The following is a 57,671-nucleotide window of genomic DNA, read 5'->3' as shown; positions in this document are numbered from 1 at the left end:
CTACGGGTGATCACCAATCCCTGTAGGAGCGAGGCTTGCCCGCGAAGGCGTCCTCAAGCCGAACTCAAGCTTCGGGAACACCGTTCTCCCACGCCGACCAGTTCTTCAAAATCTCCTGCACCAACGGATTCCCCGTCCGATACAGGTTCTCCAGCGCCGGCACAAACCCACCCTGATCCGCATACTTGAGCAGGTTATCCACTTCGCTCTGGCCCGGTGCCGGTCGATCAAAATCAGAACCGGCGCGCACCACCGCCAGGCGTTGCACATCCACCAACCCCTCGCGGCTTGCCCGCAGCAGGGCTTCGTAGGTGGAGTTGTCTTCCTGTTGCGTCGTGCAGTACTCGCCTTTGTCGTCGGTCAGCAGCTTGGTCCAGACCTCCGCACGCTCACTCAAACGCGTCCCGGAAAACCAGGTATTGCCCGCCAACGTGTCGCACTGGGTCACCACCGGCGGCTGATTGGCTGGGGCCGATGGATACTGCTTGCGCCATGCTGCCGACTCCTTGCTCTCGCTCAGTTCGACGTTGCGAGTCAGGGCAAAAGCCTTGGCCTGCAACTTCGGATTGAGTTCGAAGACTTCGGTCTTGTAGTCCAGTGGCGGTTTTTCGTTCGGGCCTTTGGTGTTGATGCCGATGTACCCGGTCGGCCAGTCTTTCGGCGCGTCCCGTGAGTCCAGTTCCCACTGGGTGCCGAACTCCACCAGATAGTGCGCCCAGGCGGCGGTGCCGATGGTCCCGTGTTTCGGGCTGATGCCGGCGATCCCGGCGATCAGGAAATAGCTTTTACGCAGGTCGAATTTTGGCGACAGGGCCAGGGCCAGTGTCGAAGCGGCGGCGTTGGTCTGGCCCATGCCGGTGACCATCAGGCACACCTGCTGCGTATTGCAGCGAATGGTCGGGTACTCGGCGGACAGGCCCGGCACTCGAACTTCCTGCTTGAGTTCCAGGCGATCGATCCAGTTCTGCGCCTCGGGGGCGAACATGGTGATCAGCATCACTTTCGGCTGGATCGGCGCTTCACTCGCCCAGGCAGCGGAAGAGAGCAGGGCGGCACAGGCCAGGGATATACGCGTCATTGCATTCATAAAACCTCCAGGTTCAAACACGCCTCAGAACTGATAGCCGATACCGGCGTAGTAACCCCAGCCATTGGAGCGAGCGCGGAAGTCGCCGTCGCCGAAATTCAACTCGCTGCCATCGTCCCAGTTGCCGCCGTTGTGGAAATAACGGCCGACCAGGGTGAAACGCAAGTGAGTGAACGAGTACAGCAAGACGTTGGTGGCGACGGTGGCGTTGGCGGTGCGGGCCGGGTTGTCCTTGTGCAGGTCCGAGCCGAAATCGAAGTTGGTGAAGCCGATGTACGTCAGCGACGCACCGTTGCTGAAGCTGCTGATGGGCACGATGTATTTGAGCTGGGCGCGGTAGCCGTCCCACGAATATTCGTTGCTGGCGCCGTAGTTTTCCCACTGATAACGCCCGTAGAAGTTCGCCGACAGGTTGACTCGCGAGTGGGTGTCGATGTCGGTGCCCAGGCCGCTGTACAGCGTATTGGCGCGGTTGGCGCTGTTGCTGCCGTGGTCGTAGATCCAGTCGAACGCCACGTACCATTCTTTGAACGGCCCGACGGCCAGGCTGCGGCCGGCCAGATAGTCGATGGAGATCCGCGGTTCGTGCTCCATGAACACGGGCGAGCCGTGGTCCCACACGCCTTTGTCATGACTGTTGCCGATGTCGAAGATCTTCGGAATGTCGATGTAGCCGTATAACTCGAACGGCCCCTTGCGCCCGAAATACTCGTATTCCAGGTAAATATCGTCGGCCGGTTGCGGACCGAAACTGATGTCCTTGCTGCCAATGACCGTCAGGTCCTGGTTGAACCAGTCCGACAGGTACGCACCTTTTTTCGGCGGGCTGGCTTCGGGACTGAGGGTTTCGCCCTGTGCGGATTCTTCGGCGGGGGCGGGTTGCGCCAAAACGGTGCTGCTGAGTAGTCCTGTAACGCTGGCCAGCAGCAAGGAAACAGCAACAGTGCGCGAGCAAGTCACGCGGCTGGACGTGCGGAGCATTAAAAGTCCCTTTTCGTGCGGATCAAAAGCCCGGTTCTTCGGGCTTGCGCGGTTATGTCGAGAAAACGTCGGTATTAGCGGCTCGCAAACGTTTGCACAAGAGATGCCAATTATTTCAATTCCATGAAAAATCGACGAAATCAGGGTTTTTATTGTCGTTTCGGTCAGGTACGCAGGCTGATGCTTCTGTAGCAGCTGCCGAGCAGCGCGAGGTTGCGTTCGGCTGCGAAGCAGTCGTAAAACCTGAACGCACGATCTATCTGATGCACCGCGTTCTCTGAATTTACGACTGCTTCGCAGCCGAACGCAGCCTCGCGCTGCTCGGCAGCTGCTACAAAGCGTGTGGTGTTGCGCCTTGCATTGATCGCCAATGCTAGACTCGCCCCCATTGTCTTCACGAGGTTATTCCCCCATGAGCGAGCCGATTCGTCTGACCCAATACAGCCACGGCGCAGGGTGTGGCTGCAAGATTTCGCCTCAGGTGCTGGAGGTGATTCTGGCCGGCAGTGGCGCGCAGAACCTCGACCCCAATCTCTGGGTCGGCAACGCCTCGCGCGATGACGCGGCGGTGTACGCGATCGACGAAGAACGCGGCGTGGTCTCGACCACCGACTTCTTTATGCCGATCGTCGACGACCCGTTCGATTTTGGTCGCATCGCCGCCACCAATGCCATCAGCGATATCTACGCCATGGGCGGCGATCCGTTGATGGCGATTGCGATCCTCGGCTGGCCGGTGAATGTGCTGGCGCCGGAGATTGCCCGGGAAGTGATTCGCGGCGGCCGTTCGGTGTGTGACGAGGCGGGCATTCCGTTGGCCGGTGGGCATTCCATCGACGCGCCGGAGCCGATCTTCGGCCTGGCCGTGACCGGGCTGGTTGAAAAACGCCACATGAAGCGCAACGACACCGCCACCGCCGGCTGCCTGCTTTACCTCACCAAACCACTGGGCATCGGCATCCTTACCACCGCCGAGAAGAAGGGCAAGTTGCGCACGGCCGACATCGGCCTGGCCCGCGACTGGATGTGCACCCTGAACAAACCCGGCAGCCGTTTCGGCAAGCTCGACGGCGTGACGGCGATGACCGACGTCACCGGTTTCGGCCTGCTGGGGCACCTGGTGGAAATGGCTGACGGCAGCAACGTCACCGCGCGCATCGAATACAACCGTGTGCCGCGCCTGCCGGGAGTCGAGTATTACCTCGATCAAGGCTGCGTGCCGGGCGGCACCTTGCGCAATTTCGACAGCTACGCCAGCAAGGTCGGGCGCGTGCAGGAACTGCATAAACGGGTGCTGTGCGATCCGCAGACCAGCGGTGGCCTGCTGGTAGCGGTCACGCCGGAAGGCAACGAGCAGTTCCTCAAAGTGGCCGCCGAACTGGGCCTGACCCTTGAGCCGATCGGTGAGCTGGTCGAGCGACAGACCAACGCGGTCGAGGTGTTTTGATGTCAATCGACTTCACCGATTACCGCGACATCTTTCTCAACGACCGGCCGATGATGGATGCCCGCGCGCCGGTCGAATTCCACAAGGGGGCTTTCCCCGGTGTGGTCAATCTGCCGCTGATGAATGACCACGAGCGGCAACGGATCGGCACCTGCTACAAGCAACACGGCCAGCAAGCGGCGATCATGCTGGGGCATCAATTGGTCTCCGGCGAGATCAAGGCCGAACGCATCCAGGCCTGGGCCGATTTTGCCCGGGCGCATCCCGAGGGTTATTTGTATTGTTTTCGCGGCGGCTTGCGATCGCAGATCGTCCAGCAGTGGCTCAAGGACGAAGCGGGCATTGACTATCCGCGCGTCGGTGGCGGCTACAAGGCCATGCGCAGCTTCTTGCTGGACACGGTCGATCAGGCCGTTGCCCAGTGCGATTTCGTGTTGCTGGGCGGCATGACCGGCACCGGCAAGACCGAGGTACTCACGCAACTGAGCAACGGGCTAGACCTTGAAGGTCACGCCAATCATCGCGGTTCGAGCTTCGGCAAACGCGCCACTGGCCAACCTTCCAATATCGACTTTGAAAACCGCCTGGCGGTAGACGTGCTGAAGAAACGCGACCACGGCATCGAGCAGTTTGTGCTGGAAGACGAGAGCCGCGCGATCGGCAGTTGTGCGTTGCCGTTACCGCTGTTTCAGGGCATGCAGCAGTTTCCGATGGTCTGGCTGGAAGACAGCCTGCAAGGGCGAGTCGAACGAATCTTGCGCGACTACGTCGTGGACTTGTGTGCCGAATTCATCAGCGTGCACGGCGATGAGGGTTTTGCGCTGTTTTCCGAACGTCTGCTGGAGAGCCTGAATAACGTGCAGAAGCGTCTGGGCGGTGAACGGCACCGGCGGATGTTGATCTTGATGGAGGACGCGTTGGCGGAGCAGGCAAACAGCGGGGCGGTGGATGGGCATCGGGGCTGGATCGAAGGGTTGCTGCGTGAGTATTACGACCCGATGTATGCGTTTCAGCGGGAGAAGAAGGGCGCGCGGATTGAGTTTGCGGGGGAGCGGACAGCGGTTCTCGAATACTTGCGCGAGCGGCAGATCAGCCGGCAGTAATGTGTTGGTTTTTCTGGCCTCATCGCGAGCAGGCTCGCTCCCACATTAGATCTTCAGTGCGACACAGATCCAGTGTAGGAGCGAGCCTGCTCGCGATGAGGCCCTGACAGACGCCATAAACCCCGGGGTTCAGCTTACGTCGGACACGTCTCCCGCCCATTATCCAGCCCTTGCTTGTAACTGTGGCTCACCAGACTCGCCTTGCCGTTGTGCCAGGTCAACGTGAGCACAAACAGTGAGTCGTAGTCGCTGGACTCCCAGTCTTCAGTGATCTTCTGTTTCTTGCCGACCGCGTCTCCCGCGACCTTGTTGATCAGCTCGGGCAGGTAGCCGTGCGACCAGGCTGTGTAGATGACCGAGTTGTGATACTTGTCGTGGAGCAATTCATCCGCCAGGTCGCTGGTGTCGTTGGCTGAAAAGTTGATGTTCACCGGCAGACCGAGCTTGATGGCGCTGGGGCTGATGGTCATCAGGGGACGGATGTAGCTGTAGGAATTGTCCAGTTCGCCTTCCTCGACATTACGCGTCGGGTTGGCGGCAAATACGTAATTGGCCTTGCCGAATTTTTCCGGCAGCAAAGTGGCCAGATCGATGGCGCGGTTCAGGCCCTGGCAGTTGAGCTGGCCCAGGCCGCCTTCGGGTTTTTCCGCGTGACGCAGGAAGACCAGGGTCTGGGTGCCGTCGGCCGGTTGGGCGCGGCTTTCGCTGGACTCCAGCGACAAAAACAACGCGCTCGCCGCCAGCAGGGAGGGCAGGACGACATACGCGCGTTGCTTGAAGTGATTAACGAGTTTCAAAAGGTTCATCATTTGAATAGGTGATCTTCAGCGCATTCGGTTAAGGCTGACAAACCTTTACACCGCGAGCTCCCAGCATCGGGTGTTTTCCATGTCGTTGGACCAGTCCGTTTCCAAAAGGGCAGTGCTCAGAGTCCTCTGAAGCCCATTTGGTTCGATCCCGGCGAGTGCGCCGCAATGTACCGATAACCTTGCATGGGTTGGAGCAGAGGTTATCGACAGCATGTTGCGGATTTATGGACACGGTACACGGGGAGGCGCCGGCAATAGACTGGAATCGTTTGATCTTGCTCATCAGTCAGATTGATAGCATCAAAAGATCTCAACCATTCGGCGGTGATCGTGGATTATGCTCAACCCCTTTCCTTGTCCATGGATGCTTTCGATGACCGATCTGTCTGCGTTCCCGATCACTCAAAAATGGCCAGCCCAATACCCTGAGTGGATCCAGCTGTATTCCTTGCCGACCCCCAACGGCGTCAAGGTCTCGATCATGCTGGAAGAAACCGGGCTGCCCTACGAACCCCATCGCGTGGGCTTCGACACCAACGATCAGATGTCCCCCGAGTTTCTGTCGCTGAACCCCAACAACAAGATCCCGGCGATCCTCGACCCCCACGGTCCCGATGACAAACCCCTGCCGTTGTTCGAGTCCGGGGCGATCCTGATTTACCTCGCCGACAAAAGTGGCCAGTTGCTCGCGCAGGAATCGGCGGCGCGTTACGAGACGATCCAGTGGTTGATGTTCCAGATGGGCGGCATCGGGCCGATGTTCGGCCAAGTCGGTTTCTTCAACAAATTTGCCGGCAAGGACTACGAGGACAAACGTCCGCGTGACCGTTACATCGACGAAAGCAAACGCCTGCTGGAAGTGCTGGATGGGCGGCTGGAAGGGCGCGACTGGATCATGGGCGAACGCTACACCATCGCCGACATTGCGACGTTCCCTTGGGTGCGCAACCTGATCGGCTTCTATGAAGCTGGCGATCTGGTGGGCATCAAGGATTTCCCCAACGTCACTCGTGTGCTGGAGCGCTTCCTGATGCGGCCGGCGGTGATCCGCGGGCTGGAAATTCCCAAGTAAATCTCTTCGATTTTCTCGAGACCAAGGCAGGCAATGAGCTCATTCGATTTCAAACAAGTAGATGTCTTCAGCCGCGTTGCGCTCAAGGGCAATCCGTTGGCGGTCGTATTCGGTGCAGACAAGCTCAGCGATGAACGCATGGCGGCGTTCGCGACCTGGACCAACCTCAGCGAAACCACGTTCATCCTCGAACCGCACGACCCTCGCGCCGACTATCGGGTACGGATCTTCACCACCCTCAACGAGTTGCCGTTCGCCGGTCACCCGACATTGGGCACTTGCCACGCATGGCTTGAGGCCGGTGGCGTGCCCAAGGGCGAGGAGATCATTCAGGAGTGCGGCGTCGGTCTGGTGCGAGTCCGCAGGCAAGGCGCGGAGCTGGCCTTTCTCGCGCCGCCACTGCTCAAGACAGGGCCGGTGGAGGCCGAGGTGGTCGAACGCGTACGCCGTGGATTGCGGTTGGAGCCTGGCGCAATTGTCCGGGCCCAGTGGGTCGACAATGGTGCCGGCTGGCTGGCGGTGATGGTCGAGGACCGCCAACAGGTGCTGGATTTGCAACCGGATCATTCACTCATGCTTGGCCTGGCCGTCGGCGTGATCGCGCCATGGAATCCCGAACGTGATGGCGATGAAGCGCAGTTTGAAGTGCGCGCGTTCATCTCCGGCGACGGCATGCCGGAAGACCCGGCCACTGGAAGCCTGAACGCCGGGATCGCGCAGTGGTTGCTTGCCGAAGGTCTGGCGCCGGCGTCTTATGTGGTCAGCCAGGGCCTGACCATGGGCCGCGCCGGACGCATTCAGGTGGAGCAGGCGGGGGATGAAATCTGGATTGGCGGTGCTGTGGTGACCTGCATAAGCGGCACCCTGCAGCTTTAATCTGAAGCAATGCCCCCTGTAGCAGCTGTCGAGCACCGCGAGGCAGCGTTCGGCTGCGTAGCAGCCGTAGAACCTGCAAACGAGTTCTACCTGACAGACCGCCGACGCAGCCTCGCGCTGCTCGACAGCTGCTACGGAGGTTTACGATGCAGGGGATTATTGCCGAGCCGGTAACGGTTTGTTCTGCGCTTGAGGTTTGTGCCTCGCGCCTTTCAGGGCATAAGCTTCGCCCCCTACGACTTTCGTCTCGTCCTCCGTTTTGCAGGAACCCCTCATGTCCAGTCAGTTCCCCGAAGCACGTCCACGCCGTCTGCGCCGCAATGCGAGCCTGCGCAGCCTGTTCCAGGAAACCGAGTTCAGCTTGAACGACCTGGTGCTGCCGATTTTCGTCGAGGAAGAAATCGATGACTTCGTACCGATCAAGAGCATGCCTGGCGTGATGCGCATTCCGGAGTCGAAACTGGCCGGTGAGATCGAACGCTACGCCCGGGCCGGGATCAAGTCGGTGATGACGTTCGGCGTGTCCCACCATCTGGACAGCAGCGGCAGCGACACCTGGAGCGACAACGGTCTGGTGTCGCGCATGTCGCGCATCGCCAAGGATGCGGTGCCGGAGATAATCGTGATGTCCGACACCTGCTTCTGCGAGTACACCGATCACGGCCATTGTGGCGTGATGCACAACCATGAAGTCGACAACGACCAGACCCTGATCAACCTCGGCAAACAAGCCGTGGCGGCGGCTCGGGCGGGTGCTGATGTGATCGCGCCGTCAGCCGCGATGGACGGGCAGGTCCAGGCCATTCGCCGGGCGCTCGACGAAGCCGGTTTCACCCAGACTGCGATCATGGCCTATTCGACCAAATTCGCTTCCGCGCTTTATGGCCCGTTCCGCGAAGCTGGCGGCAGCGCGCTCAAAGGCGACCGCAAAAGCTACCAGATGAACCCGATGAACCGACGCGAAGCGGTGCGCGAGTCGCTGATGGACGAGCAGGAAGGCGCCGACGCGCTGATGGTCAAACCCGCCGGCGCGTACCTGGACATCATCCGCGACATTCGCGAAGTTTCGCGTTTGCCGCTGTCGGCGTATCAGGTCAGCGGCGAGTACGCGATGATCAAATTCGCCGCACAGGCCGGGGCAATTGATGAGGATCGCGTGGTGCGTGAAAGCCTGGGGGCGATCAAGCGGGCGGGGGCGGATCTGATCTTCACCTACTTTGCGATGGACCTGGCACTGGCCGGGATCTGACGACCAGCAGCTATCCTTGTGGGAGCGGGCTTGCCCGCGATAGCGGTGTATCGGTCAATACATGTGTCGACTGACACGACGCCATCGCGGGCAAGCCCGCTCCCACAGGGGGATGTGGTGGTCTCAGGGGCTGCCAAAAAATGGCCGGATCCCATGCTCCTTGAAGTACCGCTCAATCACCTTGGGATCAGCCGAGTTGTCCGCAATCGCCACATACGTATCCGGCCGCAACAGATAAAAGCCGCTATGCCCCAATCCCGCCGCTTCAAACGCCGGCCGCCAGTCGAACACGTGCAACGGCAGGTGATGCTCGATGCACCAGGCGATCATTTCGTCGCTGGTGTCGCCATACACTTGCACCTGCCAGGTCAGGCATTTCAGCGATTCGAAATTGTCCCCCTCACCGTCGTGAGCCCAGGGCAGGCGGTCGCCGCCATGAACGTGGCCGGCGACACCCGTGCTCAACGGTGTCCCACGGTAGTTGAGGGTGATCTGCGACACGGTACGGAACAGAAAATCGCGGGACGCCTCGAACGATGCCATTTTGGGGATCAGGAACGGCGCCAGGCGGGTGCGCAGCAAATCGGCCATACGCCCTTCGGCGGTGACGAAGCTGAACACCCGGTCGGTGGTGCCCACCAGTTTTCGGGCAAAGGCGATGCGTTCGGTTTCGTACGTGTCGAGCAGCGTGGGCATGGCGCCGCCGCTCAAGACCGCCGCCAGTTTCCAGGCCAGGTTGATGGCATCGCCGATCCCGGTGTTCATGCCCTGGCCACCCGCCGGGCTGTGGACGTGGGCCGCGTCGCCCAATAGAAACGCGCGACCGCTGCGAAAGTGATCCGCCACGCGGTGATGCACCCGATACGTCGAGAACCAGTTCACCTGATCAATCTGCACCTTCAGATGCTCGATGGCCTGACTGCTGACGTCGGCAAACCCGAGGGTTTCAGCACGATCGGCGCGCTCGTCACGCACGGTGCCGATCAAGCGGGCGCGGCCTTCACCGGCTAACGGGAACACGGCGAGAAAGTCCGCCTCATCCAGGTCCAGGTGCAGTTCGCCGTTGAACGTCGGCCCGCGAGCCTGCACATCGGCGACGTAGAAAATCTGCTGGTAGGTGCCGCCGGGAAAACCGGTGTCCAGGGTCTTGCGCACGACTGACCGCGCGCCGTCGCAACCCGCCAGATAACACGCCTGGCAGATTTCCTGCTGGCCATCGGGCAGACGCAGCCTTGCGCTGATGCCATCACCGGTTTCCTCGAAACCCTCCAGTTCGGTGTTGCGTTCAACCTTGATGCCGAAGACTTCGAGGCGTTCTATCAGCAGCTGTTCGTGTTCGTCTTGAGGAAACATCTCGAGAAACGCGTAAGGCGTCAGCCCCTCGCCAATGCGGGTCAACGGCAAGCGCGCCACGGGCTCACCCTTGACCCAGAAATTCGCCGCAGCAACCCGATGACCTTTCTTCACTACGGCATCGCTGAGGTCGAGCTGACGATAAAGCTCCAGCGTCCGTGCCTGGACGGCCAGTGCCCGCGACGTGGTGCCGGGCGCCGACGTCTTGTCGATAATCCGTACCCGAATCCCCAGCTTGCTCAGCCACAGCGCCAGTACCAGTCCGGTCGGGCCGGCGCCGACGATCAGTACGTCGCTACGGTTCATGAGCCTTTCCTCCTCGGTGTGTGGCTCAAGTATGGTCCAGCCCGGGGATATGAAAAGGCTGGCCGCCCAACGGAAAAAGGCCCCACAGCCGTGAAGCTGCGGGGCCTTTTGGTTAAGCGGCGGTGATCAGAAGTCGATGGTGCCGGACAACTTCGCTACCCGTGGTTCGCCCTGGGTCAAGTAACCGCCCAGTGCCGATTCCCAGTATTTTTCGTTGGTCAGGTTGTCGACGCCCAGACGCAGGGTCACATCTTTCTGCGAGACTTTGAAGGCATAACGGGCGCCGGCATCGAAGCGATTCCAGGTCGGCAGGCTAAGGTTGTTTGCGGCATCGGCGTATTGACCGCCGGTGCGCAGCATCCGTGCGTCCAGCGCGACCCCTTGCAGGCCCGGGACATCCCAATCCACGCCGGCGTTGAACTGGAAGGTCGGCACGCCGATGGCGCGATTGCCGTCGTTGAGTCCGCCTGCGGTTTTCTTCAGTTCGGTGTCCATCACGGTCAGGCCGCTGATGAGGCGCAGGCCTTCGATCGGCTCGCCGAAGACGTTCAGCTCGACGCCTTTATTGACCTGCTCGCCTTCACGCACAAAGACCGCTGTGGTGGCGTCGACGACTTGTGTAAAACCGTCGGCCGGTTGCTCGATGCGGTACACACCGAGGCTGGCGCCGTAGGTGCCCATGTCGACTTTCACACCGGCTTCGATTTGTTTCGACCGCGCCGGAGCAAAGGCTTCATTGCCATTGACGACCACACGGCCACCCGCTGATGTCGGTGCCGTCGGGCCTTTTGCCAGGCCTTCGATCCGGTTGGCGTAGAACGACACGTGGTCCCACGGTTTGAACACGATGCCGTAGACCGGCGTGGTGATCGATTCGTCATAGGACGAGGTGCGACTGCCGGAACCGTAGTCGGCATAGCCATAGCCTTGAACCACCATCTGCTGGCGACGCACGCCGACGGTCAGCAGCAGGCGGTCATCGAAGAAGCCCAGGGTGTCGGACACCGCACCGCTGCGCACGAAGGTCTTGCCAGTGATGCCCGGGTCGTGCAGGTCGCCGCCATCGAAACCGCCCTGTGGCGCCGGCGTTTCAACCGGGTGGTAGATGTTGTTCGGGTAGCGGGTCAGGTCGAAGTCGAAGGCGCTGCGCTGCTCGGTCCAGATCCCGGCCAGGCCGAAATTGAGTTTGTGGCTGACAGGGCCCGTCTGGAAGCGACCGTTCAGGCCCGCCATGGCGCTTTTGTTGTCTTCGTCATGGGGAATGAACGAACCGGTGGTGGTGGCGGTGCCGTCGTTGCCCACGAGGGTGGTCGAGTTGTAGCGACCGGTTTCACGGGTGTGCTTGGCGCCGCCCGCGGCGTAGGCAGTCCAGTTGTCGTTCAGGTCGTATTCGGCGCGCAGCATGCCGAAGGTGTCTTCGATCTCGGTGAAGCCCCATTTCGGCGCGTAGTTGGTGTCGGCCGACGGCGCGTCCGGGATGTGCGTCGCGGTGCCGAGGAACACCGAGTTGCGCCCGCCGTTGATTCGTTGCTTCTGGTAAGCGAAGTCGCCGGAGAGGCGCAGTGCGTCCCCGCGATAATCCAGGCCGATCGCGAACAGTTTGGAGCGCTGGTTCTCGTCGTCGACGGCGGTGTCGCCTTCGCGCTGGGCGAGGTTGATCCGGGCGCCGAAGCGGTTGTCTTCGCCGAAACGCTGACCGATGTCCAGGTGCTCGCCAACCCGGCCGTCATTGCTGATGTCGGTGGTAAAACGGCGCAACGGCACGTCGCCGGCGCGTTTGGGTTGCAGGTTCACACCGCCACCAATGCCGGAACCGGTCGGGGTCACGCCGTTGATGAACGCGTTCGGGCCTTTGAACACTTCGACGCGTTCCAGCGCATCGGTGGAAATAATCTGCCGCGGCAGTACGCCGTACAGGCCGTTATAGGAAATGTCATCGCCATTGAGCGGCAGGCCGCGAATCACGAACACCTGCGCCTGGTTGGCAAAACCGGTGGCCTGGCGCACCGATGAATCGTTGAGCAGCACGTCGCCGACGGTTTCGGCCTGCTGATCCTGGATCAGCTGCTCGGTGTAGGACGAGACGCTGAACGGCACGTCCATGATGTCCTGATTGCCCAACACGCCCAGTTGCCCGCCGCGCGCCACCTGACCGCCGGCAAACACCGGGGGCAGGGCAGAAGGGGATGGGGCCAGGGCGTTGATGTTCACTTCGTCCAGCACCAGCGACTTGCCTTCATTTTCGGGGGCGGTGGCCGGCGTTGCGGCGTAGGCAGTCACGGACAGGGAGCAAAACAAGGCGAGGAGTGTCGGGCGAAAAGGGGCGCCGAGTCGGGCTGGAGTAGTCATGTTTCATTCCTGACGGCACGCCGCCGGTGAGAAAAAAGAAAGTGACGGCGCGGGAACTCCTTGCGCAAATGCGACTCCAGGCGCGAATGATAGTTTTTCTCGGTAACGTTGCGCAATCAGTTTGTCATTACACAACTGGCGGCGTGCTCTGTAGCAGCTGTCGAGCCTGCGAGGCTGCGTTCGGCTGCGAAGCAGTCGTGAATCCTGCGCACTCGGTTTACCTGAAAGACCGCAGTGCCTGAATTGACGACTGCTTCGCAGCCGAACGCAGCCTCGCAGGCTCGACAGCTGCTACGGAACGGGGCGTTTCAGCCGCAGTCATAGCCTGCGCCATGCCATTGATCGTATGGTTAACCTGGTTCAGCAGAGTTGATGGAGCACCATGCAAGCCAATCGATTGATCATGAGTGTCGCGGCATTGCTGGTTCTGGCCGGTTGCGGCTCCCAGCGCACTCAGGAATTGCCGGCCCGCAAACCCGCCGAGGTCAAGGCTGAGATCGTGCGCCTGCTGCCGGCCAAAACCGTTGACCGCCAAGGCTGGGCGACGGACATCTACGCCGCATTTGCCGCGCAGAACATCTATCCGTCCACGCAAAACCTGTGTTCGGTACTTGCGGTCACCGAGCAAGAGTCGACCTTCCAGGTCGACCCACCCGTGCCGGGCCTGGGCAAGATCGCCCGCGAAGAGATCGACCGTCGCGCCGCCAAAGTGCATATCCCCAGCCTGCTGGTCAGCGGTGCACTGCAGGTCAGTTCATCCAACGGTAAAAGTTACAGCGACCGGCTGAATGCGGCGCGCAGCGAAAAAGAACTCAGCGCCATTTTCGATGACTTCATCGGCATTGTGCCCATGGGGCGGACCTTGTTTGGAGGGCTCAACCCGGTGCACACCGGTGGGCCGATGCAGGTCAGCATCGACTTCGCCGAGCAACAGGCGCGGGATTATCCGTATTCAGTTGAAGGCTCGATCCGCCGTGAAGTGTTCAGCCGTCGCGGTGGCATGTACTTCGGCATCGCCCACTTGCTCGGGTACCCGGTGAGCTACAAAAAGCCGCTGTATCGCTTCGCCGATTTCAATGCCGGTTGGTACGCCAGCCGCAATGCGGCGTTTCAGAACGCGGTAAGTCGTGCGTCAGGCATCTCTTTGGCGCTGGACGGCGATCTGGTCCGTTACGACGCGATCATGCCGGGCACCACCGAGTTGGCGGTGCGCACCCTTGGCAAGCAATTGGGCATGCGCAATACGACCATTCGGGATCAACTGGAGGAGGGCAAAAACCTTCAGTTCGAGGACACCCAACTTTATACGCGGGTGTTCGACCTGGCGGAGAAGGCGGAAGGTCGGTCGTTGCCTCGGGCGGTGTTGCCGGGGATCGTGCTGCAAAGTCCGAAAATCACCCGAAAACTCACGACAGCGTGGTTCGCCAAGCGGGTCGATGAGCGTTATCAGCGATGCATGGCCAAGGGGAATTGAAGATCAAAAGAACGCAGCCTCGTTTCACTCGACAGCTGCTACAGGGGAATGCAAAGCCTTTGTAGCAGCTGTCGAGTGAAACGAGGCTGCGTTCTTGGCGCATTAGTTTCCGATGATTGCAGGCGTAAAAAAACCCGGCGGATGAGGCCGGGTTTTTCATTGAGTACCGCGGTAAAACCATTCATTTATACAGCGCGGCTTTCGTTCAGACGGTCAGAACCACCTTCAGCGACGCGGTTTTCGATCAGACGATCCGAACCACCTTCGGCAACGCGGTTTTCAATCAAACGATCCGAACCACCTTCGGCAACGCGGTTTTCAATCAAACGATCCGAACCACCTTCAGCAACGCGGTTCTCGATCAGACGATCCGAACCACCTTCAGCCACGCGGTTTTCGATCAGACGATCCGAACCACCCTCAGCCACACGACTTTCAATCAGACGATCCGAGCCGCCTTCAGCGACAACCGGGTGAGCAGAGGAAGCGGCGAAAGCGTTAACTGCGAAAACCGAGAAAGCGATGCTGAGAAGGATTTGGCGTTTCATGATTTTGTGCTCCGGGGTGTAGTTGTTTTGGTATGGAGCCGATCTTACGCCGCGGATTTTTTATGAGAACTTCATTGAGGTGATGGTGAACATCGACGGCAATGATAGGTAGAACGATGCCCCCCACGTGGGCGTGATGGTTCAGTCGTCGGATGGCCTCGGTCGGGGCGATCGACGCTTCTACACTGGTTAGCTGGTGCGTGCCTTTGCCTTGAGGAGTCGATCATGAATGCCAGTTCCTATGTTCCCGCCCACACCGGCCTGCTGCTGGTGGATCCTTACAACGACTTCCTCAGCGAGGGCGGCAAACTTCATGGCCGTGCTCAGCCGGTGGCTGACAGCGTGGGCACGCTGGCCAACCTGAAGACCGTGGTGACGGCCATTCGCAAGGCCGGCATCCAGGTTTTCTACGTTCCGCATCACCGCGCCGAACCCGATGAACTGGCGCGCTGGAAACACCCCAGCCCCTATCAACAAGGTGCCAGCCATGCGCAAGTGTTTGCCGCTGGAACCTGGGGCGGGGAATGGCACCCGGACTTCCAGCCCGAGTCCGGTGACGTGATCGTCAAGGAACACTGGGGTGGGAGCGGTTTTGCCAACACCGATCTGGACTACCTGCTCAAACAACACGGGATCGACAAGGTCGTGGTGGTGGGGATGCTCGCCAATACCTGCATCGAAAGCACCTCCCGGTTCGCCGCCGAACTGGGCTATCACGTGACGCTGGTGCGCGATGCCACGGCGGCCTTCAGTGCAGAGGCGATGCACGCCGCCCATGAGATCAACGGGCCGACCTATGCCCATTCGATTGTCACGACGGCGGAGTTGCTTGCGGCACTGGGTTAGAGCGCTCAGCGTCACGATATTCGCAGGGGCACGGAACGAGGCCGGCAGGCGGCGCCTCTACTGACTATATTCTTGTCTCGCCAGGGGGGCCGAATCATGTATCAGCTCTACGGACACCAGAACTCCGGCGCCGCCGCGATAGAGGCCGCACTCGAACTCTGTGAAATCCCTTACCGCTTCATCGACGTTGAATCGTCTCCCGAGGCCGCCACAGCGCTGGAGAAGCTCAACCCGCTCAAGCAGATTCCCACGCTGCAACTGCCCGACGGCAGCATTCTGACCGAGAGCGCGGCGATCCTGATTCATCTGGGGCTCGCGTTTCCTGAGTCGAACTTGCTGTCGACCATGCCAGCCGAGCGTGATCAGGCCATTCGCGGCCTGGTTTACATCGTCAGTAATTGCTACACGGCCATCGGCATCATCGATTACCCCGAGCGCTGGCTAGTCGACGCGGATGCAGCGTCCATGGAAAACCTCATGGCCGGCGCCCGCCGACGGTTGCACTGGAGCTGGGAGGTGTTTGCCGATCAGTTCTCGGGCGAGTTGTACCTGGACGACGAGACGCCCGGCGCGCTGGATGTGCTGGCCGCGGTTGTAACGCGATGGGCAGGCAGTCGCGAGCATCTGCGCAATGCCCGACCGGGTTTTTATGCGTGGCTGACGCGAATCGACCACCACCCCACATTGGCCCCGGTCTTCGCCCGGCATTGGCCATCTTAAGAAAACCCCCAATCCCTGTGGGAGCGAGCTTGCTCGCGATAGCGGTAGCACATTCAACATCAATGTGACTGGAGCACCGCCATCGCGAGCAAGCTCGCTCCCACAGGGATATGTGGTGTTTCCGAATTACTCGCCGCGAATGTACTGCTCCAACTGGCGAATCAATTCAGCCTGTTCGGCGATGGCTTCCTTGACAAGGTCGCCGATCGACAACAACCCGATCAACTGCCCGTTTTCCACCACCGGCAAGTGCCGCAGGCGTTTGTCGGACATGATGCCCATGCAGGTTTCGACGGTTTGATGGGTGTCCACGGTAATGACCGGCGACACCATGATGTCTTCGACCGGCGTACCGACGGAGGAGCGGCCCTTGAGCACGAGTTTGCGTGCGTAATCACGTTCGCTGATGATGCCGACCACCTCGCCATTCTTCACGACCGGCAAGGCACCGACGTTTTTCGCGGCCATGACCATCAGAGCTTCCAGCACCATTTGATGCGGCGCGATGATGTGGACTTCATGATTCTGTTCAGCCTTTAACTTCAGCAGTTGGGCGACGGTTTTCATGGCGGTTTCTCAGGTGTTGTCGTTGTTATTGAAGAATCGTAGACCCAGGCGCTGAGGGCAAGGCGCAAAGCGGCAGATAACGCTCAAAAAACGTCATTGGGCGGTTTTTCTTCGGTAAACCTGAAGTATTCCACAGTTATCCCCTGATCAATGGGCTCAACTCAATCCCTGTAGGAGCGAGCCTGCTCGCGGTAGCGTTTTCACATTCAGAATGATGTTGGCTGAAAGTCCGCTATCGCGAGCAGGCTCGCTTCCACAGGGAGTGCGTCCACCTCTCGATGGGGCTATCCCCCGCAATGACGCGTAGAATTGCCGCCTGAATCAAATCTTGAGGTTGCAGTGGTGGATTTACAGCAGGGTTTTGTCCTGACCCGGCATTGGCGCGACACCCCGGCCGGTACGCAAGTCGAGTTCTGGCTGGCGACCGACACCGGTCCCCAGCGTATCCGTCTGCCTCATCAACCGTCGGTAGCCTTCATCCCGGCAGCCCAGCGCGAGCACGCCGAGGCAGTTTTGCGTGGCGAAAAAAATGTCGAGCTAAAACCATTGGCCCTTCAGGATTTCGAACACCGCCCGGTACTCGGCCTGTATTGCCAGCAACATGTTCAGTTGATGCGCCTGGAAACCGCGCTGCGCAGAGCAGGCGTCGAGATGTTCGAAGGCGATGTGCGCCCGCCGGAACGCTACATGATGGAGCGCTTCATCACCGCGCCCGTCCTGTTCGGTGGCACGCCAGGCGCCGAAGGCTTGCTGCTCGACGCGCAAATGAAACCGGCCCCCGACTACCGGCCCAACCTCAGGCTGGTGTCCCTGGACATCGAAACCACCGCTCAGGGCGAGTTGTATTCCATTGCGCTGGAAGGCTGCGGCGAGCGCCAGGTCTACATGCTTGGCCCGCCGATTGGCGACGACAGCGAGGTGGATTTCCAGCTCGAATACTGTGACTCCCGGACCGTGCTGCTGAAAAAGCTCAACGACTGGTTCGCCCGCCATGACCCCGACGCGATCATCGGCTGGAATGTCGTGCAGTTCGACCTGCGTGTGCTGCACCAACACGCCCGGCAGCTGGGCGTACCGCTGAAACTGGGGCGTGGCGGCGAAGAAATGCAATGGCGCGAACACGGCAGCCGCAACCATTACTTCGCCTCGGCCGCCGGCCGGTTGATCATCGACGGCATCGAATCCCTGCGCTCGGCGACCTGGAGCTTTCCTTCGTTCAGCCTGGAAAACGTCGCGCAAACCCTGCTCGGCGAGGGCAAGGCAATCAGCACGCCGTATCAGCGCATGGACGAAATCAACCGCATGTTCGCCGAGGACAAACCGGCGCTCGCCACGTACAACCTCAAGGACTGCGAACTGGTGACGCGGATTTTCGCCAAGACCGAACTGCTGACCTTCCTGCTGGAGCGCGCCAGCGTCACCGGTTTGCCGGCAGACCGCAGCGGCGGTTCGGTGGCCGCGTTCACGCACCTTTACATGCCGCTGATGCACCGCCAGGGCTTCGTGGCGCCCAATCTTGGGAACAAGCCCGCGCAGGCCAGCCCCGGCGGTTTTGTCATGGACTCGCAACCCGGGTTGTACGAGTCGGTCCTGGTGCTCGACTACAAAAGCCTCTATCCGTCGATTATTCGCACCTTTCTGATCGACCCGGTCGGGCTGATCGAAGGCTTGCAGCATCCCGACGACAGCGAGTCCGTGCCGGGTTTCCGTGGCGCGCGTTTTTCCAGGACCCGGCATTGCCTGCCGGCGATCGTCGCTCGTGTGGCCGAAGGCCGCGAGACTGCCAAGCGCGAACACAATGCGCCGCTGTCGCAAGCACTGAAAATCATCATGAACGCCTTCTATGGCGTGCTCGGTTCCAGCGGCTGTCGCTTCTTCGATACGCGCCTTGCCTCGTCCATCACCTTGCGCGGCCACGAGATCATGCTGCGCACCCGGCAGTTGATCGAAGCCCAAGGGCACACGGTGATTTACGGTGACACCGACTCGACCTTCGTCTGGCTCCGTCGCGCCCACGGCCAGGAAGAAGCCGCGCAGATCGGCCGCGCGCTGGTGGACCACGTCAACCAGTGGTGGCGCGAACATGTGCAGCAGGAGTACGGGCTGGAAAGCGCCCTGGAATTGCAGTTCGAGACTCATTACAAACGCTTTCTGATGCCGACCATTCGCGGCGCCGAGGAGGGCAGCAAGAAGCGTTACGCCGGGCTGGTCACCCGCGCCGATGGCACCGAGGAAATGGTCTACAAGGGACTGGAAACCGTACGCACCGACTGGTCGCCGCTGGCCCGGCAATTCCAGCAGGAGCTGTACTCGCGGATCTTCCATCGCAAGCCGTATCAGGATTACGTGCGTGACTACGTGCGCAAAACCCTGGCCGGTGAATTCGATGATCGCCTGATCTACCGCAAGCGCCTGCGCCGTACCCTGGATGACTATGAACGCAACGTGCCGCCCCATGTTCGCGCGGCGCGGATCGCCGATGACTACAACGACCAGCAGGGCCGCCCGCGGCAATACCAGAATGGTGGCTGGATCAGCTACGTGATCAGCGTCGCCGGGCCCGAGCCGCTGGAGATTCGCAGCGCGCCCATCGACTACGACCATTACGTCACCCGACAACTGCAGCCGGTCGCGGATGCAATTCTGCCCTTCGTGGATGACGACTTCTCAACCTTGATTGGTGGGCAACTGGGCCTGTTTTGAGTCCAGCAGCACCAGCGTCCAGTCGTCCAGAATGCCGTGGAAGTACTGATCCAGCGCCTGGTTGAAGAGGTTGTCTGCGGGCGCCACTTGGGCGAATAACGTCATGGAGGAGTGAAACTTGAGATCGTCGGGATGGCCGAATATCCCTGCAATAGTGCTCTTTTCGATGTCCAGCACCAGTTGCGTGCAGGTGCGCAATCGTGAACCCAGCAGCGGATGATTCAAATAAGCCACGGCTTCCTCGATGGAGCGAATGGCAAAGTGTCGGGACATCTCGCTCCCGCCCAACCCGGCGAACTGCGGGAAGATGAACCACATCCAGTGACTGCGTTTGTGGCCAGCGCGCAGTTCTTCTTGAACCCGGTTGTACACAGGGTCTTGAGCCTGGATAAAACGCGGCAAATTAAAGGCGTCGAGCTGATCAGTGCTTCTCATGCAGAAGCCCTCTGACAGTACCGCGATGGCTCAGACCATGGCCAACCGGTGCTTTCGTTGTGGCGCGTGAAACGCGTGGTCCAGCGCCTTCAGATCCTCGTCTTCGAGCCGCAATTGCGCGGCCTGCGCATTCAGTTGCACATGTTCAGGTTTGACCGCTTTGGGGATGGCGATCACGCCCGTCTGTCGCAGAATCCATGCCAGTGCTACCTGAGCCGGCGTCACGGTGTGACGGGCGGCAATCTGTTTGAGTGCCGGATGGGCCAGCATCGTTCCTCCCTGACCGATGGGACAGTATGCCATCAACGGCTGCTGGTGCTGTTGGCACCATGGCAGCAGGTCAAATTCGATGCCGCGCTCTTCCAGGTTGTACAGCACCTGATTGGTGGCGCAGGCGGGTGAGTTCAATTCTTCCAGGTCATCGACGTCGAAGTTGGACACGCCCCAACGGCCGATCTTGCCGTCTTCACGCAGGCGTTCGAAGGCTTCGACGGTTTCTTCAAGCGGATACTGGCCTCGCCAATGCAGCAGGTATAAATCGATGTAATCGGTATTCAGACGCCGCAGGCTGCGTTCGCAGGCCTGGGGGATGCCTTTGCGGCTGGCGTTGTGCGGGTAGACCTTGCTGACCAGGAAAACCTTGTCGCGCAGACCAGCGATGGCTTCACCCAGCACTTGCTCCGCGCCGCCTTCGGCGTACATCTCCGCGGTGTCGATCAGGGTCATGCCCAACTCGATGCCCAGGCGCAGCGCGGCGACTTCCTGGCGGTGTTGCGATGGATCTTCGCCCATGCGCCAGGTGCCTTGGCCGATGACCGATACGTTGACGCCGGCCAATTCGAGGGTCCGCATGAAAACCTCCTTATTCCGAATCGATAAGTGCTCATTAGTTGGCAGCAAAATACCTCGGTGGTTCCGTAGACGTGTGGTAGCAGCTGCCGAGCAGCGCGAGGCTGCGTTCGGCTGCGGAGCAGTCGTAAACCCGGTTTACGCGGTTTTCCTGAAAGAACCGGTTGCCTGATTTTTACGACTGCTCCGCAGCCGAACGCAGCCTCGCGCTGCTCGGCAGCTGCTACATGGCCGCGCGATGTCGGATGGTTAGTTAGCAGAAAATTTCAGCACGGTGCTCTGGGTATAAGTCTTGCCCGGATCAAGTCGCGTAGATGGGAAGTTCGGCTGGTTCGGCGAGTCGGGGTAGTGCTGAGTCTCCAGGGTAAACGCGCCCCAATGTGGATAAACCTTGCCGCCCTTGCCCTTGACCGTGCCGTCGAGGAAGTTGCTGGTGTAGAACTGCACGCCGGGTTCGGTGGTGTAAAGCTGCAAGCGGCGCCCCGAGAGTGGGTCGCTGACATCGGCGGCCAGTTTGCCCACGTCACCCTTGGCGTCCAGTGCCCAGTTGAAATCGAAGCCACCCTGTTTGGGCTCGGCGAATTTCAGTTGCGGGTGATCGGCCCTGATGTTTTTACCGATGGCGGTGGGCTGCGTGAAGTCCATTGGCGTACCGGCGACCGGGGCCAGTTCGCCGGTCGGGATCAGCTTGGCGGTGACCGGTGTGTAGTGGGTCGAATGCAGGGTCACGAGCTGTTTCAGCACATCACCGTTACCCGCGCCGGCGAGGTTGAAATAGCTGTGGTTGGTCAGGTTCAGCACGGTCGGTTTATCGGTGCTGGCCTTGTACTCGATGCGCAACTCATCGTTCTCGGTGAGGCTGTAGGTCACCTCGGCTTTGAGGTTGCCGGGGAACCCCATTTCGCCGTCCGCCGACAGGTACGTCAGGGTCACGCCCACCGAATCCTTGCCTTTGCTCGGCTGAGCTTTCCACACATGTTTGTCAAACCCCTGCGGGCCGCCGTGCAGCGAGTTGGAACCGTCATTGAGCGGCACTTGATAACGCTTGCCGTCCAGTTCGAACGCGCCGTTGGCCAGGCGATTGCCGAAACGCCCGATGGTCGCGCCAAAGTACGCGGTGCCGCTCTGATAACCCTGAACGTCGTCAAAACCCAGCACCACGTCGTCGAGCTTGCCGTTTTTGTCCGGCACCTTCAGCGACTGCAAAATACCGCCGTAAGTAATGATCGTGGCTTGCAGGCCATGGCTGTTGCGCAGGACGTATTGCTCGACGGGTGTGCCGTCGTTGGTCTTGCCGAACGCTTTGTGTTCGCTGGACAGGCCAGCTGCTTGAGTGGGGAGGGTGGCGATCATCAGGGACAGTCCAAGGCCAGAGAGCAGGTGTCGGGATTGCAGCATGGTTGACCTTCCTTATTGTTGTTTTCATAGGGCAGTAAAATATCTAGTAGTCATACTAAATATTCAACTTTAGAAGATTTATAGCTGATTGTTCGATAAAAACCATTAAAAGTATGACTAAATGCCCGGGCTTTGTAGCAGCTGCCGAGCAGCGCGAGGCTGCGTTCGGCTGCGAAGCAGTTGTAAATCCTGTGCGCGCGGTTTACCTGTTAGACCGCAGTACCTGAATTGACGACTGCTTCGCAGCCGAACGCAGCCTCGCGCTGCTCGGCAGCTGCTACAAAATGAGGCCGGTGATCAGTCGGCACTGCACTTTTTCAGCTTTGGCGGCTCTATCCTTGGCCAGCCTGCGGCGATCCCCACCGTCGGCCAACACCCAAGTTCAAGCATCCATGGCTCGAGTTTTACCCTGCTTCACGTCGTCAATACGTCGCCAATGCCTGCTGCTGGCCAGCCTGTCGATGCTCTTCGCCAGCGGTTGCAGCCAGCAACAGGGCAGCGACATCGTCAGCCAGTTTCGTGAAGGCAGGCCCCAGGAATTCCTCCAGACCAGCGTCGACCGCATGGCGACCCTGGCGATGCGCGACAACCTCGACAGCCTCTACTTGCTGATGAGCAAGCTCTACCTGCGCAACCCGGACGAGTTGAAAAAGTCCGGCTTCCTCGACGCCCGCACCGCAGGAAAGCAAGTGCGCCTGGCCATCGAACAACAACAGCCGTTGCCCACCCTCGGTGGCAAGAAAGACCTGGCGGCGCTGAGTTATGCCATGAGCCCGGAGTTTCTCGGCGACCGGGTCGGCGCCTTTATCTATGCCATCGGCAGCATGCTGGTCACGGCCCACGGCAATCGTCTTGAGTTCTACATGACCGATGCGATCAACCCGACCTTCGTCAGCAACGCCGCCCGCAACATCGAGAAAGCCACCTGGATCCTGAGCCAGCGGCAAAATAAACACGGCGAACCCTTGCTGTTCTCCAACGAAATTTCCGAGGAGGGCAGCAACCTGAGTTTTGCCGTGGAGTTCGGCAAGATCGTCGCGCGGCTGGACCTGCTGACGCAGATGCTGGATGAGCGCTACCGGCGGATCGGCCTGAACTATGCGCAGAGCTTGCTGTTTTTGAATTTCTTGCCGGTGCAGTAGATCCGCCTCACCAGCACATCCCCTGTGGGAGCGAGCTTGCTCGCGATGGCGGTGTATCAGGCAACATCATTGCTGGATGAAACGGCCTCATCGCGAGCAAGCTCGCTCCCACAGGAAATTAAGTTCATACAGAGAGAATGGCGTGTTGTGGAATAACGATAGTCCGCATCGATATAAGTGGTTATAAGAAAAATCGCTATGCTGCGGGCCAGTTTTTTCATGCGTTTTGTGCGGGCGTGTTAATGGATTTCGTTAACTTCGGGTTGGTGGTAGCAGGATTGGTCGTGGGCTTCATCGTCGGCATGACCGGCGTGGGCGGTGGTTCGTTGATGACCCCGATTCTGCTCTGGTTCGGTATCAACCCGGCCACGGCGGTGGGCACCGACTTGCTGTACGCGGCCATTACCAAATCCAGCGGTGTGCTGGTGCATCGCAAGAACAACAACATCGACTGGGCAATTACCGGCTGGCTGACCCTCGGCAGCGTGCCGGCGGTAGCACTGACGCTGTGGTTCCTCAGCAGTTTGCAGACTTCCCCCGATGCGATGAACGCCGTCATCAAACAGGCGCTGGGCTTTGTGTTGTTTGCCACGGCACTGGCGATTTTCTTCAAGAAACGCCTGCTCGATTTCGCCCACAAACGAGCGGGCGGCCAATACAATCCCAGCGGTTCGCGGCTGAATGTCCTGACGGTCATCACTGGCCTGGTCCTCGGCACCATGGTCGCGCTGACCTCGATTGGTGCCGGCGCCCTCGGCACTGTGGCGCTGTTCATCCTCTATCCGCTGCTGCCGACGCGGCGCCTCGTCGGCACGGAAATCGCCCACGCCGTTCCCCTGACTCTGGTCGCCGGCCTGGGCCATGCGAGCATGGGCAACATGGATTGGCACGTGCTGGGTTACTTGCTGATCGGTTCGCTGCCGGGGATTTACCTGGGCAGCCATTTGACCGGTCGCATCTCCGACGAAGTATTGCGCCCGTGCCTGGCCACGATGCTGGTGCTGATCGGCTACAAACTGGCGTTTTGAACCGGCACGGCTCCCAGCCTCAAGGACGCGTGAGAATCTCCAGCAGGTGCCCGTCCGGGTCATCGAAATAAACCCTTCGGCCACCGCCGTAATCGTTGATCTCGTTGGGCCGTTGCTTGCCGGGATCAGCCCACCAGGACTGCTTGCGCGCTTGCAGGCGCGCGAAGGCCGCATCGAAATCATCCTCGTCGATCAAAAACGCGTAGTGCTGGGAAACAATCGGCGGGTCGTTGTCGTAGAAATCCAGCGACACGTCATTGTCGAGCTTGACGATCAGCATCGGCCCGAACGGCTCGGGACCGGGCAGGCCGAGGATCTCGGCAAGGTAATGGGCCGAGATCTGCTTGTCTCGGCACCAGACAATGGTGTGGTTCAACTGAGCGCTCATGGCGGGGTCCTCACGGCGGATCAGGCGGCTCGTTATGAGCGATGAGATTAGCTCACCCTGTTGCGCAATGACCGCCCTGACCTAAGCTTGGGTCAAGGCGGAACACAATTGCGGTGCGTCACCCGGAACGATCGCCGCGATGCGCAATCATTAGAGCGTGGATATCAAAAGGAGATGCGCATGCTCATCAGGTCTTTGACCCTGACTACGTTGCTGGCTTTCGCCGGCCCCTTGCTCGCCGCCGAAAACGGCTCACCTCTGGACATCGACAAGGGCCGGGCCCGACCACTGATTGTGATTGCTCCCAACACCGGTAACCCGGTCTGGGTGGGCCTGAAAAATGCGCTGAACGATCCGGCCAACAAGGAAGGTATCGCCCAGCGCAACATCAGGGTGTACACGGTGCTGAACATGTCCGGTCAGCTCGACGGCAAGGACCTCGGCCCACAGGACACCATGGCATTGATCCGCTCGTTGAAACTCGGCGCGGGGGCGTTGCCCAAAGTCATCCTGGTGGGCAAGGACGGCGAGAAGAAGTTCGAGAGTTCGGGGGATGAATCAAAGTCGGTCGATTTGAAGAAAATCTTCGACACCATCGACGCCCTGCCAGCGACCGAGAAAGAAGCCGCACCGCCGACGGTCGTAACGCCCGTCGTCGCCGAACCGGCCGCTACAGGTACCAAGGGCGCAAAACCGGGTAAACCGGCGAAACCCGCCAAGCCCCCGGAAATGCCGGACGATTGAAGATCCCCGTGTAGCAGCTGGCGCAGCCTGCGTCCGGCTGCGCAGCAGTCGTAAAACCTGCAACTGCTTGCTTTCAGGCAAACCGCATTCTCTGGATTGCGACCGCTTCGTGCTCGAACGCAGCCTCGCGCTGCTCGACAGCTGCTACAAAAAAAAACCGGGTGTACCGTGGGGTGATGTACTGATTTCATTGGTCTCGGAAATTTCCTGCAAGTCCTGTCGGATTTCATGAACTGGTTTCTGTCAGAGCGCACCGTTAGCCTTTGTCAGCCACCGCAAAACTCGCGGTCGGACGTGGGAGTCCGCAACACTGAGGGATCCAGGGACGAACAATACCAATGGCCAGAAAGGAGCCTCGTCTATGAAGAAGTTCGGCAAAAATGATGCGCAACGCCCAACCGATGCCAGCCACCTGAAGCTCGTTCGGCTTGGCGATACGGCCGGGCGCGACACCAGCATTGGTGTGCGCAAGCCCAGGTGTTCCGTCCCGATCAAACAGATCTTCGCGATTGCCCCCGGCGTCGACACCATCACCCTGTTGCATCAGGCCAGCGAAACCCTGGCTTCCCTGAATGCCGTGATTGTGAATTTTGCCGTCAAGCTGGATGGCTCGAACCGAGCCATGCTCGGGGCGATTCAGCAGTTGGCCGGGATTGCGGAGTTGTTGGTGAATCAGGCTCGGGACAATCTTGATCCGAGGAACGATGTGCCCGACCCTCAGACACCGACCCGGCATTGAGCTGACGGAATAACGACAATGGGCGACCTCAAAGGAGGCCGCCCATTTTTATTGCCCGAACGATATTTGTAGCAGCTGTCGAGCCTGCGAGGCTGCGTTCGGCTGCGCAGCAGTCGTAGATCCTGCAACCGCAGTTTTATAGATAAACCTCATTAGCCGGATCACGACTGCTGCGCAGCCGAACGCAGCCTCGCAGGCTCGACAGCTGCTACAGGGGGATCGAGTTGCTATAGGTTATTCAGTCAGGGCACTCAATATCTTGTGAGCAATCTTGATTCGCTCCGGATTCGGGTAATTCTTGTTCGCCAGAATCACGATACCGATATCTTTCGAAGGCACGAACGCGACATAAGCGCCGAAACCACCCGTCGACCCGGTCTTGTTGAACCATGCCGTGTCTTTTGCAGGTTGCGGCGGATTCAGCCACTGGACTTTATGAGCCTCCATCGCCATTTCAGTCGAGTTGCCATTGAGCAACGTATCGAGGCTGACCGGATAGTTGTAGAGCTCCCAGCCCAACCCTTGCGTCATCTCACCCACGGTGTAGTAACCGGTGTGAGTAAGGGCAATCGCTTGCTGCAATGGCTTTTCCAGCGTCGCCGGTTTGAGGTTGGCTTCAACATAACGAAGCAAATCCGCAGCGCTGGTTTTCACACCGTACGCTTCCGAATCCAGCGCCCCCGGGCTCACCCGCACCGGTTTGCCATCCTTGCCATAACCCTGAGCGTAAAGCTCCATCTGGTCCTGCGGCACCTTGAGGTAGGTGTGCTTGAGTCCAAGTTTCGGCAGCAGGGTTTTTCCCATCAACTCATCGAACGGCTGGCCCATGCTTTTGGCCGCCAGATAACCGGACAGCCCGAGACTGGGGTTCGAATACTGGCGGTGGGTGCCCGCTGCATACACAGGTTTCCACTGTTTGAAGTAGGCGAGCATTTTGTCTGGATGATCGGCCTCGTCCGGGAACTGCAGCGGCAGCCCGCCAGCGGTGTAAGTGCCGAGTTGCAACACGCTGATGCTGTCGAACGCACTGCCTTTCAACTCAGGCCAAACCTGGCTGACCCGGTCAGACAAAGACAGTTTGCCACTGGCCTGGGCGTAGGCAGTCAGCGTGGTGGCGAAGGTTTTACTCACCGAGCCGATTTCGAAAAGGGTGTCTTTACTGACCGGTTTACCGTCCTCTTTCGAGGCCACGCCGTAGTTAAAGTAATGCTGCTGGCCATTCAGGGTGATCGCGACCGCGACGCCAAGGATATTCTGTTGCTGCATGACCGGCCCGATGGCGGCTTTCACCAAGGCGTCGAGTTGATCGTCGGATTTTGTTGCGGCCATACAGTGACTTGCACCTAGCAATAAGGCGAAAGCGCTGAAGGACGCAAGTCTTGGCAGATGAAATTTGTACATGATTGGAACCACTCTCCATGAGTTGCCATTACTTTACCCGCTACACTCCGAACGGATTCAGAGCCGGACGGCTGACGGGCGCGCCAAATCTAGGCAGTCGGGCGACAATCGACAATCGACAAACGACGATATTTCGGGTTAGCCATTAGAAAAATTTGGGAGTGGGCATGATTCGTCCTCATCTGCCGCTGAATGCACTGCGCGCCTTCGAGGCTTCCGCACGCCATTTGAGCTTCACTCGGGCGGCCGTGGAGTTGTTCGTTACGCCGGCCGCCGTCAGTCATCAAGTCAAAAGCCTTGAAGCCCAGCTTAACGTGACGCTGTTCAAACGCTTGCCCCGCGGCCTGATGCTGACCAGTGAAGGCGAAACCTTGCTGCCGGTATTGCGCGAGTCCTTCGACCGGATTGCCGAAACCCTTGAGCGATTCGAGGGCGGACATTTTCGTGAAGTGGTGACCGTGGGTGCCGTGGGGACGTTTGCGGTGGGTTGGCTGTTGCCGCGGCTGGCGGACTTCCAGTCGAAACATCCGTACATAGATTTGCGCCTGTCGACCAACAACAACCGGGTGGACGTGGCCGCAGAAGGGCTGGATTACGCCATCCGATTCGGCGCCGGCGCCTGGCACGGGATCGAGGCTTTAAAGCTGATTGAAGCGCCGTTGTCGGTGCTCTGCGTTCCGGAAATAGCCGGGCAGTTGCAAGAACCTGTCGACCTGCTCAAGCAGACGCTGTTGCGTTCCTACCGCACAGATGAGTGGCCCGAGTGGTTTCTAGCCGCCGGGTTGCCGGCCAACACACCGCCGCCCAAGAGCATCGTCTTCGACTCATCGCTCGCCATGATGGAGGCTGCGTTGCAGGGCGCGGGCATTGCCTTGGCGCCGCCGCTGATGTTCGCCCGGCAACTGGCGGCGGGTGCGATCGAGCAACCGTTCGACATCGGCATCACCACCGGCTGCTATTGGCTGACCCGCTTGCAATCGCGCCCCGAAACGTCGGCGATGACGATGTTCAAGGAGTGGCTGCTGCAAGCTTCGGGCTGATAGAAAAAACCTGTGGGAGCGGGCTTGCCCGCGATGGCGGCCTGTCAGTCAACATCAATGTTGAATGTCAGTCCCTCATCGCGGGCAAGTCGGATCGCCGCACCGCCGCTCCCACAGAGAATGAGGCGTTTCGAAGGGTTTAGCGCACCAGACACGGCCGCTTGTTATCAAACGTCCAACCCGGAATCAGAAACTGCATCGCCACGCTGTCATCCCGGGCGCCCAGTCCCATGCCTTTGTACAACTCATGGGCCTTGGCCAACTGATCCAGATCCAGCCCAACCCCCAACCCCGGTTTCTTTGGCACCTGCACGCAACCACCGACGATTTGCAGCGGAGCCTTGGTCAGGCGCTGACCGTCCTGCCAGATCCAGTGCGTGTCGATGGCGGTGATTTCACCGGGCGCAGCCGCCGCGACATGGGTGAACATCGCCAGGGAAATATCGAAGTGGTTGTTGGAGTGCGAGCCCCAGGTCAGGCCCCATTCGTGGCACATCTGCGCCACACGAACCGAGCCCTGCATGGTCCAGAAATGCGGGTCAGCCAAAGGGATATCAACCGATTGCAACTGGATCGCATGGCCCATTTCCCGCCAGTCGGTGGCGATCATGTTGGTCGCGGTTTTCAGGCCCGTGGCGCGGCGGAACTCAGCCATCACTTCACGACCCGAATAGCCGTTTTCCGCCCCGCACGGGTCTTCGGCGTAAGCGAGCACGTGATGCTGATCGCGGCACAGTCGAATGGCTTCCTTGAGTGACCACGCACCATTCGGATCGAGCGTAATGCGTGCATCGGGAAAGCGTCCGGCCAACGCGGTGACAGCTTCGATTTCCTCGTCGCCGCTGAGCACGCCGCCCTTGAGTTTGAAGTCCTTGAAGCCGTAACGGGCGTGCGCGGCCTCGGCCAGGCGCACCACGGCGTCGGCGGTCATGGCTTTCTCGTGGCGTACACGAAACCAGTCGTTGTCGGCGTCCGGTTCGCTGCGGTAGACCAGATCGGTTTCGTTGCAATCACCGACATAAAACAGATAACCGAGCATCTTCACTTCATCGCGCTGCTGGCCTTCGCCCAGCAGGGCCGCAACCGGCACGTCCAGGTGCTGACCGAGCAAGTCGAGGAGGGCGGCTTCCAGTCCGGTGACTGCGTGGATGGTGATGCGCAGGTCGAACGTCTGCAAGCCGCGACCGCCGGCATCACGCTCGGCGAAGGTCTGGCGCACCTGATTGAGGATCTTCTGATACGTGCCAATCGGGCTGCCAACCACCAGGCTTCGTGCATCTTCCAGCGTCTGGCGAATACGCTCGCCACCCGGCACTTCGCCGACCCCGGTGTGACCGGCGTTGTCCTTGAGGATCACGATATTGCGGGTGAAAAACGGGCCGTGGGCGCCACTCAGATTGAGCAGCATGCCGTCGTGACCGGCCACCGGAACCACCTGCATGCTGGTGATGATCGGCGCTTTTGCGGTGTCTTGTGGGTTCATTTTCTTGTCCTTCAAAACAGAGGTTCAGACGTGATTGGGCGCTGGTTTGCCCAGTGCAACGGCTGGTGCAGTTTTCGGTATATTGCGCGCGGCGAAGACGATGATCGCAGCGATGATTGACGTCGCGGCCAGGCCATACAGCCCACCCTGAATGGAGCCGGTGTGCTCTTCGAGCAGGCCGAACGTGGTCGGTGCAACGAAGCCGCCAAGGTTGCCCACCGAGTTGATCAGCGCGATCACGCCCGCCGCGATCCGCGCATCCAGATAGGCCTGAGGGATTGGCCAGAACAGCGACGACGCGGACTTGAAACCCAGCGCCGCGAAGCAGATCGCAACGAAGGCAAAAATCGGCCCACCGGTGGTGGACATGAACATCCCGGCCGCCGCGATCAGCAGCGCAGCGGCGACCCAGGCTTGCTGGTTTTTCCATTTGGCCGACAGCGAAGCGAAGGCGTACATGCCGACGATCGACAGCAACCACGGGATCGAGTTGAACAGCCCGACCTGAATGTCGCTGAGGTCGCCCATCTTCTTGATGATGCTCGGCAGCCAGAAGGTCGCGGCATAAATGGTCAGCTGGATGAAGAAGTAGATCAGGCAGAACAGGATGATCTGGCGATCCTTGAGCAGCGTGCCCAGCGATGGCTTGATCGGTGTCGCCGCTTCGCGGGCCAGTTGTTCGTCATCGATGGCTTTGACCAGCGCATCTTGCTCGGCGCGGGTCAGCCATTTGGCATCGTGGGGTTTGGAGTCCAGCCAGAACCACACGAACACGCACAGCCCGACTGAAAACATCCCCTCAATGAAATACATCCATTGCCAGCCGTGCATCCCGAATCCGCTGATCTGCAACAGCAGCCCGGATAACGGACCGGAGATCAGCGAAGCGATGGCCGAACCGCTGAGAAAAATCGCAATCGCCTTGCCGCGCTCAACGCCTGGCAGCCAGCGCGTGAAGTAGTAAATCACCCCGGGAAAGAAACCGGCTTCGGCCACGCCCAGCAGGAATCGCAGGATGTAGAAGTGGGTTTCGTTCTGGATGAAGGCCATGCCGGCGGCGACCAGGCCCCAGGTCAGCATGATGCGGGTCAGCCAGATGCGTGCGCCGACTTTTTGCAGAAGCATGTTGGAGGGGACTTCGAACAGCGCGTAACCGATGAAGAACAGGCCGGCGCCGAGGCCGTAGGCGGCAGCGCCGATCCCCAGGTCCTGCTCCATGTGGGCGCGGACGAAGCCGATGTTCACGCGGTCAATGTAGTTGACGATGAACATGATGACGAACAGCGGCAGAACGTGGCGTTTCACTTTCGAGATGGCGGACTTCAGGACCGAATCGGCGCCATCGTGCATCCCGGATATGGATGTATTCACTTGGTTTTCTCCCACTGATTATTTTTATGCGGGGTGTGGCTGGATGTTGCTGTGTTGATAGACATCATACAACTAGCTTTTTTCGTCCTGCAAGCGCTTATATCCAACAAAATGGCGCTTTTGTTCGGGCTTGTTGTTCATTTTCGGTTTTGTTGCGTCTTGTGGGAAGGCAATTTACGTCCAAGTGTTGAGTGTTGTCATACAAGTTAAGCGTTGTTTTCTTGGGGATTCCAGCCGAGCGCAGTGCTACGATTCCGTTAGCCCTGCTTCCGGATGATCGCCATGCAAGAAGACCTCGACGCCCCTGCCCGCAAGCGCACCCACAACCTGGCCCATGACCTGGTGGCCAAACTGAGCCAGAGCATCTTGCTCGGGCAAATGTTGCCGGGGGACAAGCTGCCGTCGGAGAACACGATTGTTCAGGAGCACGGGGTCAGTCGCACGGTCGTGCGTGAAGCGATTTCGAAGTTGCAGGCTTCAGGCCTGGTGGAAACCCGGCACGGCATCGGCACCTTTGTGATCGAGCGCGCACCGGAGCAGGGGCTGCGATTGAATGTCGACACCGCGCTGGGTGTGCGCAGCATTCTGGAGTTGCGCATGGGCCTGGAAACCCAGGCCGCCGCGCTGGCAGCGAGCCGTCGCACCGATCATCAGTTGATGCAGATGCGCGAAGCACTCGATGACTATCAAAGCCTGCTCACCAACAACGACAGCTGCGTCGAGGCCGACAAGCGCTTCCACCTGCTGATCGCCGAAGCCACCGGCAACGTGTGTTTCACCGAAATCATGCAGCACCTGGGCAGTGCCATGATTCCGCGGACCCGGGTCAACGCCGCAGAGCGTGGCGCGGTGGATTTGAGCAAGCTCGGGCAACTGGCCAACCTCGAACACGAGGCGATTCTCAATGCAATCAAACGGCAAGACCCGGACGCGGCGCGCGCCGCGATGTGGCTGCACCTGACGAACAGCCGAGACCGGTTTTCGGGCGGCGCCTGACGACCGTTTGTCTAGTCGATAGCACGCCATTCAGGCGCTCGATTCCAACGAGTACGGCCCAGATTTGCTGGACCTCATTAGTGAGGTGCGTCATGGCTAACGACTCAATGTTCCAGGGTGGAACACCCAATACCGACCCGACCAGACCTATGCCCGGCACCGACGAGCCGGCGCTAGATGACGATGCTCCGCCCGGCAGGGACCCTTCGCTGGACCCGGCTGCCGCCGACGCTGATCGACCTGAAGACTGGAAGGATCCGGCCGCAGACGAAGACGTTCCGCCAGCAGATGAGCCAACCCCTTTATCCGATGACAGGCGATAAAAAGAACCCGGCCAATGTGCCGGGTTTTTTATTGAACCGTCAGCGATGGCCGGGCAGGCTGGTCGCGATGACCGTAGGACGCCGCTCCAGATTCAACGCCAGCACACTGATCAGCACCACAACCGCGCCGATCCCGACCATCACCGTCGGCTGTTCACCCAAGGCAAAAGCCGCAATGACCATCGCCATCGGCGGAATCAGGTACAGCGTCATCGTCGCCCGACTCAAATCTAGGTGAGCCAGCACAAACGCCCAGGCCAGGTAGGCGAGGGCGCTGGGAAACACGCCCAATGCCAACACTGCCCATTGCACAGGCATCGGTGCACTGACGACCTTGCCGGCCAACCCCGGCAAATAAATCAGCAGCAGTGCGGTGCCTGACCAGACCGTGTAACAGACCAGCGTCAAGCCGTTGTAGCGCCCGGAGTGATGCTTCTGAAGTGCGAAGTAAAAACTCCACGACACCGCCGCCAGCAAGATCAGCAAACCGTGCGCATCCATGCTGCCCAGTCCACGATCACCGGCCACCACAATCACCACGCCGATCAATCCCAACAAAACACAACCCCAGCGCCAAGCGCTGACCCGATCCTTGAACACGAACCGAGCCAGCAAGGTGCTGAACAACGGCGTCGATTGCGCCAATACACTGGACGCGCCGGCACTGACACTTTGCTGGCCGATGTTCAGAGCGACGTGGTGCAGGCTCACAGCAAAGAAACCGAGGACCAACAGCAGCGGCAGATCGCCAAGCTTCGGCAAACTGATGCCTTTGAACGCGGCGACGATTGCCATGAACACCGACGCGATCAGAAAGCGCAGCAGCGCCAGATGACCGGGGTCATAGGCCTGCAATCCGATGTGAATGCCGGTCGGCGAGTATCCCCAGCAGGCGACGACAAACGCCATGGCCAGGAGAATTTTGAGGGTCTGGGTGGAGGGCTTCATGGTCGGTCACCGGTGGGTTTATGCACCGAGTATCGGAAGGCTAACCGTTCGCCACAACTGACTTATACTGCGTCAATTGTTCACTTTGGGTGATGTATGGAATTGGCGCAGATTCGCATGTTCAAAACCGTTGCCGACGCCGGCAGCATCGCCCGAGCGGCTGAGCTGTTGCATTGCGTGCCGTCGAACATCACGGCACGCATCAAGTCGCTGGAAGCCGAGTTGGGTGTGGCTCTGTTTTTTCGCGAAGGCCGAGGTCTGCGCATCAGCCCGGCGGGGCAGACGTTTCTGTCTTACGCGTCGAAGATTCTCGCGCTGACCGTTGAAGCCAAGCGCGCGGTGGACCCTTCGGCCGAACCGTCCGGGCCACTGCGTATCGGCGCCATCGAGTCCTCGGCCACCGGGCGTCTGCCGCGTCTGCTGGCCAAGTTTCACAAGCGTTATCCCGATGTCGCGCTGGAGCTGACCACCGGCACCTGGAACCAACTGCTCGATGACACCCTCAATCATCGGCTCGACGGCGCAATCGTCGCGGTGGATGTCGAACGCTCGCAGCTCAAGCGCACGCCGATGTACCGCGAAGAGCTGCTGCTGATTGCCTCGACATCGCTGGGGCCAGTGCGTGATATCACCGATTTGCAGAACAAGACCGCGTTCATGTGGCCGCAAGGCTGCCCTTATCGAGCGGCGCTGGAGCATTGGTTGTTGAGGCAGGGGCAGGCGCTGCCGATTGTCAGCCTGGCGAGTTATGGGGCAATCGTCGGCTGCGTCAGCGCCGGGGCCGGGGTCGCGCTGGTGCCCAAGGGAGTGTTCGATCAGTACGCCAAAGGGGCAGGATGCGCAGGTTTTGAATTTCCTGAGCTGACGGCCATCGACAACCTTTTTTACTGGCATGAAAACGCCGGTGTTCACCCGGCGCGGGAAGCGTTTGTGGCGATGTTGGGTGAGGAATTTTTACCGGGGTAGGCCGAAGTTTCGAGCTATGCACTGCTGGGCGTAGGAAATTTCTCGAGCCTTGGCAGGAAAAGCCCTACATAAAACTCAAGCCATCAGGCGCCAGACTATCGAATTCTTTTTGGTATAAGGGTTTGGTAATGACGACATTTGTTCTTCGGTTACCTGAAGGTTTACGTCTGAAGTTAAAACGCGCTGCCAAGGCCAACAGACGAAGCTTGAACGGTGAAATTGTCGCTCGAATGGAACGTGCATTAGCGGATGTATCCATGAGTGAACTTGATGATGAAATTCGATTCCTGTTGATTCGTGAAGTACTTGCCCTGGAGAGCTCAACAGGGACTACCAAATCAGGGACGGCGTCCGTCTGATAGCTCAACTTTGTTTTTACCGTGCGTAGTCTTATGTTCGGAACCTGTTCATGTCGAAGAGTGGAAAAACAACAGTTTCTTAGTCTCATCCGATCTATCAAATTGCTCGGAATGGATCCAAAACCGGCCGTCGATGTTTCTGTCAGCCGCTGGAAAACCACAGGGGTACTAAATACACTAACGGTCTTGTTGGGAAATTTCCTACAAGACGGGAGGATGAATCCTTCGTCTGGTGCTGTGGGACGTTGCCACAATTCTGCCTTCAGTATTGGTAGAGCAACTAGTGAAGATGGACTCACTTAGCGTTCTTGTTTTAGAAGATAAATCGATTCAGCGTGGCGTCTTGGTCAATGCGCTAAAACACCTGGGAGTCATCGATATCTTGCAGGCGGATAGTACCGAACGGGCTATGACGAAGATCAATCGACCCGGGGGCGTGGACATTGTGCTCTGCGACCTGCGTAACACGGCCCTCAACTGCCTGGGTTTTTTGCACACTGTCGGTCAGAACGGCATGGTTCGCGCTGTCGCGTTGAGCAGTGAGGTACGGCCGGAAATGCGCCGCGCCGTGGGGCAGATGACCTGTTTTTCGAGAATGCAGTTGCTCGGGGAATTGAGCCAACCCATGCAGCCCGGTTCATTGCAGGGTGTGTTGCATCGCTATCGGCACCGACGCCATTCATCAGCCATTGAGCCGTCACCGTTGTACAAGCTGCCCAGTGAAGAGGAAGTCCGTCAGGGCCTGGCGTCGGGTGCTTTCAAATCCTGGTTCCAGCCCAAGTTCGAGATGACCAGTGGTGCGGTGGTGGGGGTTGAGGCGCTGGCGCGTTGGGAACATCCTGTCAGGGGGCTGCTGCTGCCCAAAGACTTCCTGGCCGCCGTGTTGGCTTATGACCTCATCGATGAGATGTTCAAGCAAATGCTTGAGCAAGGGATGAGTCTGTTGCTAGCACTGCGCGAGTGTGGCCTTAGTCTGCAATTTGGATTCAATCTTCACGCCTCACAACTGACCCGTAATGACCTGACCGACCACATTCTTGGTCGCCTGAAATGCCACAATTTTCCGGGAGCGACGTTGTTGTTCGAAGTGGCTGAAAATGGTTTGCTCGGCGCTCCTCCGGTTGCTCAGGATAACCTCCTGCGCCTGCGCGCAATGGGTTGCGGTCTTTCAATCGATGGGTTCGGCCTCGGGTTTTCTTCGCTGAAGTTGCTCTGCCAGTCACCCTTCAATCAATTGAAGCTCGCCGGCCAACTCGTCCAGGACATCACTGATTCGCGCACCCGGTCAATGATCACCAGCGCCCTGGCACTTTCGCGGTCACTGAACATGAGTCTGGTTATCGAGGGGGTTAGCAGCCAGGCCATTCGAGAGGCGGTGATGGAGATCGGCTGCGTATTGGGTCAGGGTTTTCATTTGGCGCCGCCAATGGATTCGAGTCGACTCATGCAATGGCTGCAGAATCGGGAAATGTGCAAATAATAATAACGGTCGCAGGGTCGGAAAGTAATTCGAGACGACTGGCGAATGATGTAGAGGTGAGCTTCATTGTCCGGCTATATATTCCGTTATCTTTTGATGCATGACCTTTCCGTCATCGGTGTTGTCCGGTGCGTATTACCGCGAGGTTCAAATGCATAAAGCGTTGGTTGTGGACGATCATCCATTCATTCGGGCAACGGTGAAAATTCTGCTTCAGAGAGAGGAGTTCGAGCTGATCGTCGAGGCTGACAATGGTGCGGATGCGGTGCAACTGGCTCGCCAGCATGTCCCGGCGCTGATCGTGCTGGACATCGCCATGCCGAAACTTGACGGGTTGGAAGTCATTAGCCGGATTGTTGCGCTGAAACTTCCGTGCAAGGTACTGATATTGACCTCCCAATCGCCGGCATTTTATGCCATGCGCTGTATGAAGGCGGGGGCTGCTGGTTATATTTCAAAAACCGACGAATTGGGCGAACTGAGCAAAGCGATCAAGGCGCTCATGGCGGGCTATACTTTTTTCCCCAATCTTTCGGGTAATTCCGTACGCCGGAATGATATCGATGCGACTGAGCTGGATATGATCCGGTGTCTGTCCGATCGTGAACTAATGATTTTGCAACAACTTGCACGTGGTTTGAGTAACAAGGAAATAGGCGATGCAATGTTATTGAGCAACAAAACCGTCAGTACCTATAAAACCCGTTTGATCGAAAAGCTTAATGTCAAGTCGGTGGTCTATCTGGCCGATTTTGCCAAGCGAAATAACTTGATCTGAATGAGAATACCTCTGCGTAACTATTTGCTTGCTGTTTTTGTGCTCGGCCAGTTGGGGAATGTTTTACCGGCCCATGCCGGTGCGCAAACCCTGAGACTTACCAGTCGCTTCAGTGACGAGAGCAACATCGTCGGTCCGCAGGAGTCGGACTCGCACTGGCTGCGCAGCATGAGCTCACTGCAACCGGACATTTCGGCGCTGGGTCTCAGTGACGCCGAACAACGTTGGCTGGCAAAACACCCTCGATTGAAAGTGGCCGTCAACGATAGCCTCGTCCCCGTGTCCTTCTTCGACGAGTGGGGTGTGTACCGAGGGATCAGCGCCGATGTTCTGGCTAAAATCAGTCAGCGCACCGGATTGAAGTTCGATGTGGTGCGTGGTCATTCGATGGGCGAGTTGGTCAGGCAGATCAATCAGGGCGACGCCGATCTGATCGCGGCGTTCAGCGCCAGCGTTGGAAAGGATGCAGAACTGCGGGTCACCCGGGCTTACTTGACCAATCCGGATGTGTTTGTCGGTCGGATCGAGTCGCAGAGCCCGGGAGCGCGGGAGGCCATGGCCAGTACCTTCGGGTTGCTGTCAGTCCAGGTGGGTTTCGCGACCGACCGCAGGGCAGTGGAGCTGTATTCGATACTGGATAAAGCCCTGCAGAGCATTCCTGCGCAAGAATTGGAGGCGTTGACCGGGCGTTGGCGCAACGACGTGGTAGTGGATGAGGGCATCTGGCTGCACAGTCGGGCTGCGATCGTTCCGGGTTTCATTTTATTCGGGCTGTTATTACTGGCGGCCGTGGGCTGGATCATTTACCTGCGTCGATTGATTGTTACCCGCGAAAAGGCTGAGTTGGCGCTCAACGACCAGATGGAATTCATGCGCGCCATGATCGATGGCACCCCGCACCCGATCTATGTACGTGACCGCGGGGGGCGGCTGGTGAGTTGCAACTCGGTCTACCTTGACGTGGTGGGGTCCAGTCTCGAGAAGATGATCGGCAAAAAAATCACCGAAAGTCCGCAGCTCTTTTATGCCGATACCAAGGCCATTCATGAAGAGTACATGAGGGTGATGGATGAGGGCTCCCGGGCGATTCAGGATCGGGTTTTAAGAGCGAAAACCGGTGTGGTCCATACGGTTTACCACTGGATCCTGCCCTTTCGTTCAAGCGAGGGCGTGGTCACGGGCATGATTGGCGGCTGGATCGATATCAGCGAACGCCAGCGCTTGTTCGATGAATTGCAAAGTGCCAAGAAAGGTGCCGATGACGCCAATCGGGCGAAAACAACGTTCCTGGCAACCATGAGCCATGAAATCCGCACCCCGATGAATGCCGTGATCGGCATGCTCGAGTTGGCGATGAAGAAGGCTGACAAAGGCATCTTGGACCGGTTCGCCATCGAGGTTGCGTCAGGTGCCGCGCGGGGGTTGCTGGACCTGATCGGCGACATTCTCGATATCGCGCGAATTGAGTCCGGACGTCTTTTTCTGGCACCGGAGCGCGCGGGTTTACGCGAGTTGGTGGAATCGGTAACGCGTATGTTCGAAGGCGTGGCACGGCAAAAAGGTTTGCGCCTGCTGCTGGATTTCGACCCGCAGGCCAGTCGCGATGTGCTGATCGATCCGCTGCGCTTCAAACAGATTCTGTCCAATCTGTTGAGCAACGCAATCAAGTTTACCGACGAGGGCAGCGTGCGCTTGAGCGTGCAAGCGGGGCCAGGCAAGTGTGACGAGCGCGTGGCGATTCATGTGCAGGTCAAGGATTCCGGCATTGGTATTTGCGCACAGGATCAGGAGCAGTTATTCAGTCCTTTCAGTCAGGTCCGCAATAGTCACCAGCCGGCGCGCGGTGGTTCGGGGCTGGGACTGTCCATCAGCCGTACCCTGTGTGAAATGATGCAGGGGCAACTGCACCTGAGCAGCGCACCGGGCAAAGGTACGCAGATTGATATTTCTCTCGACCTGCTCACCTTGCAACCCTTGCCCGCTGCCGCGTTGCCGGTGCCTGAGCTGGCCACTCAGGGGTGGGCGCTCAACATTCTGGTGATCGACGACTATCCGGCCAACCGTTTGTTGCTGTCCCAGCAATTAACCTATCTCGGTCATGGGGTCTGTGACGCAGAGGACGGTGCTCATGGTTTGCGCGCCTGGCGCAACGGTTCCTTCGATGTGGTGATTACCGATTGCAACATGCCGGTCATGAACGGGTACGAACTCACGCAGGCGATTCGCGATGAAGAAAAATCGTCGGGGGCCAAGCCTTGCCTGATCCTGGGGTTTACAGCCAACGCGCAGCCGGAGGAAAGGGAGCGTTGCATGGCCGAAGGGATGGACGATTGCCTGTTCAAACCCATCAGCCTCGCGGACTTGAGTTCTCGACTGTCTTCGGTGCAACCCTGCACCGAGCCATTACAACGTGGCGGGAAGATCGAGACCGGTGGCAACATCGATCTGAGCAGCTTGCAGCAACTGACGGGTGGCGATCCCACCGCCATCGACCATTTGCTTGGCGACCTGGCCGTCAGTAACGAAGAGGACATGTTGCGTCTGATCAGGCTGTTTGGCGAACATGACTTGCCGGGTCTTTCCGATCTGGCCCATCGGATCAAGGGCGGTGCACGAATCATCAAGGCCAATGGCTTGATCTCGTGCTGCGAGCAGTTGGAAGCGGTCTGCATGGGGGGAGAATCTGCATCGTTGACAGAGGCGGTCGATGCATTGCAGCAGGCGATGGAGCAATTGGCGCAAACGCTTGAGTTGCACATGATGGCTGACGTACAGCAGATGTCTGTTGTCGCGGAGTGACTGTCGGAAAAATCCTACATTCAGGCAGAAATTTCCTAAAGATCCGCATCGGCCAAGTCCCGACAATGGGTTCACATCTTCGTTTGTGAGCCCCCGCCAATGCCCCCGCGTCCGATACGTATCCTCGTTCTTGGTGCGCCCCACTTTCAGCGATTGATCTCGGCCAAAATGCGTTCGCAGCCAGATTGCCAGGAGATATTTACCGTTGCTGACTGGGTGCAAGCCCTCGCGATTATCGAGCAGGTGGGGCCGGTGGATATCACGCTGTGTGACTTGCGCTTCGAGGGGGTGAATAACCTGGAACTGTTGCAGAGCGTTGGCCGCTCGGGTCTGATGGGGGCAATCATCATCTGCAGTCCATTGCCAGCGGAAGTGCTTCGGGCGGTGAGACAGATTGTTTCGCCGCTGGGGATGGTTCTGCTGGGTGATTTCAATGAATCTTCACCATTGCGTCCACTGCAGGCATTGCTGGAAAAACAGAAGAACGAATCTTCAACCGTGCCCGCGTCGCCTCCTGTTGCAGCGTTGGTCGATGAAGAAGACGTGCGTCAGGCCTTTTCACGGCGGCAATTGCAGACTTTTTTCCAGCCAAAATTCAATCTGCTGACGGGTGAGGTTTACAGCATCGAAGCGTTGGCGCGTTGGCATCATCCCTTCAAAGGCGTCATCCAGCCCTCTGTATTCATACCGGTCATCGAGCATTGTGGTCTGCTCGATGAACTGCTTTTTATGCAACTGGAACAAGGCCTGAACATCCAGCGGCAGGCACTGGAGCAGGGTTTTTCGCTCAATCTGGCCTTCAATCTGCAGGTCTCGCAACTCGCCAACGCCCATCTCATACCCCGGATCCGCATGGTTCTGGATGTTCATGATTTGCCCGGTTCAGGGCTGACGTTCGAGCTGACTGAAACGGGGCTGCTCGAAGTGCCGCCCGCCAGCCTGGAAAGATTGACGCGTCTTCGAATGATGGGCTGCGGGCTGTCGATCGATGATTTTGGCGCGGGGTTTTCGTCGCTGCAGCGGCTGTGTCAGTTGCCCTTCAACGAAATCAAACTCGACGCCGGGTTCGTTCGTGGCGTGATGCACGAACCGCGCTGCCGCGCCGTTATCACCAGCACCCTGGCGCTGGGCGATGCGTTGGGCATGGCTGTGGTCGTGGAAGGCATCGAAACCGAAGAGCATCGGCAAGTGCTACTGGACCTTGGGTGTACGCAAGGGCAAGGCTATTGGTGTGCACGGCCTATGTCGGGAACGGATTTACTGCATTGGCTAAACCTCCAACAGACGGTCGGCGGCAGGTTCTCGGCCATTAACTGATCGATGCTTAACCGGCAGCTGCCAGGAAACTTCCTACGGATCAAAGCGATGCATTCTTCGTTTGCAGTGGCATCAAATTGCCAAAAATTTTGGCTTCACGTTATTTCAGAGTAATCGGCGAGATGGATTCTCCTAGCGTTCTCGTTTTAGACAGTCTCTCGCTACAACGCGCTAGCCTGGTCACGGCTCTGCAGCATCTGGGCGTCATCGACATTTTGCAGGCTGATAGCTGCGAACAGGCGATGGCACAGATTCACCAGGCGGGGGGCGTTGATATTGTGCTCTGCGACCTGAGTGATACGGCCCTTGAGTGTCTGGATTTTCTGCGCGCAGTGGGGCAGAACGGCAAGGTTCGCGCTGTTGTTGTGTGCAGTGAGTTGCGGCCGGAGTTGCGCCGCGCAGTCGAACAGATGACCTGTCTGTCGGGACTGCCGCTGCTTGGGCTCCTGAGCAAGCCCATCCAGTTGTATGCGTTGCAAGGCCTCTTGCAGCGCTATGGCCACCGCTGCCTGCCTCTGGAGGCCGATCCGTCACCGCCGCACAGACTGCCCAGTGAAGAGGATGTGCGTCGGGGCCTGGCGTTGGGGGAGTTCAAAGCCTGGTTCCAACCCAAGTTCGAGATGAACAGCGGCGCATTGGCCGGGGCTGAAGCGTTGGCGCGTTGGGAGCACCCGGTCAGGGGGCTGCTATTGCCCAAAGACTTTCTGGCGGCAGTGCTGGCTTATGACCTGATCGACGAAATGCTCAAGCAACTACTGGAACAAGGGATTGGGTTGCTGAATGCATTGCGCCAGTCCGGCCGTGAGCTGGAGCTGGCTTTCAATCTTCACGCTTCGCAACTGGCCCGCTATGACCTGACCGATCACATTTGTCGCATCTTGAAGTGCAACAACTTGCCGGGGGCGACATTGTTGTTCGAAGTCGCTGAAAACGGCTTGCTCGACGCCCCGAGGGTGACCCGCGAAAACCTGCTGCGCTTGCGCATGATGGGGTGCAGCCTTTCGATCGATGATTTCGGCATGGGTTTTTCATCGTTAAAACTGCTCAGCCAACTGCCATTCAACCAACTCAAGCTCGACGGGCAACTCGTGCGGTCCATTACCGAGCCGCACACCTTGGCTATGGTCACCAGCACTGTGGCGCTGGCCCGGGTGCTGAACATGAGCCTGGTGATCGAGGGCGTCGGCAGCCAGGTTATCCGTGACGGGCTGGTGGAGATGGGGTGTTCGTTTGGACAGGGTTTTCACCTAGCTCGTCCAATGGATGCCCAGCGGTTCATGCAGTGGTTGCAGAACCCGCCATCACCCACTTGAAACCGTGGGTCGCAGGGATTGGACCCTCTCGGTATGCCTGCCGTATTACCTAGAGATGAGGGCTACATTAGGGGGTGATCTGTACCATACTCTTTATATGCGTGACCCTTCGAGTCGCCGGTATTTTCCGGTTCGTCTTGCAGCGAGGTTCATATGCATAGAGCGTTGGTTGTAGACGATCATCCGTTCATTCGAGCGGCTGTGAAAATGTTGCTTGAACATGAGCAATTCGAACTCATCCTCGAAGCTGACAATGGCGTCGATGCGGTGCAACTGGCTCGTCAACATAACCCTGAACTTATTCTGCTGGATATCGCCATGCCCGGCCTGGACGGACTGGAAGTCATCAGCCGGCTCCGTGCGCTGAAACAGTCGAGCAGGATCCTGGTATTGACCGCCCAGTCAGCGTCATTTTATGCCATGCGCTGCATGAAGGCGGGCGCTGCGGGTTATATTTCGAAAACCGATGATTTGGGCGAATTGAGCAAAGCGATCAAGGCGCTCATGGCCGGTTATACCTTCTTCCCCAATCTGGCAGGCAATTCCGTACGTCGATGCGATGTCGATTGCACTGAGATGGAGATGATCCGTGAATTGTCCGATCGTGAACTGATTATTTTGCAGCAACTTGCCCGAGGCCTGAGCAACAAGGAAATCGGCGATGCCATGTTGTTAAGCAACAAAACCGTCAGTACGTATAAAACCCGCCTGATCGAAAAACTCAACGTTAAGTCGGTGGTTTATCTGGCCGACTTTGCCAAGCGCAATAATCTGGTCTAAATGAAAACTCTTCTGCTCAACTATCTGCTAGCCGTATTTTTACTCGGTCAGTGGGGAAGCGTTTCCTCAGCACAGGCCGAGGCGCAATCCCTGAACCTTTTCGGCCGTTCAAATGGGGAGAACTATGCGGTCGTTCTGGATGAGACGGACTGGCGTTGGTTGCGCACCAAGAACACACTGCGCCTGGGCGTGTCCGCGCCGGACTATGCGCCCTTCGACATCATCACCAATGGCCAGGATTACGAGGGGATCACGGCTGATTACGCCGAGCTGCTGGCCACCATGTTGCACACCAGGATCGAGGTTCTTCGTTACGACTCTCGAGCCGAGGTGATACAGGCACTCAAACTCGGCGAGCTGGACCTGGTGGGCACTGCCAACAGCTTCGATGCGGCAGATCCAGCGTTGGCGCTGTCCAGTGCCTATGCGCAGGCCCCGTCGGCGCTGGTGACTCGCAGTGGCCCCGGCCAGGTGTTGAGGCCCGACCTGGCTGACAGTCGCCTGGCCATACTTGACCACTTTCAGCCTATGGATGCCGTCAGTGCGGCCTATCCCAAGGCGCAACTGCAGCTTTACCCCTCGGCCCAGAACGCAATCGGTGCGGTGGCCTTTGGTCAGGCGGATGCCTACGTAGGCGATCTCATCAGCACCCACTATCTGGTTAACAAACACTACCTCAACGACGTCCGGCTGACGACGTTGCCGGGCGTGTACTCAACCCAGTTTTCCTTTGCCATACAACCGGGCAATCGTCGTTTACTGCACATCGTCAATACCGCCTTGGCGGTGATCCCCATCACCGATCGCATGACCATCCTGCGCCGTTGGAGCGCCGGTGACATGAGCATTTCCGGTCTTAATCCACTTCAGTTCAGTGCGGCTGAACAACGCTGGCTGGAAAAGCATCCGCGCCTGACGGTGGCAGTCAACGATAACTTCGCTCCCCTATCGTTTTTCGATGAGCAAGGGGAGTTCCGGGGCATCAGTGCCGAGGTCTTGGCGAAGGTCAGCCAGCGTACCGGTTTGAAATTCAATGTGCTGCGCGCCAGCTCGACGGACGACATGATCAAGCTGATCAAAAAGGGAAAAGCCGATCTGGTGGCGGCGTTCAATCCCAGTACCGAACGTGCAAGCGAGCTGCGTTTTACCCGCCCTTATTTGACCAACCCGTTTGTTCTGGTCACTCGGGCCGAGTCGGGCAGCCCCGAAAGACTGGAGGACATGGTCGGCAAAAAACTGGCACTGCGGCGCGGCAATGCGCTGCATGATTTCATCCGCCAAAATTATCCGGGCATTCAGTTGATACAGACACCGGCTTCAGCCGATGCGATGGCGTTGGTGGACAAGGGGGAGGCGGACGGTGCCATCAATGCGCTGATCAACGGGCGTTACTTGATCATGCGCGACTACCGTGACCGCTTGCGCATGGCCAGTATCGTCGGCTTATCGTCGGCGCAAATTGGCTTCGCCACCGATCGCGGGGCGCTGGAGCTGTATTCGATCCTGGACAAAGCCCTGCAAAGCATTCCCCCGGAAGAACTGGATGAGCTGACGGGCAGGTGGCACCACGACGTGGTGATCGACAATGGCAGCTGGCGGCAAAATCGCACCGTGGTCATCCAGGGTTTTGTGCTGTTCGCGCTGTTGTTGCTAGTGGCCGTGGGCTGGATCATTTACTTGCGCCAGTTGATGTCCAAACGCGAAAAGGCCGAGTTGGCGCTCAACGATCAGATGGAGTTCATGCGCGTCTTGATCGACGGCACGCCGCACCCGATTTATGTACGTGATCGTCTGGGGCGACTGGTGAGTTGCAACTGTGCTTACCTGGACGCGCTGGGAGTCCCACGCGAGACGGTGATGGGCAAGCAGATTACCGACACCGAACTGCTCAGTCATGCCGACGCCCAGATCTATCATGACGAATACATGAAGGTGATGGAGGACGGTACGCGATGGATACAGGATCGCGCCATCACCAGCACCGACGGCACGATACACACGGTGTATCACTGGATGCTGCCGTATCGCACAAGCGATGGCGTGGTCACCGGCATTATTGCCGGCTGGATCGATATCAGCGAACGCCAGCTTCTGTTCGATCAATTACAGAATGCCAAGAAAATTGCCGACGACGCCAACCGGGCAAAAACCACCTTCCTGGCAACCATGAGCCATGAAATCCGCACCCCGTTGAATGCGGTGATCGGCATGCTCGAACTGGCGATGATGAAGGCTGATCAAGGCGTCATGGACCGGTTCGCCATCGAAGTCGCCTCTGGCGCGGCACGGGGGTTGCTGGACCTGATCGGCGATATTCTCGATATCGCCCGCATTGAATCCGGTCGCCTGTCCCTGGCCCCGGAACGGGCCAACCTGCGTGAGCTGGTCGAATCGGTGGTGCGGATGTTCGAAGGCGCGGCACGGCAAAAAGGCCTGCGGCTGTTGTTGGATTTCGAGCTCAAGGCTTGTTGCGATGTCCTGATCGATCCGCTGCGCTTCAAACAGATTCTGTCCAATCTGCTGAGCAACGCCATCAAGTTCACCGACGAAGGTGAGGTCGGTTTGAGCGTGCGGGCTGCGCCCGGCGTGTGCGGCGAGCGTCTGGCGATTCATGTGCAAGTCAAGGATACCGGCATTGGTATTTCCGCCAAGGACCAAGAGCGGTTGTTCAGCCCATTCGGTCAGGCCAGCAACAATCACCAGTCGCCGCGGGGTGGTTCGGGGCTGGGCCTGGTTATCTGCCGTACCCTGTGTGAAATGATGCAGGGGCAACTGCATCTGACCACCGTGCTGGGCAAAGGCACGCAGATTGATATCAGCCTCGACCTGCTTATCCTGCAACCATTGCCCGCTGCCGAGTTGCCGGCGGCCGAACCGGTGTCTCAGGCAGGGGTGCTCAACATTCTGGTGATTGATGATTACCCGGCCAACCGTTTGCTGCTCTCCCAGCAATTGAGCTACCTGGGCCACGGCGTCAGCGACGCCGAAGATGGCGCCCATGGTCTGCGCGCCTGGCGAAATGGCAACTTCGATGTGGTCATTACCGACTGCAACATGCCCGTCATGAACGGTTATGAGCTGACGCGAGCGATTCGTGATGAGGAAGAGGCTTCGGGTACCAAGCCTTGTTTGATCCTGGGGTTTACCGCCAATGCCCAGCCGGATGAAAAAGACCGCTGTCTGGCAGAGGGGATGGACGATTGTCTGTTCAAGCCGATCAGTCTCGGGGATCTGAGTGCCCGACTCGCCTCGGTACGGCCCAGCACCGAGTCACGGCCCGTTGGCGGGCGGGTGTACGGGATTGAAGGCGACATTGACCTCAGTAGCCTGCAGCAACTGACGCGTGGCGATCACAGCGCCATCGACCATTTGCTTGGCGATCTGGCCGCCAGTAATGAAGAGGACATGCTGCGGCTGATCAAACTGTTCAGCGCCCACGACTTGTCGGGTCTTTCCGATCTGGCCCATCGGGTCAAGGGGGGCGCACGAATCATCAAGGCAAGCCGTTTGATCCAGTGCTGCGAGCAGTTGGAAGTCGCCTGTATAGGGACGGACTCTGCCTTGTTGACCGAGGCAGTGGATGCGTTGCTGCAAGCGATGGAAGGATTGGCGCAAACGCTCGAGCGGCGCCTGGTCGATCCGGCACTGTAGATCTCGGGGGTAGCGCTGCAAAGGAACGCGCGCCTGCTCTTGGGAAATTTCCTACATCCAGAAAGAAATTTCCCCTAGATACTCACCGCAAGCCCAGACAGTTGAAACCCATACATCCGGGCAACCGTCAGTACCTGAAAACCAAAATAACAACGTGATTCCGGTGGTGTATCTTGCGGACTTCGCCAAGCGTAATAGTCTGATCTGAATGAAAATTCTCCTGCGTAACTATCTGCTTGCGGCGCTTTTGCTCGGCCCATTGGGGAGTATTTCGACAGTACAGGCCCAGGTGCAATCCCTGAATCTCTTCGGCCGTTCGAACGGCGAGCGTTATGCCGTCCCTCTGGATGACGTCGACTGGCGTTGGTTGCGCAACAAGAGCTCACTGCGCCTGGGCGTATCCGCGCCGGACTATCCACCCTTCGACATCGTCACCAATGGCCAGGATTATGAGGGGATCACGGCTGATTACGCCGAGCTGCTGGCCACCCTGTTGCACATCAAGATCGAGGTTCGTCGTTATGACTCTCGGGCCGAGGTGATTCAGGCACTGAAGTCAGGTGAGCTGGATCTGGTGGGCACTGCCAATGGTTGCGATGCGCAAGATCCAGCGTTGGCGCTGACCAGTGCCTATGCGGACGCCCCGTCGGTACTGGTCACCCGCAGTGGCGTCGACCCGGTGTTGACGCCAGACCTCGCCGACAGTCGCCTGGCCATACTTGAGCACTATCAGCCGTCAGACAGCGTCAGTGCCGCTTATCCCAAGGCTGAGCTGCAGCTTTACCCTTCGGCCCAGGGCGCTATCGGTGCCGTGGCGTTTGGTCAGGCGGATGCCTTCCTGGGTGACCTCATCAGCTCCCACTATCTGGTCAGCAAACACTTCCTCAATGACGTACGCCTGGCTACGTTGCCGGGCGTGTACACCACGCATTTCTCCTTCGCCGTCAACCAGAGCAGCAGTCGATTGCTGCCCATCGTCAATGCCGCGCTGGCGGCGATCCCCACCACCGATCGCATGACGATTCTGCGCCGCTGGAGTGCCGGCGACATGAGCATGACCGGCCTGCATCCACTTCAGCTCAGTGCGGCCGAACGAAGTTGGCTGAAAAAACATCCGCGTCTGACCGTGGCCGTCAACGACAGTCTCGCTCCTGTTTCTTTCTTTGATGAGCAGGGTGAGTTCCGGGGGATCAGTGCCGAGGTCCTGGCCAAGATCAGCCAGCGCACCGGTTTGAAATTCGATGTGCTGCGCGGCGACTCGATGAACCCGTTGATCGAGAAAATCAGGCGCGGTGATGCTGATTTGATTGCGTCGTTCATTCCCAGTACTGAACGCGAAAGCCAGCTGCGGTTCACCCGCCCTTATCTGACCAATCCGTTTGTGCTGATCACTCGGGACGAATCGGGCAGTCCGAAAACACTGGAGGGCATGGTCGGCAAAAAACTGGCACTCAGACGCGGCAATGCGCTACTTGATTTCATCAGCCAGAAATTCCCGGGCATAGAACTGATCAAGACAACGACTGCAGCCGAAGCCATGGCGTTGGTGGCCAGAGGGGAGGCGGACGGTGCAATCAACTCGCTGATCAACGGGCGTTACTTGATTTTGCGCGAGTACCGCGACCGTCTGCGCGTGGCCGGCATCGTCGGTTTGCAGTCGGTCCAGACCGGTTTTGCGACCGACCGTGGGGCGCTGGAGCTGTATTCGATCCTGGACAAGGCCCTGCAAAGCATTCCCCCGGAAGAACTGGATGAATTGACGGGCCGTTGGCACCACGACGTGGTGATTGATAATGGCAGCTGGCTGCACCATCGCACAGCGATCATCCAGGGTTTTGCCCTGTTTACGCTGTTGTTGATGGTGGCTGTGGGCTGGATCATTTACTTGCGTCAGTTGATGTCCAAACGCGAAAAGGCCGAGTTGGCGCTCAACGATCAGATGGAGTTCATGCGCGTCTTGATCGACGGCACGCCTCACCCGATTTATGTACGTGATCGTCTGGGGCGGCTGGTGAGTTGTAACTCTGCTTACCTGGATGTGCTGGGCGCTCCACGCGAGACAGTGATGGGCGAGCAGATTACCGACAGCATCCTGGTCGGTCCTTCCGATGCTCAGACCTTTCAGGACGAGTACCAGAGGGTGATGGAGGAGGGGACGCGATGGATACAGGATCGGACCTACACCCACAAAGACGGCGTGGTCCACACGGTGTATCACTGGATGTTGCCGTATCACACCAGTGACGGCGTGGTCGCCGGTATCATCGCCGGCTGGATCGATATCAGCGACCGTCAGCGATTGCTCGATGAATTGCAGAATGCCAAGAAAAGTGCCGATGACGCCAACCGGGCGAAAACCACCTTCCTGGCCACCATGAGTCATGAAATCCGCACCCCGATGAATGCGGTGATCGGCATGCTCGAACTGGCGATGAAGAGGGCCGACCAAGGCATCATGGACCGGTTCGCCATCGAAGTCGCCTCGGGTGCGGCACGGGGGTTGCTGGATCTGATCGGCGACATTCTCGATATCGCACGCATTGAATCCGGTCGCCTGTCCCTGGCCCCGGCACGGGCCAACCTGCGTGAGCTGGTCGAATCGGTGGTGCGGATGTTCGAAGGCGTGGCACGGCAGAAAGGCCTGCGGTTATTGCTGAATTTCGACCTCAAGGCCAGTTGCGATGTCCTGATCGATCCGCTGCGCTTCAAACAGATTCTTTCCAACCTGCTGAGCAACGCGATCAAGTTTACCGATGAAGGCGAGGTGCGTTTGAGCGTGCAGGCCGTGCCCGGCGCAGGCGGCGAGCGTCTGGCGCTTCATGTGCAAGTCAAGGATACCGGCATTGGTATTTCCGCCAAGGATCAAGAGCAGCTGTTCAGCCCTTTCGGTCAGGCCAGCAACAATCACCAGTCGGCGCGGGGTGGTTCGGGCCTGGGCCTGGTCATCAGTCGTACCCTGTGTGAAATGATGCAGGGGCAATTGCACCTGACCAGCGTACTCGGCAAGGGTACGCAAATTGATATCGGCCTCGACCTTCTTGTCTTGCAACCGATACCCGCTGCCGAGTTGTCGCCGGTCGAACTGGCGTCTCAGGCAGGGGTGCTAAACATCCTGGTGATTGACGATTACCCGGCCAACCGTTTGCTGCTCTCCCAGCAACTGTCCTTCCTCGGTCACAACGTCAGCGATGCCGAGGACGGTGCCCACGGCCTGCGCGCCTGGCGCAACGGCAATTTCGATGTGGTCATCACCGACTGCAACATGCCCGTCATGAACGGTTATGAGCTGACGCGGGCCATTCGCGATGAAGAAAGGTCTTCGGGGGCCGAGCCTTGCCTGATCCTGGGGTTCACCGCCAATGCCCAGCCGGATGAAAAAGACCGCTGCCTGGCAGAGGGGATGAACGATTGCCTCTTCAAGCCGATCAGTCTCGGGGATTTGAGTGGCCGACTCGCCTCGGTTCAACCTGGCGCTGAGGCATTGCCGGTTGGCCAGAAGGTTGACGAGATTGAGGGCGACATCGACCTGGCCAGCTTGCAGCAACTGACCCGTGGCGATCGCCCCGCGATCCAGAACTTGCTTGGGGATCTGGGCACCAGTAATGAAGAGGACATGTTGCGGCTGATCAAATTGTTCGGCGAGCATGACTTGCCGGGACTTTCCGATCTGGCCCATCGGGTCAAGGGGGGCGCACGAATCATCAAGGCGAGCCGTTTGATCCAGTGCTGCGAGCAGTTGGAAGCTGCCTGCATGGGGGCGGACTCCACTGAGTTGACAGAGGCCGTGGATGCGTTGCAGCAAGCGATGGAGCGGTTGGCGCAAACGCTGGAGCAGCGCATCGGTGATCCGGCGATATAGATCCAGGCGGTAGCGTTGCAGATTGAAGTGCCTGTTGCTCGGTCCCTTGTTATACGACGCTGAAAACGATCCCGTCTTCTCTGGCGATCAGTCGCGCTTTATCGATTTTCATCCTCATGGCTCTGGCAGCCTCCTTGAGAGTGCGCCCGGCTTCAGCATGCTCGCGCAGGGCGCGTGCGAGTTTTGTGCGTACCACTTGCTGCGTCTTGTGATGGCCAGTGACATGCCGTACGGAATGAACCCCGCTTTGGCCGGCCGGAATGTTCTGGATTGTTTTTCCGTCTGCAAAAAACTGTTCTTTGTATTTTTCCAACTCCAAAGTAATGATTTCGCGTGGGTGAAGTGTAGTTTCGCCAGCCACTGCATATCTCCGAATAGTTGATGTGTGCGGAATGTTGGGGGAAGTAAAAGACTGGAAGATCCCGGCCTGATTTAAGGTTTCGACAAGAGTCACTATTAGTGAAAGACACTGGCAGGATCAGTCCGCTAGTTTGCATCCCTTTCGTTTCTTCAGTTGCATCAACAATCTTTCCATCTGTTGTTTCAGGTTCTGGAGGGTGACAGCGCCTCTTTCGCGATCTTCGCCTCGCCACGATTCGCTATGTGCGGTCAAGAGCTTGAGGTTTTCTTCGTGTCGCCTGAGTAATATCCGTAGTTGTTTTCGCTCTTTACTCATGTCGGATTCTGTCTTGGAGGAGTGGGCCGATAACTGCGTTCAATCTTGCGCAAACATTAATGATGGATACAACGACCTGTCTGTAGGAAATTTCGCAAGGAACAAACAATCCTCTGACCATACGTCGCAATACCTTCACGCGTCGTGACGTTGGGAAATTTCCTACATTCAGAAAGAAGTTTCCTAGAGATACCCACCGAACAAGTCCGGACAATGGGTTCATTCCTTACAGAGTGAGCCGCTTCCATGCCCATGCTCCCGTTACGTGTTCTGGTTCTTGGCGACAACGCCTTCCATCGCTCGATTGCGGTCAACATGCTGTGGCAGTCCGGTTGTCAGGAAGTCTTCGTTGCCGCTGATGGCGCGCAAGCCCACTCGATACTCGAACAGGTCGGTCCGGTGGATATCACCCTGTGCGACCTGCGCATGGGCGGTGTGGACAGCCTGGAGCTTCTGCAGAGCGTGGGCCGATCCCGTCTGGCGGGGTCAATCATCATCAGCAGTTCGCTGTCGGCAGATGTGCGTCAGGCGGTGGGGCAGTTGGTTTCGCTGTCGGGGATGGTGTTGCTGGGCTATGTCAGCAAGCCTCTGCAACTGGATGCACTGCAGCTATTGCTGGCAAAACACCTGAGCGATCCCGTTGACGAGCCCGTCGTGCTTCCTGTTTCTGCGCTGGCCACCGAAGAAGAGGTGCGCCGCGCATTTGCCGACCAGCAGTTGCAGGCTTACTTTCAGCCCAAATTCAACTTGCTGACCGGTGAAGTGTGCAGTGTCGAAGCCTTGGCCCGTTGGCACCATCCATTCAAAGGTGTACTGCCGCCCTCGCTGTTCCTGCCGGTTATCGAGCGTTGCGGGTTGATGGATGACTTGCTGTTCCTGCAGTTGGAGCAAGGGTTGTGGCTTCAGCGCCAGGCACTCAATCAGGGAATCGACCTGAACGTCTCCTTCAATCTGCAGGCTGCGCAACTGGCCAACGTCGAACTCACGTGCCGGATCAAGTCGATGCTCAGTGCTCATGAAATGCCCGGTTCAGGGCTGACTTTCGAGCTGACCGAAACCGGACTGATAGAAGCCCCTGCGACCAGCCTGGAAAGCCTGGTGCGCCTGCGAATGATGGGTTGCAGTCTGTCTATCGATGATTTCGGCGCGGGTTTTTCGTCGCTTCAGCGTCTGTGCCAACTGCCGTTCAACGAAATCAAGCTCGACGCCGAGTTCGTTCGCGGACTCAAGCAAGAACCCCGTTGCCGCGCAGTGATCAGCAGCACCCTGGCGCTGGGCGAAGCGTTGGGCATGTCGGTGGTGATCGAAGGGATCGAAACTGAAGAACAGCGTCAGGTATTGCTGGAACTTGGATGTACTCAAGGGCAAGGCTATTTATGTGCGCGTCCGATGATGGCAGCGGGTTTATTGAATTGGCTGGATCTTCAGCCAATGGCTGCCGTTAGTTGATGGGTAAGTTATTGAACGACCTCATCAAGTAGGCGTCTTGCAAGTTTTCATGACAGGCGCGCAGATTTAGAGTGGTAGTGATTAGCAATGACGAATCATTCTTGATAAATGTTGGTCGCCGATGATCAGTGTTTTTTTCAACGCTTGAGTATCTAGAAAGTTTCCATCATCTGGACTATCGCCGAATCTCCCCCCAGGAAGCCGCTGATATTTGTCTAGACAGGAAATTTCCTACAAGCAGCAGGAAATTTCCTAATTTAATCCCCTTGGTAAGTCGAGACAATAAGCTCTCGTAGTTCCTTGGTGGTGCCTGTTTTTTACATAAGGCGAAGCGCTTATTCTTGTCGTTTTCAGGAATGAGGTGTCGTTTTAAGCAGGGTTTTGTATATCAAGGATTGAATCAAAAGCGGACGTCATCACGCCATGGATGACGCAGTTTCGGAGGTTGGCTCAGCGCCAAAACATTGATGAATAAAATATTTTCGGTTGTCTGGAACACATCAATGTGTTGCTGGGTAGTTGCTTCGGAACTTGCCAATAAAAAGACCAAGAGCGGCCCATCACCTCAGCGTAAAAGGGGTTTGAAAACGTCTGGAGCGGGTGCTATTGCGGTTACTTTGCTCTCGTTGGGGGCAATGAGCCCTGGGGTGGTGGTCGCTGGTACGACACTGGGGCCGCTGACGACCGCTCCTGATTCATCCATTGCAATCGGCGGTGGTGGAGGGGCTACCAGCGCTTCAACCATCAGTATTGCAATAGGCGACGCCGCTGTAGCGAACGGAGGTAACTCCATTGCACTTGGACGCCAGATAGCTGGGACGGGCGCTAATGCGGTCGGCATAGGTTGGGGGGCCAGCGCGACCGGGGCAAATGCAATCGCGTTGGGTAGCAGTAGCGGGGCCAATTCATCATTGGCCCCGAGTGCAGCGGCTACAAACAGTATGGCCCTGGGGCAGGAGTCGAAGGTGTTGGCGGCTGGCACTTCCGGTGTTGCAATCGGGCATGCCGCTACCGTTAACGAACAGTTCGGCATTGCTATAGGTGATCAATCGGTAGCGGGCGTCAGTGGCGGTACAGGTAGTCGTGAGATTGCAATTGGCACACTCGCCAAAGCTACCGGCAATTACAGCCTTGCGCTGGGTGATAGTAGCGTCGCGGGTGCCACTGACAGCTCCGTCACCCGTGCCACCGCTATCGGTGTTGTTGCCAAAGCTCTGGCAAACAACGCCACTGCACTGGGGTCATCAGCATCCGTGACCTTCGCCAACAGTGTGGCGCTGGGCTCGGACTCATCCGCCACTGGCGCCACACTGGCCACTGCGGCTTATGGCATCGGCGGCACGGCAACGGCGGGCGGTGAAGTGAACATCGCCAACGGCGTCAACGGCCGTCGCATTACCGGTCTTGCCGCAGGTGCCAATGCGACGGATGCCGTCAACGTCAGCCAACTGGATAAAGTGGGGCGGGACACGGCGACGGCCCTGGGCGGCGGCGCGGCGCTGAATGCGACCACCGGGGTATGGACGGCCCCCAGTTACTCCACCAACAGCATCAACGCTGTCGGCACCAACACCGGTCCGTTGGTCAGCACCAACGTCGGCGCGGCATTGACCAATCTCAATACCAGCGTCACCAACACAGCTGCCGTGGCGGTGAAGTACGACAACGCCGCTACCAAAACCCAGGTGACCTTCAACCCGGCGGGCACTGCGGTCAAGTTGACCAACGTCGCGGCCGGTGTCTTGAACGCCACCAGCACCGATGCTGTGAATGGCAGCCAATTGTTTGCGGACAGTCAGAACACGGCGACTGCCCTGGGCGGCGGTGCGGCAGTCAATGCAACCACCGGGGCATGGACGGCGCCCAGCTATTCCACCAACAGCATCAGCGTGAACGGCACCAATACCGGCCCGTTAGCCAGCACCAACGTCGGCGCGGCATTGACCAACCTCAATACCAGCCTGACCAACACTGCCGCTGTGGCGGTGAAATACGATGACGCCAGCACCAAGACTCAAGTGACCTTCAACCCGGCAGGTACTTCGGTCAAGTTGACCAACGTCGCGGCCGGTGCCTTGAACGGCACCAGCACCGATGCGGTGAACGGCTCGCAGTTGTTCACGACCAACCAAAGCATCAATAACATCATCAGCAACGGCCTCAAGTATTTCCACGCCAACTCGGCCCTGGCCGACAGCACTGCCACGGGTACTGACAGTGTGGCGGTCGGCCCTGTCGCCAGTTCCACGGCAACCAATGCAGTGGCCATCGGTAATGGCGCCGTGGCCAGCGTTGCCAATTCGGTGGCCTTGGGCAGTGGCGCAACGACTGCGGCGGCGACTGCCACCCCAACGGGTGTGGTTAATGGCACTACTTACACTTACGCAGGCTCTGCTCCAATCGGTGTATTGAGCGTGGGCAGTGTCGGGAATGAACGTCAGATCAGCAACGTAGCGGCTGGCAAAGTCACTGCCGCTAGCACCGATGCGATCAACGGCAGTCAACTGTTTGCCACCAACACGGCGGTCGATGCTGTCGGCACCCAGACCACCACGTTGGGCAACACCTCGGCCAGCACCTTGGGCGGCGGCGCCACTTACTCGCCAGCCACGGGTCTTACTGGCTTCAGTCAACCGATCAACGCGATCAGCACCACCGGTGCGGTCGGGGCTGCCACTGCGCAAACCAGCGTAGCGGGTGCATTGACGGCGCTGAACACCGACACGGTCAACACTGCCAATATCGCGGTGAAATATGATGCGGTCGGCGGCAACGCCATCACCCTGGGGGCAACCGGTGGTGCAGGTGCGCCGGCCGGCGGGGTGAAAATCACCAACCTGAGTGCCGGTGCCTTGAACGGCACGAGCACTGATGCGGTGAATGGCTCGCAGCTTTTTGCGACCGATACTGCCGTCAATAATCTGGGCACCCAAACCACTACTTTAGGCAACACCTCGGCCAGCACCTTGGGTGGCGGCGCGACTTACTCGTCGGCCACAGGTCTTACTGGCTTCAGTCAACCGATCAACGCGATCAGCACCACCGGCGCGGTCGGGGCAGCCACTGCGCAAACCAGCGTAGCGGGCGCGTTGACGGCGCTGAACACCGACACCGTCAACACCGCCAACATCGCGGTGAAATATGATGCGGTCGGCGGCAACGCCATCACCCTGGGAGCGACCGGAGGTGCCGGCGCACCGGCCGGCGGAGTGAAAATCACCAACCTGAGTGCCGGTGCCTTGAACGGCACCAGCACCGATGCGGTGAACGGCTCGCAGCTTTTTGCGACCGATACTGCCGTCAATAATCTGGGCACCCAAACCACTACTTTAGGCAACACCTCGGCCAGCACCTTGGGTGGCGGCGCGACTTACTCGCCGGCCACGGGTCTTACTGGCTTCAGTCAGCCGATCAACGCGATCAGCACCACCGGTGCGGTAGGGGCAGCCACTGCGCAAACCAGCGTAGCGGGCGCGTTGACGGCGCTGAACACCGACACGGTCAACACCGCCAACATCGCGGTGAAATATGATGCGGTCGGCGGCAACGCCATCACCCTGGGAGCGACCGGTGGTGCAGGCGCACCGGCCGGCGGGGTGAAAATCACCAACCTGAGCGCCGGTGCCTTGAACGGCACCAGCACTGATGCAGTGAACGGCAGCCAACTCTTTGCCACCGATACTGCCGTCAATAATCTGGGGACCCAGACCACTACGCTGGGCAACACCTCGGCCAGCACCCTGGGCGGCGGCGCCACTTACTCGCCGGCCACGGGTCTCACTGGCTTCAGTCAGCCGATCAACAGTGTCAGCACCACCGGTGCGGTAGGGGCAGCCACTGCGCAAACCAGCGTAGCGGGGGCGTTGACCGCGCTGAATACCGACACAGTCAACACCGCCAATATCGCGGTGAAATATGATGCGGTCGGCGGCAACGCCATCACCCTGGGCGCGACCGGTGGTGCAGGCGCACCGGCCGGCGGGGTGAAAATCACCAACCTCAGCGCCGGTGCCTTGAACGGTACCAGCACTGATGCAGTGAACGGCTCGCAGTTGTTCGCAACCAACCAGACCGTCGATGGCCTCGTCAACAATGGTGCGGGCATCAAGTATTTCCACGCCAACTCGACCCTGGCCGACAGCACTGCAACCGGCCTCGACAGCGTGGCCGTCGGTCCAGCGGCGAGTGCGACCGTGGCCAACGGTGTGGCGCTCGGTTCGAACTCATCGGCCACGGGCGCGACATTGGCCAATGCCGCTTATGGTGTCGGCGGTTCGGCGACAGGGGGCGAAGTGAACATCGCCAATGGAACAGACGGTCGTCGTCTTACCGGTCTTGCCGCCGGTTCCAGTGCAACGGATGCCGTCAACGTCAGCCAACTGAATAAAGTGGGGCAGGACACAGCGACCGCCCTCGGCGGTGGCGCGGCACTTGATGCAGCCACGGGGGCTTGGACGGCCCCGAGTTAT

Annotated in this window: 44 protein-coding genes and 1 pseudogene (1 of these 45 only partly in view); 28 read left to right on the top strand and 17 right to left on the bottom strand. The window is 58.7% G+C overall.

The window, feature by feature from the left end:
- Nucleotides 1-64 precede the first annotated feature (64 nt).
- The 3 genes from ACYZT6_RS17245 to ACYZT6_RS17235 form a co-directional block, all read right to left on the bottom strand.
- Nucleotides 65-1,087: a purine-nucleoside phosphorylase gene (locus ACYZT6_RS17245; protein ID WP_462027931.1), complete on the bottom strand. Its 1,023-nt coding sequence runs from the start codon at nucleotides 1,085-1,087 to the stop codon at nucleotides 65-67.
- 24 nt (nucleotides 1,088-1,111) lie between these two features.
- Nucleotides 1,112-2,068 (bottom strand): nucleoside-specific channel-forming protein Tsx, encoded by a 957-nt coding sequence (locus tag ACYZT6_RS17240; RefSeq protein WP_462027930.1) that lies wholly within the window; start codon nucleotides 2,066-2,068, stop codon nucleotides 1,112-1,114.
- 164 nt (nucleotides 2,069-2,232) lie between these two features.
- A complete protein-coding gene (locus ACYZT6_RS17235) occupies nucleotides 2,233-2,439 on the bottom strand; it encodes a hypothetical protein (protein WP_462027929.1) in 207 nt (68 codons plus the stop codon).
- Between the two features lie 41 nt (nucleotides 2,440-2,480).
- Between ACYZT6_RS17235 and selD the strand changes: the two genes are divergently transcribed.
- Nucleotides 2,481-3,515, top strand: coding sequence for a selenide, water dikinase SelD (gene selD / locus ACYZT6_RS17230; protein ID WP_462027928.1), 1,035 nt, complete (start codon nucleotides 2,481-2,483; stop codon nucleotides 3,513-3,515).
- Nucleotides 3,515-4,618, top strand: coding sequence for a tRNA 2-selenouridine(34) synthase MnmH (gene mnmH, locus ACYZT6_RS17225; protein WP_462027927.1), 1,104 nt, complete (start codon nucleotides 3,515-3,517; stop codon nucleotides 4,616-4,618). The genes selD and mnmH overlap by 1 nt, the downstream gene beginning before the upstream one ends.
- 134 nt (nucleotides 4,619-4,752) lie before the next feature.
- Here mnmH and ACYZT6_RS17220 read toward each other — a convergent pair whose 3' ends face one another.
- Nucleotides 4,753-5,427, bottom strand: coding sequence for a histidine phosphatase family protein (locus ACYZT6_RS17220; protein WP_131059895.1), 675 nt, complete (start codon nucleotides 5,425-5,427; stop codon nucleotides 4,753-4,755).
- 373 nt (nucleotides 5,428-5,800) lie between these two features.
- Between ACYZT6_RS17220 and ACYZT6_RS17215 the strand changes: the two genes are divergently transcribed.
- The 3 genes from ACYZT6_RS17215 to hemB all read left to right on the top strand — a co-directional run bounded on the left by ACYZT6_RS17215 (nucleotide 5,801) and on the right by hemB (nucleotide 8,624).
- Nucleotides 5,801-6,499 (top strand): glutathione binding-like protein, encoded by a 699-nt coding sequence (locus ACYZT6_RS17215; RefSeq protein ID WP_462027926.1) that lies wholly within the window; start codon nucleotides 5,801-5,803, stop codon nucleotides 6,497-6,499.
- 33 nt (nucleotides 6,500-6,532) lie between these two features.
- The gene (locus ACYZT6_RS17210) at nucleotides 6,533-7,375 is read left to right on the top strand and encodes a PhzF family phenazine biosynthesis protein (protein ID WP_462027925.1); all 843 of its coding nucleotides are present in this window, start codon (nucleotides 6,533-6,535) and stop codon (nucleotides 7,373-7,375) included.
- 274 nt (nucleotides 7,376-7,649) lie between these two features.
- Nucleotides 7,650-8,624, top strand: a complete 975-nt coding sequence (hemB, locus tag ACYZT6_RS17205) for a porphobilinogen synthase (protein ID WP_462027924.1) — start codon at nucleotides 7,650-7,652, stop codon at nucleotides 8,622-8,624.
- A gap of 123 nt (nucleotides 8,625-8,747) precedes the next feature.
- On the opposite strand, the gene ACYZT6_RS17200 is transcribed toward hemB, so the two are convergent.
- Both ACYZT6_RS17200 and ACYZT6_RS17195 read right to left on the bottom strand, forming a co-directional pair.
- Nucleotides 8,748-10,283: an FAD-dependent oxidoreductase gene (locus tag ACYZT6_RS17200; RefSeq protein WP_462027923.1), complete on the bottom strand. Its 1,536-nt coding sequence runs from the start codon at nucleotides 10,281-10,283 to the stop codon at nucleotides 8,748-8,750.
- Nucleotides 10,284-10,409: 126 nt separating this feature from the next.
- The gene (locus ACYZT6_RS17195; protein WP_462027922.1) at nucleotides 10,410-12,632 is read right to left on the bottom strand and encodes a TonB-dependent receptor; all 2,223 of its coding nucleotides are present in this window, start codon (nucleotides 12,630-12,632) and stop codon (nucleotides 10,410-10,412) included.
- A gap of 382 nt (nucleotides 12,633-13,014) precedes the next feature.
- Here ACYZT6_RS17195 and ACYZT6_RS17190 point away from each other — a divergent pair, with 382 nt between their 5' ends.
- Entirely contained in the window at nucleotides 13,015-14,106 is a 1,092-nt protein-coding gene (locus ACYZT6_RS17190) for a DUF1615 domain-containing protein (protein WP_462027921.1), read from the top strand.
- Nucleotides 14,107-14,291: 185 nt separating this feature from the next.
- Here the strand turns inward: ACYZT6_RS17190 and ACYZT6_RS17185 are convergent, their stop codons facing one another.
- Nucleotides 14,292-14,654 (bottom strand): hypothetical protein, encoded by a 363-nt coding sequence (locus ACYZT6_RS17185; protein ID WP_462027920.1) that lies wholly within the window; start codon nucleotides 14,652-14,654, stop codon nucleotides 14,292-14,294.
- A 225-nt stretch (nucleotides 14,655-14,879) separates the two neighbouring features.
- On the opposite strand from ACYZT6_RS17185, the gene ACYZT6_RS17180 reads away from it, so the two are divergent.
- A complete protein-coding gene (locus tag ACYZT6_RS17180; RefSeq protein ID WP_462027919.1) occupies nucleotides 14,880-15,500 on the top strand; it encodes a cysteine hydrolase family protein in 621 nt (206 codons plus the stop codon).
- 96 nt (nucleotides 15,501-15,596) lie between these two features.
- A complete protein-coding gene (locus ACYZT6_RS17175) occupies nucleotides 15,597-16,220 on the top strand; it encodes a glutathione S-transferase N-terminal domain-containing protein (RefSeq protein WP_462027918.1) in 624 nt (207 codons plus the stop codon).
- Between the two features lie 126 nt (nucleotides 16,221-16,346).
- Here ACYZT6_RS17175 and ACYZT6_RS17170 read toward each other — a convergent pair whose 3' ends face one another.
- Entirely contained in the window at nucleotides 16,347-16,787 is a 441-nt protein-coding gene (locus ACYZT6_RS17170) for a CBS domain-containing protein (protein ID WP_131059904.1), read from the bottom strand.
- 342 nt (nucleotides 16,788-17,129) lie between these two features.
- Between ACYZT6_RS17170 and ACYZT6_RS17165 the strand changes: the two genes are divergently transcribed.
- Complete coding sequence (locus ACYZT6_RS17165) at nucleotides 17,130-19,490, top strand: DNA polymerase II (protein WP_462027917.1); 2,361 nt, start codon at nucleotides 17,130-17,132, stop codon at nucleotides 19,488-19,490.
- On the opposite strand, the gene ACYZT6_RS17160 is transcribed toward ACYZT6_RS17165, so the two are convergent.
- From ACYZT6_RS17160 to ACYZT6_RS17150, 3 genes are all read right to left on the bottom strand, one after another.
- The gene (locus tag ACYZT6_RS17160) at nucleotides 19,455-19,925 is read right to left on the bottom strand and encodes a DUF1810 domain-containing protein (protein ID WP_462027916.1); all 471 of its coding nucleotides are present in this window, start codon (nucleotides 19,923-19,925) and stop codon (nucleotides 19,455-19,457) included. The genes ACYZT6_RS17165 and ACYZT6_RS17160 overlap by 36 nt on opposite strands.
- 30 nt (nucleotides 19,926-19,955) lie before the next feature.
- Nucleotides 19,956-20,777, bottom strand: a complete 822-nt coding sequence (locus ACYZT6_RS17155) for an aldo/keto reductase (RefSeq protein ID WP_462027915.1) — start codon at nucleotides 20,775-20,777, stop codon at nucleotides 19,956-19,958.
- Between the two features lie 246 nt (nucleotides 20,778-21,023).
- Nucleotides 21,024-22,172 (bottom strand): aldose epimerase family protein, encoded by a 1,149-nt coding sequence (locus tag ACYZT6_RS17150; RefSeq protein WP_462027914.1) that lies wholly within the window; start codon nucleotides 22,170-22,172, stop codon nucleotides 21,024-21,026.
- Between the two features lie 392 nt (nucleotides 22,173-22,564).
- On the opposite strand from ACYZT6_RS17150, the gene ACYZT6_RS17145 reads away from it, so the two are divergent.
- Both ACYZT6_RS17145 and ACYZT6_RS17140 read left to right on the top strand, forming a co-directional pair.
- Nucleotides 22,565-23,314: a hypothetical protein gene (locus ACYZT6_RS17145; protein ID WP_462027913.1), complete on the top strand. Its 750-nt coding sequence runs from the start codon at nucleotides 22,565-22,567 to the stop codon at nucleotides 23,312-23,314.
- A 242-nt stretch (nucleotides 23,315-23,556) separates the two neighbouring features.
- Nucleotides 23,557-24,342 carry a sulfite exporter TauE/SafE family protein gene (locus tag ACYZT6_RS17140; protein WP_438662115.1) on the top strand — a complete coding sequence of 262 codons (786 nt, stop codon included), beginning with the start codon at nucleotides 23,557-23,559 and terminating at the stop codon, nucleotides 24,340-24,342.
- Between the two features lie 19 nt (nucleotides 24,343-24,361).
- On the opposite strand, the gene ACYZT6_RS17135 is transcribed toward ACYZT6_RS17140, so the two are convergent.
- Nucleotides 24,362-24,730, bottom strand: coding sequence for a VOC family protein (locus tag ACYZT6_RS17135; RefSeq protein WP_462027912.1), 369 nt, complete (start codon nucleotides 24,728-24,730; stop codon nucleotides 24,362-24,364).
- Between the two features lie 180 nt (nucleotides 24,731-24,910).
- Between ACYZT6_RS17135 and ACYZT6_RS17130 the strand changes: the two genes are divergently transcribed.
- Together ACYZT6_RS17130 and ACYZT6_RS17125 are read left to right on the top strand one after the other, a co-directional pair.
- Complete coding sequence (locus ACYZT6_RS17130) at nucleotides 24,911-25,474, top strand: DUF4174 domain-containing protein (protein ID WP_462027911.1); 564 nt, start codon at nucleotides 24,911-24,913, stop codon at nucleotides 25,472-25,474.
- 361 nt (nucleotides 25,475-25,835) lie between these two features.
- Nucleotides 25,836-26,213, top strand: a complete 378-nt coding sequence (locus ACYZT6_RS17125; protein WP_462027910.1) for a DUF6124 family protein — start codon at nucleotides 25,836-25,838, stop codon at nucleotides 26,211-26,213.
- 234 nt (nucleotides 26,214-26,447) lie between these two features.
- Here the strand turns inward: ACYZT6_RS17125 and ampC are convergent, their stop codons facing one another.
- On the bottom strand, nucleotides 26,448-27,614 hold the full coding sequence (gene ampC / locus ACYZT6_RS17120; protein ID WP_462027909.1) for a class C beta-lactamase: 1,167 nt from the start codon (nucleotides 27,612-27,614) through the stop codon (nucleotides 26,448-26,450).
- Between the two features lie 167 nt (nucleotides 27,615-27,781).
- Here ampC and ACYZT6_RS17115 point away from each other — a divergent pair, with 167 nt between their 5' ends.
- Complete coding sequence (locus ACYZT6_RS17115; RefSeq protein WP_462027908.1) at nucleotides 27,782-28,654, top strand: LysR family transcriptional regulator; 873 nt, start codon at nucleotides 27,782-27,784, stop codon at nucleotides 28,652-28,654.
- A gap of 139 nt (nucleotides 28,655-28,793) precedes the next feature.
- Here the strand turns inward: ACYZT6_RS17115 and gudD are convergent, their stop codons facing one another.
- Together gudD and ACYZT6_RS17105 are read right to left on the bottom strand one after the other, a co-directional pair.
- Entirely contained in the window at nucleotides 28,794-30,137 is a 1,344-nt protein-coding gene (gene gudD / locus ACYZT6_RS17110) for a glucarate dehydratase (protein ID WP_462027907.1), read from the bottom strand.
- A 24-nt stretch (nucleotides 30,138-30,161) separates the two neighbouring features.
- Nucleotides 30,162-31,508, bottom strand: a complete 1,347-nt coding sequence (locus ACYZT6_RS17105; protein WP_462027906.1) for an MFS transporter — start codon at nucleotides 31,506-31,508, stop codon at nucleotides 30,162-30,164.
- A gap of 282 nt (nucleotides 31,509-31,790) precedes the next feature.
- Between ACYZT6_RS17105 and ACYZT6_RS17100 the strand changes: the two genes are divergently transcribed.
- Entirely contained in the window at nucleotides 31,791-32,504 is a 714-nt protein-coding gene (locus ACYZT6_RS17100; protein ID WP_462027905.1) for a FadR/GntR family transcriptional regulator, read from the top strand.
- Between the two features lie 92 nt (nucleotides 32,505-32,596).
- Complete coding sequence (locus ACYZT6_RS17095) at nucleotides 32,597-32,827, top strand: hypothetical protein (RefSeq protein WP_462027904.1); 231 nt, start codon at nucleotides 32,597-32,599, stop codon at nucleotides 32,825-32,827.
- Nucleotides 32,828-32,866: 39 nt separating this feature from the next.
- Here ACYZT6_RS17095 and ACYZT6_RS17090 read toward each other — a convergent pair whose 3' ends face one another.
- The gene (locus ACYZT6_RS17090; protein ID WP_462027903.1) at nucleotides 32,867-33,775 is read right to left on the bottom strand and encodes a DMT family transporter; all 909 of its coding nucleotides are present in this window, start codon (nucleotides 33,773-33,775) and stop codon (nucleotides 32,867-32,869) included.
- Nucleotides 33,776-33,871: 96 nt separating this feature from the next.
- Here ACYZT6_RS17090 and ACYZT6_RS17085 point away from each other — a divergent pair, with 96 nt between their 5' ends.
- From ACYZT6_RS17085 to ACYZT6_RS17040, 10 genes are all read left to right on the top strand, one after another.
- The gene (locus ACYZT6_RS17085; protein WP_462027902.1) at nucleotides 33,872-34,741 is read left to right on the top strand and encodes a LysR substrate-binding domain-containing protein; all 870 of its coding nucleotides are present in this window, start codon (nucleotides 33,872-33,874) and stop codon (nucleotides 34,739-34,741) included.
- A gap of 128 nt (nucleotides 34,742-34,869) precedes the next feature.
- Nucleotides 34,870-35,100: an Arc family DNA-binding protein gene (locus ACYZT6_RS17080; protein WP_462027901.1), complete on the top strand. Its 231-nt coding sequence runs from the start codon at nucleotides 34,870-34,872 to the stop codon at nucleotides 35,098-35,100.
- Between the two features lie 232 nt (nucleotides 35,101-35,332).
- Nucleotides 35,333-36,580 (top strand): EAL domain-containing response regulator, encoded by a 1,248-nt coding sequence (locus ACYZT6_RS17075; protein ID WP_462027900.1) that lies wholly within the window; start codon nucleotides 35,333-35,335, stop codon nucleotides 36,578-36,580.
- Nucleotides 36,581-36,731: 151 nt separating this feature from the next.
- Nucleotides 36,732-37,358 (top strand): response regulator, encoded by a 627-nt coding sequence (locus ACYZT6_RS17070; RefSeq protein WP_462027899.1) that lies wholly within the window; start codon nucleotides 36,732-36,734, stop codon nucleotides 37,356-37,358.
- Nucleotides 37,359-40,157 carry an ATP-binding protein gene (locus tag ACYZT6_RS17065; RefSeq protein ID WP_462027898.1) on the top strand — a complete coding sequence of 933 codons (2,799 nt, stop codon included), beginning with the start codon at nucleotides 37,359-37,361 and terminating at the stop codon, nucleotides 40,155-40,157.
- A 168-nt stretch (nucleotides 40,158-40,325) separates the two neighbouring features.
- Nucleotides 40,326-41,474, top strand: a complete 1,149-nt coding sequence (locus ACYZT6_RS17060) for an EAL domain-containing response regulator (protein ID WP_462027897.1) — start codon at nucleotides 40,326-40,328, stop codon at nucleotides 41,472-41,474.
- A gap of 242 nt (nucleotides 41,475-41,716) precedes the next feature.
- Nucleotides 41,717-42,787, top strand: a complete 1,071-nt coding sequence (locus ACYZT6_RS17055; protein ID WP_462027896.1) for an EAL domain-containing response regulator — start codon at nucleotides 41,717-41,719, stop codon at nucleotides 42,785-42,787.
- A gap of 153 nt (nucleotides 42,788-42,940) precedes the next feature.
- Nucleotides 42,941-43,567: a response regulator gene (locus ACYZT6_RS17050; RefSeq protein WP_462027895.1), complete on the top strand. Its 627-nt coding sequence runs from the start codon at nucleotides 42,941-42,943 to the stop codon at nucleotides 43,565-43,567.
- Complete coding sequence (locus ACYZT6_RS17045) at nucleotides 43,568-47,218, top strand: transporter substrate-binding domain-containing protein (RefSeq protein WP_462027894.1); 3,651 nt, start codon at nucleotides 43,568-43,570, stop codon at nucleotides 47,216-47,218.
- Between the two features lie 208 nt (nucleotides 47,219-47,426).
- A complete protein-coding gene (locus ACYZT6_RS17040) occupies nucleotides 47,427-51,077 on the top strand; it encodes a transporter substrate-binding domain-containing protein (RefSeq protein ID WP_462027893.1) in 3,651 nt (1,216 codons plus the stop codon).
- Between the two features lie 49 nt (nucleotides 51,078-51,126).
- On the opposite strand, the gene ACYZT6_RS17035 is transcribed toward ACYZT6_RS17040, so the two are convergent.
- The gene (locus ACYZT6_RS17035; RefSeq protein WP_462027892.1) at nucleotides 51,127-51,438 is read right to left on the bottom strand and encodes a hypothetical protein; all 312 of its coding nucleotides are present in this window, start codon (nucleotides 51,436-51,438) and stop codon (nucleotides 51,127-51,129) included.
- A gap of 561 nt (nucleotides 51,439-51,999) precedes the next feature.
- On the opposite strand from ACYZT6_RS17035, the gene ACYZT6_RS17030 reads away from it, so the two are divergent.
- Both ACYZT6_RS17030 and ACYZT6_RS17025 read left to right on the top strand, forming a co-directional pair.
- On the top strand, nucleotides 52,000-53,202 hold the full coding sequence (locus ACYZT6_RS17030) for an EAL domain-containing response regulator (protein WP_462027891.1): 1,203 nt from the start codon (nucleotides 52,000-52,002) through the stop codon (nucleotides 53,200-53,202).
- 467 nt (nucleotides 53,203-53,669) lie between these two features.
- A pseudogene (locus ACYZT6_RS17025) lies at nucleotides 53,670-57,671 on the top strand (ESPR-type extended signal peptide-containing protein) (its annotated part continues 3,039 nt past the right edge of the window); the annotation flags it as partial.

The organism is Pseudomonas sp. RT6P73 (assembly GCF_054897715.1).
This window is presented reverse-complemented; position numbering and strand designations above follow the sequence as displayed.

Coding starts and splice junctions, on each gene's coding strand:
- ACYZT6_RS17085 (WP_462027902.1), top strand. CDS start 33,872: ATGGAATTGGCGCAGATTCGCATGTTCAAAACCGTTGCCGACGCCGGC.
- mnmH (WP_462027927.1), top strand. CDS start 3,515: ATGTCAATCGACTTCACCGATTACCGCGACATCTTTCTCAACGACCGG.
- ACYZT6_RS17245 (WP_462027931.1), bottom strand. CDS start 1,087: ATGAATGCAATGACGCGTATATCCCTGGCCTGTGCCGCCCTGCTCTCT.
- ACYZT6_RS17060 (WP_462027897.1), top strand. CDS start 40,326: ATGCGTTCGCAGCCAGATTGCCAGGAGATATTTACCGTTGCTGACTGG.
- ACYZT6_RS17215 (WP_462027926.1), top strand. CDS start 5,801: ATGACCGATCTGTCTGCGTTCCCGATCACTCAAAAATGGCCAGCCCAA.
- ACYZT6_RS17175 (WP_462027918.1), top strand. CDS start 15,597: ATGTATCAGCTCTACGGACACCAGAACTCCGGCGCCGCCGCGATAGAG.
- ACYZT6_RS17040 (WP_462027893.1), top strand. CDS start 47,427: ATGAAAATTCTCCTGCGTAACTATCTGCTTGCGGCGCTTTTGCTCGGC.
- ACYZT6_RS17195 (WP_462027922.1), bottom strand. CDS start 12,632: ATGACTACTCCAGCCCGACTCGGCGCCCCTTTTCGCCCGACACTCCTC.
- ACYZT6_RS17210 (WP_462027925.1), top strand. CDS start 6,533: ATGAGCTCATTCGATTTCAAACAAGTAGATGTCTTCAGCCGCGTTGCG.
- ACYZT6_RS17045 (WP_462027894.1), top strand. CDS start 43,568: ATGAAAACTCTTCTGCTCAACTATCTGCTAGCCGTATTTTTACTCGGT.
- ACYZT6_RS17160 (WP_462027916.1), bottom strand. CDS start 19,925: ATGAGAAGCACTGATCAGCTCGACGCCTTTAATTTGCCGCGTTTTATC.
- ACYZT6_RS17055 (WP_462027896.1), top strand. CDS start 41,717: ATGGCACAGATTCACCAGGCGGGGGGCGTTGATATTGTGCTCTGCGAC.
- ACYZT6_RS17100 (WP_462027905.1), top strand. CDS start 31,791: ATGCAAGAAGACCTCGACGCCCCTGCCCGCAAGCGCACCCACAACCTG.
- ACYZT6_RS17190 (WP_462027921.1), top strand. CDS start 13,015: ATGCAAGCCAATCGATTGATCATGAGTGTCGCGGCATTGCTGGTTCTG.
- ACYZT6_RS17135 (WP_462027912.1), bottom strand. CDS start 24,730: ATGAGCGCTCAGTTGAACCACACCATTGTCTGGTGCCGAGACAAGCAG.
- ACYZT6_RS17220 (WP_131059895.1), bottom strand. CDS start 5,427: ATGATGAACCTTTTGAAACTCGTTAATCACTTCAAGCAACGCGCGTAT.
- ACYZT6_RS17050 (WP_462027895.1), top strand. CDS start 42,941: ATGCATAGAGCGTTGGTTGTAGACGATCATCCGTTCATTCGAGCGGCT.
- gudD (WP_462027907.1), bottom strand. CDS start 30,137: ATGAACCCACAAGACACCGCAAAAGCGCCGATCATCACCAGCATGCAG.
- selD (WP_462027928.1), top strand. CDS start 2,481: ATGAGCGAGCCGATTCGTCTGACCCAATACAGCCACGGCGCAGGGTGT.
- ACYZT6_RS17140 (WP_438662115.1), top strand. CDS start 23,557: ATGGATTTCGTTAACTTCGGGTTGGTGGTAGCAGGATTGGTCGTGGGC.
- ACYZT6_RS17240 (WP_462027930.1), bottom strand. CDS start 2,068: ATGCTCCGCACGTCCAGCCGCGTGACTTGCTCGCGCACTGTTGCTGTT.
- ACYZT6_RS17095 (WP_462027904.1), top strand. CDS start 32,597: ATGGCTAACGACTCAATGTTCCAGGGTGGAACACCCAATACCGACCCG.
- ACYZT6_RS17125 (WP_462027910.1), top strand. CDS start 25,836: ATGAAGAAGTTCGGCAAAAATGATGCGCAACGCCCAACCGATGCCAGC.
- ACYZT6_RS17030 (WP_462027891.1), top strand. CDS start 52,000: ATGCCCATGCTCCCGTTACGTGTTCTGGTTCTTGGCGACAACGCCTTC.
- ACYZT6_RS17180 (WP_462027919.1), top strand. CDS start 14,880: ATGAATGCCAGTTCCTATGTTCCCGCCCACACCGGCCTGCTGCTGGTG.
- ACYZT6_RS17185 (WP_462027920.1), bottom strand. CDS start 14,654: ATGAAACGCCAAATCCTTCTCAGCATCGCTTTCTCGGTTTTCGCAGTT.
- ACYZT6_RS17145 (WP_462027913.1), top strand. CDS start 22,565: ATGGCTCGAGTTTTACCCTGCTTCACGTCGTCAATACGTCGCCAATGC.
- ACYZT6_RS17115 (WP_462027908.1), top strand. CDS start 27,782: ATGATTCGTCCTCATCTGCCGCTGAATGCACTGCGCGCCTTCGAGGCT.
- ACYZT6_RS17155 (WP_462027915.1), bottom strand. CDS start 20,777: ATGCGGACCCTCGAATTGGCCGGCGTCAACGTATCGGTCATCGGCCAA.
- hemB (WP_462027924.1), top strand. CDS start 7,650: ATGTCCAGTCAGTTCCCCGAAGCACGTCCACGCCGTCTGCGCCGCAAT.
- ACYZT6_RS17200 (WP_462027923.1), bottom strand. CDS start 10,283: ATGAACCGTAGCGACGTACTGATCGTCGGCGCCGGCCCGACCGGACTG.
- ampC (WP_462027909.1), bottom strand. CDS start 27,614: ATGTACAAATTTCATCTGCCAAGACTTGCGTCCTTCAGCGCTTTCGCC.
- ACYZT6_RS17130 (WP_462027911.1), top strand. CDS start 24,911: ATGCTCATCAGGTCTTTGACCCTGACTACGTTGCTGGCTTTCGCCGGC.
- ACYZT6_RS17170 (WP_131059904.1), bottom strand. CDS start 16,787: ATGAAAACCGTCGCCCAACTGCTGAAGTTAAAGGCTGAACAGAATCAT.
- ACYZT6_RS17150 (WP_462027914.1), bottom strand. CDS start 22,172: ATGCTGCAATCCCGACACCTGCTCTCTGGCCTTGGACTGTCCCTGATG.
- ACYZT6_RS17070 (WP_462027899.1), top strand. CDS start 36,732: ATGCATAAAGCGTTGGTTGTGGACGATCATCCATTCATTCGGGCAACG.
- ACYZT6_RS17065 (WP_462027898.1), top strand. CDS start 37,359: ATGAGAATACCTCTGCGTAACTATTTGCTTGCTGTTTTTGTGCTCGGC.
- ACYZT6_RS17080 (WP_462027901.1), top strand. CDS start 34,870: ATGACGACATTTGTTCTTCGGTTACCTGAAGGTTTACGTCTGAAGTTA.
- ACYZT6_RS17090 (WP_462027903.1), bottom strand. CDS start 33,775: ATGAAGCCCTCCACCCAGACCCTCAAAATTCTCCTGGCCATGGCGTTT.